We start from the raw sequence: 57,671 nt of genomic DNA, 5'->3' as shown, positions 1-57,671 counted from the left end.
CATGGGCATAGGCGATCGGGATACCGATGTCCCAACCCGCAAAGACATTGCGCCCTTTCGGCAGGATCAGCGTCTGGAAAGCCCAGGCTTCGCGGTCGTAGAACAGCTGGCGGCCGTCGCCGCGCGGCACCTGTCCATTGAAGGCCGGAATCGGATCGACGTCGTCGATGTACACGTACGAGGCCTCGGACACGACGGCGACTTCGTCGAAGAACAACACGCGCGGATTGGTCACGTACAGCGACGAGACATTGGCCTGCCAGGCCTCGGCTCGCGTGAACACCGGACTGAGGACGCCGGAGATCTCGGCGGCGGCGGAGGTGTCGATGCCGTCGCGGTAGCTGATGTCGCCGGCGAAGTTCAGGCCGAACAGCGTCGTCGACCAGCTCGCCGCGATCATCTCGATGTCGTCGAAATACTTGACGTTGTAGCTGACCGGCACTTGCTGATTGATCAGCGCGGTGGTCAGCGTCTGACCGGCCAGTTCGCCGATGTAGGCAAAGCCGAAGTTCAGGTTCACCGTCGGGTTGTGGTTGTGGTAGCGGATGTAATAGCCGCCGACACTGGTGTTGGGCGTGACCTGGGCCTTGAAACCGACGCCCCACTGGCCGTCGTCATCAGGACGGATGTCGGCCTCGCGCGGCACGTTGATCGTGCGCGGCGCGTTGAGCAACGGCCCGCCGATGCCGCCACCGAGCTGGCACAAAAAGCTCAGCGGACCGAGCAAGCCGGGGCAGTTCTCGGCGTATGCCGGGTTTCCGGAGCCGTAGGCCATTTCGGCACCGGGTCCGACGACGTCGGCGACCGAGAAGAAGTCGCCGGCCGGGAACACCTCGGTCGGCGCATAGTCGAGCTGGTAATAGCCCATCAGCGAGAAGTTGTAACCGAAGGCCAGCGTCGCCGAGACCTGATGCACCGGCAGCAAGATCTCCTTGATCTCCGCGCCCGGCACGAAGGCCTTGGTGGCGTCGTTGGGACTCTGCGCACTGGCGATGTTGGGGAAAAACAGACTCTCGCCCCAAGCCACCAGATGCTTGCCGAAACGCACATTCAGCGCGATCGAATCGGTGAGCAGGAAGTCGCCGTACACGTAGGCATCGAGCAAGCGCGAGCGCTCGCCGTTGTAGTACTCGGCGTCTTCGGTGAAACGGTTGAACGCGCAGGTCTGCGCATTTTCGGCGCAGGCCAGCGTATTGGGGCCGTAGTCGTTGACGTCATCGGGATCGACCGGATCGCGGTCGTTCTTCGAATGGAACACCCAGTCGTAGAACGCCGTGCCGCTGACCACCAGACCGAGGTTCTCGCGGCGCAGACCGACCTCGTAGACGGCGCTCAGGCGGTTGTTGATCGGGCTCCAGCGATCGAAGTTGCGGTTGCCGTCGTCGAGGTTGATCGTCGTCGGCAAACCGGTGTGGGTGAAGCCGATGACCTGCTCGCCGTTGGGCAGCACGCCCGGCTGGAACGGATCGACCGGGCCGTCGATCAACGCGGACGACGGATCTTGCGCGCGCACGGCGAGGCTGTAGGTCGTCGTGATCTTGTAGCTCCCGTCGATGTCGAACGGCAGGTCGAACGACCCCGCCAGTGCCGCCGGACTCCACAGCAGCGTACCCGCCGCCACGAACCAAGCCCCGAAAACACCGCGCCCGACCGAGCTTTCGCGCATGTCTCTCCCCCGGACTTCGTTGTCAAGCAAATCGCGGACAACCTAGATGGGGGGCGTCCGATTGGCCTCACCCGAAATGAGTAGGGTTGGCCGTACGCGACCTCAGAAGCTGTACTTGACCGTGACCGCCGCGTAGTCGCGATCGGCGTAGGGGCGCGACTCGAAATGCGGGCTGCCCAGAAAGTAGTTCAGGCTGGCGCCGAGCTGCAGCCTTTGCAGATAGGTGAAATTGACGCCCACGCTCAGGCGCCTGTCACCCTCGCCCATCAGCGAGCCGAGGCCCGACAGCAGCGAGGAGTGGCCGCTGCCGATGCCCGAGTACGCGACCGGGATCAGCATGTCCCAGCCGTTGAGCACGTTTTTGTAGTCGAACAGGAACAGGAAGGAGTAGCCCCAGGCGTCGCGGGTGAAGCTAAGGTCAGTGCTGCAACTGGTCGGGCCGCAGGCCTCGTCGACGTCCTCGACGTGGATGTAGCCGAGCTCGCCGACGACGGTTGCGCTGTCCCAGAACATCGTCGGACCCACGGTGTACAGGCCGGACAGCAGCCCTTGCATCACCTCGGCCCGCGTCGGCGTCGGCACCGGGCCGAGCAGGCCGCCGTCGACATCGACCAGCACGTCGACGCCGTTGCGGTAGATCGCCTCGCCGCCGATGTTGGCGCCGAACAGCGTCGTCGAGAAGCTGATCGCCGACAGGTCGATGCCGTCGAAATAGCGGACGTTGTAGGTCACCGGCACCTGCAGCCCGAGCGCCTCGGTGGTCAGCAGCACCGGCGCGCCGTTGAGGCCGCCGAGCAAGGTGGCGTAGCCGTAGTTCTGCACCGGCGCCGGGGTCGTGTTGTGGTAGCGCAGTTGGTAAAAACCCAGCGTCGTCGACGGCGTCGCCTGCCACTTCACACCCACGCCCCACTGGCCGTGATCCGATGGCGTGATGTCTGCGCCGCGCACGACGTTGATGTACTGCGGCGTGTTCGGCTGCTCGATCTCGTCGAGCGGCAGATTGACATCGGGCAGCACACCGTCGAGCAGGTCGAAGACCGTGCCGAGCAGATGGGTCAGCCCCTGCGCCGGCAGATCCGGCGCGAGCAAGTCGAGCACCAGGGCGAGCGCCTCGGGCACATCGTCGGACAGCACATTGATGTCCGAAAGATTGGCCAGGTACAGCGGGTTCTCGATGCCCCAGATGAACTGCGCGCCGGGCCCGACGACGTCGGAGACCGAGAAGTATTCGCCGACCGGGTTGAGCTCCACCGGTTTGAATTCGAGCTTGTACTGCGCGAGTAGCGTCCACTCGTAGTTGAGCGCGAACTGCATCGACACCTGGTTGACCGGCAGCAGGATGCTCTTGACGTCGGCGCCCGGCACCGTGGCCTTGGTCGCGTCTGCCGGCACCTGCGCCAACGCGACGCCGGAGAAGAACAGGCTCTCGCCCCAGGCGGCGATGTGGCGGCCGACGCGCAGATTCAGCATGCCCTCGTCGCCGATGTACCAGGAGCCGTAGGCATAGGCATCGAGCAGCCGCGCACGGCGCCCGGCGAAGTGTCGGGCACTGTCGGAGAACGCGTTGACGTGACCCTCGAACGGCGCGTTCGGGTCCCCGTTGGTGCGGTTGATCGTCGACGGCGAACGGTTGTCGTTGCTGCGGCGGTAGGCGTCATCGTAGAACGCATCGCCGCTCAGCAACACGCCATAGTCGCCCTTGGAGAATTGCAGCTCGCCGAGCAGAGTCAGGCGATTGTTGACGATCGATCCGCCGTCGAAGTTGCGGTCGCCGTCGTCGTAGTTGTTCGACTCCGGAAACTTGATGTAGTCGGGAATCGGAATCTCGGGACTCGGCGGCGTGTCGATGATGCCGTCGTGCGGGTCCTTGAGTCGCACCGCCAACGAGTACGCGGCCTGCAGCTGATATTGCGTGTCGACGCCGAACAGGCTCGTCGAGCCGGCCTGCGCCGTGCCGCTGGCGCCCACGCTGCCGACGATGCAGATCGCCGCGGACAGTAATGCGTGGACACAGCCGATCCCATCGCGATCCGTGTGGGCCACCGTCGCGTCTCCTCGCTTTTGAACCGGATTGGATGCGTCGAGCTTAGGCAAGCCGGCCGGCGCCGGCGTCATCCGAATCGATGAACGCCTTGCTAAAATCGCCGGCGTTTTTCAGATCGTTGCGGTCGGCGGATTCCTACGCCTCATGGCCTTGCGACTGGTGTGCGCCCGCGGTTTCGGGCACCGTATCACCACCAAGGCCACGCAACTGCCCTGCGGCCTTGCGTGAATAACGAGGGGAGACCATGCATCGCCTGAGCCCGATCGACGCCGCCTTCCTGCGCATGGAGTCCAAGCGCACGCCGATGCACGTCGGCGCGATGATGACCTTCAAGCTGCCGGACGATGCGCCCGCCGACTTCTGTCAACGGCTCGTGCAGCAGATGCGCGAACAGCCGTTCATGCCCTATCCGTTCAGCTGCCGGCTCGCGCGCGGACGCTTCGGGGGCTACCGCCCGATCTGGGAAGACAGCGAGGTGGACATGGAATACCACCTGCGCCACTCGGCCCTACCGTTTCCGGGCGGCGAGAAAGAGCTGGGCGTGCTGGTGGCGCGCATGCACTCGCATCCGCTCGACCTGTCGCGACCGCTGTGGGAATGCCATGTGATCGAAGGCCTGGAAGGACGGCGCTTCGCGCTGTACTTCAAGGCGCACCACTGCGCGATCGACGGCGTCGGCGCGATGCGCATGGTGCACAACTGGCTGTCGAAGGACCCGTCCGATCGCAGGGGCGTCGGCCCGTGGACCGTGCTCGAACGCAAGCACGCGCCGCAGCGCACGCCGTCGCTGCGCGAGCGCGTGGCATCGCCGGCGCGCGCGGCCGCCGCGCAGATCCGCGGCCTCAAGGAGCTGGTCAGCAAGCTCGGCGCGATGGTCCAGGGCGAGGACAGCTCGGTGCGCCTGGCACTGCAGGTGCCGCGCAGTCTGTTCAATCAGCGCATCTCGCAGCAGCGCCGCCTCGGCACGCAGATCCTGAGCCTGGCACGCCTGCGCGGTGTCGCCGAAGCCGAAGGCGTGACCGTCAACGACGTGCTGCTTGCAATCGTCGGCGGCGTGTTCCGGCGCTACCTGCTCGAACAGCGCGCCCTGCCCGAGCGCAGCCTGATCGCCTCGGTGCCGATGGGGCTGGCGCGGCCCGACGGCAATCCCGGAACGGCCGCCGCGGGCTTCATCACACCGCTGGGCACCGATCTGGACGACCCGATCGAACGCCTGCGCTGGATCCATCGCGTCACCGTGCGCGGCAAGCGCGACCTGTCGTCGATGTCATCGGCTGCGCAGAGCCAGTTCGCTCTGCTGGGCATCGCCCCGCTGCTGCTCGGCCAGGTCACCGGCGTGCTGCCGAAGCTGCCGCCGCTGTTCAACTGCGTGGTCTCCAACGTCGTGCTGTCGAAGGAGCCGCTGTATTTGATGGGTGCCGAACTCGAAGCGATGTACCCGGTGTCCTTCCTGTTCGACGGCTACGCGCTCAACGTCACCCTGGTCGGTTACCGCGACGGCGTCGCCGTGGGCTTTCTCGGCTGCCGCGATGCGATTCCGAGCCTGCAGAAGCTCGCGGTGTACAGCAGTGAGGCGCTGGGCGAACTCGAAGCGGCCGCCGGGCTCGCGCCGCCGGCGAAGAAGACTGCGCGCGGCCGCACTCGGAGTCGATCGTCGTCCTGAAAGCCCGTGACTTTTTCAGGCTCTCAGACCGGCCAGCGATGGCCGGACGTGAATCCGTGCATGTGCTGGACTGCGTGGGGAAGATGCACAAGACACGCATGTCTTCACAGACGCTGAGCCCAGGCGCAGTGCGGGTCAGGAATACGGTTGGAGCGGGCGCGCCGCGCGCACCGGGCGGCACGAGCGCGAGATCGCGCCGATGATGCGCACGGTGCGCAGAAAGCCCACCGGTGCGATCGACTTGCCGTTGTTGAGGATGGCCACCGAGATGTCGCGCTCGGGATCGGCCCAGCACAGCACGGTGAGAAAGCCGATGTGGCCGAAAGCCGCGCGGCAATTCGGACCCCACAAGCCAAACGGACGCTCGCCGAGCATGAAGCCGGGCGAGAAGCGGATGGGGATGCCGAGCATGCCGTCGAACTGGATCTTGCCGACCGGTCGGATCGCGGCGCGCACGGTCTCGGGCTTGAGGATGCGCCGGCCCTCGAATTCGCCGTCGTCGAGCAACATCTGGAACACGCGACAGGCATCGTCGGCCGAGGCGTAGATGTTGCCCGCCGGCACGATCGACGACAGGAAGGCCTCGTCGTTCGAGGCCTCGACCGCGCGCTCGAAATCGACGCCGAGCACGCGCTCGGAGATCGCGGTGATCGGCCACATCGGCTTGGGCCCGGTGCGGTAGTGGCGTGGCGCCAGCGCGCGCTGCTCCGGCGGCAGGCCAAAGCTCATGAACTGCAGCTTCAGCGGCTCGGCGATCCACTGGCGCAGCGCGTCGCGCAGGGCGATTCTGCCGACACGGCGCACCAGCTCGCCGATGATGAAGCCGCTGGTCAGCGCGTGGTAGGCCTGCTTCTCGAAACGCGGATCGAACGGCGGCGCCAAGCATAGCAGGTGCACCATCGCGTCCCAGTGCTGCAGCAGGCTCGGGTCCGGATGCTTGACCGGCAAGGTCGGAATGCCGGCGCGGTGCGCGAGCAACTGGCGGATGGTCACGCGATCCTTGCCGTGCGGCGCGAACTCCGGGATGTATTCGACCACGCGCTGGTCGAGCGAGAGCTTGCCGTCCTCGGCGAGCTTGTGGACCAACAGCGCGGTGATCGCCTTGGACGCCGAGAACAGGCACATCGGCGCATCCGGCGTGAGCACGACGCGGTCTTCACGCTCGCCCGGCCCGTTGCCGCGCAGATAGCCGATCGAGCGCTTCATCAGGACGCGGCCGTGGCGGCGGATCACGATGGTGAACGCCGGCTGCAGGCCGGTGCGGTAGAGGTTCTCGACGGCTTCCCAGATGCGCGCCAGACCGCGCGGGCTCACACCCAGCTCGGTCGGCGGCGTCTCGGCCGCGTGATCGATTCGCGTGATCGATGCCAGATCGCGCGGAACGACGACCCGACGATAGCCGAGCATCAAAACTGTGCCGCCGGTACGTGGACGACGATGCCGTCGAGTGCGTCGCTCATTCGCAACTGGCAGGACAGGCGGCTGCGCTCGTTCGGCTCGATGGCGCCCTCCAGCATCGACTGCTCGATGTCATCGGCCGGCTCCAGCTTCGTCACCCACTCGGGATCGACGTAGACGTGGCAGGTCGCGCAGGAACAGCCGCCGCCGCAGTCGGCGACGATACCGGGCACGAGATTGGCGGTGGCCGCCTCCATGATCGACTGGCCGACACGGGCCTCGATCCGTTGGCGGCTACCGTCGGGCTGGACAAAGACGATCGTGGGCATCGCAACGCTCAGGACACCAGCGACTTCATCGGCACCGATTCGTCGGCGAGCTTGTCCGGATCGATGACCGCGCCCTCGGCGACGAGCTTCTTGGCGAACATGAATTCCTGCGGACGGCTGACGGTGTCGGCGGCGATGATCCGGCCGTCCTTGAGGTAGAACACCGCGAAGTTGCGCGAGCTCGCCGGATCGCCGCGCAGCACCATGCGGTCGTGCGTGCCGGAGATGCCGACCATCTGCAGCTTGAGATCGTACTGATCCGACCAGAACCAGGGCACGGTCTGATACGGCTCGTTCTTGCCGAGCAGGTTGCGCGCGACCGCGCGCCCCTGCTCCATTGCGTTCTGCACCGATTCGAGGCGCACCATGCGGCCGAGAAAGCGGCTCGGATGATTGGTGCAGTCGCCGGCGGCGTAGATGTCCGGATCGCTGGTCGCGCCGAACTCGTCGACGACGATGCCGTTGTCGATCGCAAGCCCGGCGGCTTGGGCGAGCTCGGTGTTGGCGATCAGGCCGATGCCGACCACGACCAGATCGGTGTCGATGCGCGTGCCGTCGGCCAGCACCGCCGCCGTCACCGGATTGCCTTCGAATCCGGCGAGCTGCGCGCCGGTGCGCAGGTCGACGCCGGCTTCGCGGTGTACCCGCTCGAAGAACGCCGATACCTCCGGCACGGTGACGCGCGCGAGCACGCGTGGCAGGCCTTCGAGCAGGGTGACCTTGAGCCCCATCTTCACCAGCACCGCCGCGCCTTCCAGACCGATGAAGCCGCCGCCGACGATGGTCACGCGCTTGCCCGGCGCGCACAGCGCCTTGATCTTCTGCACATCCTCGATGGTGCGCAGCAGGAACACGTTGCTGGCATCGGCGCCGGGAATCGGCAAGGGCCGCGCGCGGCCGCCGGTGGCGATCACCAGCTTGTCGTAGGCCTGCGTGCTGCCGTCGGCCAGCTCCAGATGCTTGGCCTTGCGGTCGATACGGATGACCTTGGTGTTGCCGCGAAACTCGATATTGACCTTGGCGAGCTGCGCCGGCTGCATCACGTACAGGCTTTCCTCGTTGACCGCACCCGAGAGATACGCCTTCGACAGCGGCGGCCGCTTGTACGGCGGCTGCGGCTCCTCGCCGAGAATGATCACGCGCCCGGCAAAGCCCTGACGGCGCAGTTCGGCCGCAGCCTCGCCGCCGGCCTGACCGGCACCGACGATGACCACGGTGGAATCCGCGTTGAGTACGCTCATGTCACTTCATTGCTGTGGGGCGGCGGGGGACTGCGGCGGGCACGGCGCCTCGGCGCGGCCCGGAGTGTCACCGGGCCTTCATTCTAGTGGCATCCCCCGTTTGGATGGTGAGCCCCGCACTTGCCTGCTGCTGCAGCGCGCACGGCCGAGTGCTTGCCCCCTGCCGCAGCGCGCAGACCCTACTGCGCGTAAGGCTTGAGCGGCGGTTCCGCGCGCACCAGATGCAGGCCCGGCGCACCGTTTTCGATCTCGATCGGCAACAGCGCCAGCATCTCGAACAGGAAGTTCGGTGGCAGCGCGATCCCGGGCAGCGGCGGCAGCGCATGGCACAGCGCTGCGCCGCCGGCGCGCTCGACGTTGGCGGGGCCGACATGCGTAATCGCATCGAGCGCCAGCTCGAAGGTCGCGCGATCAGTCAGACCGATGGTCAGATGATCGACGATCAGCAGCGGGCATACGTCCTGCAGCAGGATATTAGCGACTTTGGGGTTGTCCTCGCCGAACTCCAGCGCTGCGGTCGGCTCCGGCACCACAGGCTGTACCAGCTCGTCGAACAGGGTATAGATGTTCGTGTAGTCGACGTCGCCCGGTGTCTCGTCGCCTGCATTGAGTGCACCGATGAAGCTGGAGCCACGCGCAAACTGATAGAACGCCGCGGGAAGACCGAGCGTCGACCCAACCATCGCTCCGAGCGGATTGTCGGTGGCTGCCACGAGGGTGCCGTGATTTGGCCCCGCAAGCAGGACAAAGTCCTCGACGGCAGCCCGTGCCGACGGCCACCACTTGAGCGCCCAACGCGGCATCAACGCACCCTGACTGTGCCCGATCATCGCCACCTTGCGCCCGCTTTCAGCATGGATGCGGCGCAAGGCGTGCACGATGTACTCGGCGGAAACCTGCTGATCGCCGAGACCTCGGTCCGGATAGGTGACGGTGCAGACGTCGAAACCGCGCTCGATCAGCAGGGGCTTATAGTTCCAGTTGAACTGCTCCTGGCCGTGCGTGAAGGTGCCATGCACGAGCAGCACTGGCGGCTTGTCGGTATTGGCGAACGGCGTGCATTCGAGCGCCGCATCGAGCAGCGCCGGATCGGTTTCGAGCTTGGGTTCGGACGCGACATCGATCCCAACATCCGAGCCGCAGCCGCCAGCCAGCAGCGCCGCGGCGAGTGCGAACAGCAGCCTTGGTTTCATGTGCCATCTCCGTTCACGCCTGCGTCACGAGCCCCGCGCCGCGCCTACTCACCCCGATAAACCGCCCAGTTCTTCTCGGTCTCGCGCAGGCAGACCTCGTACAGCAGCTCGCCGTAGTGCGCGCGCAGCACCCTGAAGAACAGCACGGTCAGATTCTCCACCGTCGGGTTGATGCCGCGGCAGAGTTTCGAGTCGTGATTCAGATGCCGGTGATCGACGTCGTCGAGAATCAGCCGGCGGATCGTGTCGCGCAGCTCGGTGACGTTGACGAGGATACCGGTCTTGGGATCGACCGGACCGCGCAGCGTCACTTCGAGCACGTAGTTGTGGCCGTGGCCGTAGTCGTGGGCGCACTTGCCGAACAGCGCACGGTTCTCGGCCTCGGACAACTCGTCCGACCACAGCCGGTGCGCGGCGGCGAAGGTCTCGCGCCGCGTGAGATAGACGACCGGCGCCTCAGTCGTCATTGCAGTGGATGTCCACGATGGTGCCGGACAGCGGCGCCGACAGCGCGCGGTCGAGCAGATATTCGACCGTCGGCGCAATCGCCTCGGGCGTGGTCTTCGGTGTGAGTCCGAGCGCGGCGACCATCTCGGTGCGCATCGTCCCCGGCGCGATCGCGTTGACGCGGATGTCGTGCGCTTTGCCTTCGAGTGCGAGCGCCTCGGTCAGGCCGCAAACGGCATGCTTCGAGGTTGCATAGGCGCCGAAGCCGCTGAAGCGCTGCATGCCGCGCAAGCCACCGAGCGAGGAGACGTTGACGATGTCGCCGCCGCGGCCGCGTTCGCGCCACAGGCGCATCGCCGCGCGACAGGCGTGGAAGGTGCCGCCGACGTTGATCGCCATGACCTCGGCGAAGCGCTCGGGTGTCAGCTCGTCCCAGATCGCGCCGCGGCCCATGATCGCCGCACAGCACACCAGCGCATCGGGCGCATGCGCGCGGATCGCGGCCTCGACTGCGGCGGCATCGGTGACATCGAGCGCGCAGGCGGTCACGTTCGACCGCTCGCGCGCCAGCGCATCCAGCCGCTCGGCGCGGCGGCCGGCGACGACGACGCGCCAGTTGCGCGCCGACAGCCGCCGCGCGACCGCAGCGCCCAGACCGCTGCCGCCGCCGGTGATGAAGACCGACCTTCGTTCGCCGCTCATGTGCGGATTGTCGCACGCATGCGGCCGGTCACGACCTCAACACGGCGGCGATCTCGTCGAGGATGCGCGGATCGTCGATCGTCGCCGGCACCGTGTACGGTCGACCGTCGGCGATCGCGCGCATGGTCGCGCGCAGCACCTTGCCGGAGCGGGTCTTGGGCAGGCGCGGCACGATCAGCGCAGTCTTGAACGCGGCGACGGCGCCGATCTGCTCGCGCACGCGCGCGACGAGCTCTTTTTCGATGTCGGCATGCGGCCGCTCGACGCCGGCCTTGAGCACGACCAGCCCCAGCGGCAACTGCCCCTTCATCGCATCGGCGATGCCGATGACCGCGCATTCGGCGACGTCCGGATGACCGGCGAGCACCTCCTCCATCGCGCCAGTGGACAGGCGATGGCCGGCGACGTTGATGATGTCGTCGATGCGCGACATGATCCAGGCGTAGCCGTCCTCGTCGATGTAGCCGGCATCGCCGGTGAGGTAGTAGCCCGGATAACGCGCGAGGTAGTGCTCGCGATAGCCCTGGTCGTTGTTCCACATCGTCAGTAGCGTGCCCGGCGGCAGCGGCAGCTTGAGCGCGAGGTTGCCGATCGCGCCCGGCGCCATCGGCGTGCCATCGGCGTCGAGCGCCTGCAGGTCGAAGCCCGGCACGGGCACCGTGGCCGAGCCGGGTTTGACCGGCATGGGCTCGATGCCCAGGCAGTTGGCGATCGCCGGCCAGCCAAGCTCGGTTTGCCACCAGTGATCGACCACCGGCACCTTAAGCATGTCCTGCGCCCAGCCGATGGTGTCGGGATCGGAGCGCTCGCCGGCGAGGAACAGCGCGCGCAGGCAGGTGATGTCGTAGCGCTTGAGTTGCTCGCCGCGCGGATCCTCCTTCTTGATCGCGCGAAACGCGGTCGGCGCGGTGAAGAAGGTGCGCACGCGATGCTGGCTGATGACGCGCCAGAACGCGCCGGCGTCGGGCGTGCCGACCGGCTTGCCTTCGTACATCACCGTCGTGCAGCCGAGCAAGAGCGGCGCATAGACGATGTATGAATGGCCGACGACCCAGCCGACGTCGGATGCCGCCCAGAACACCTCGCCAGGCCGCGCGTCGTACACCGCGCGCATCGAGTAGTGCAACGCGACCGCATGGCCACCGTGATCGCGCACCACGCCCTTGGGCTTGCCGGTGGTGCCCGAGGTGTAGAGCACGTACAGCGGATCGGTCGCCGCAACCGGCACGCAGTCGGCCGGCTGCGCGCTGGCAACGGCGTCGCTCCAGTCGAGATCGCGGCCGGCTGTCAGTTCAGCCGCGACCTGCGGACGCTGCAGGATGATGCAGCGCGCCGGCTTGTGTGCGGACAGCGCGATCGCCTGGTCGAGCAGCGGCTTGTACGCGATCGTGCGCCCGAGCTCGATGCCGCAGGACGCCGAGACGACGAGCACCGGCTGGGCATCGTCGATGCGCTTGGCCAGCTCCGGCGCGGCGAAGCCACCGAACACCACCGAGTGGATCGCGCCGATGCGCGCGCAGGCGAGCATCGCGATCGCCGCCTCCGGCACCATCGGCATGTAGATGACGACGCGATCCCCTGCGTTGACGCCGTTGGCACGCAGCGCACCGGCGAAGCGCGCGACGGCATCGCGCAGCTCACGATAACTGTAGCTGCGGATCGTGCCCGTCACCGGGCTGTCGTAGATCAGCGCCGCTTGTTCGCCGCGACCGGCTTCGACGTGGCGATCCAGCGCGTTGTAGCAGGTGTTGAACCGGGCGCCGGCGAACCAGCGGTACAACGGCGCGGCCGACTCGTCCAAGACCGCGTCCCATCGCCGATCCCAGTGCAGATGCTGCGCCTGCTCGGCCCAGAACGCGGCCGGGTCGGCCAGCGAACGGCGGTATTCGTCCTGATAGCGGCTCATCGTGGTCTCCTCGCATCGTTCTTGCTCTCGCGCGTCTCGGCAAGCGGCTACACACTCATGCCCGGCCGAGGCGCTCACGCATGAACGCCACCATGTCGGCGCGCGCCAGACGCACCTCGCGGTAGAGCGTGCCGAACAGCGGGAAGGCATGCGGCAGCACCGGCCAGACATCGCAGCGCACGTCGACGCCGTGCGCCTTGGCGCGACGCGCGAAGAACACCGTGTCGTCGAGCAGCACCTCGGCGTCGCTGGCGATCAGATACATCGGCGGAAAGCCGCGGCAGTCGGCGAAGATCGGCGACAGCTCTGGATCGGAGGCGTCCCAGTCGCCGGCGTACATCTCGTCGACCCGCTGCAGCGCGGCGATCGGCAGGATCGGGTCGATTCTCATCTTGCGCGGGCGCGAGGGCGGCGCGTGGATGCGACCCAGCTCGGTCGCCGGCGACACCGGCAACACGCAGGCCGGCATCGGCCAGCCGTTCTTGCGGATGCGCTGCAGCACGCCGAGCGCGAGATTGCCGCCGGCCGAGTCGCCGCCGAGCACGATGCGCTCGGGCGCAAAGCCCAGATCGAGCAGCGCACGATAGGCACGCTCGCAGTCGTCCAGCGCCGCGGGAAAGCGGTTGCGCGGCGCGAGGCGATAGTCCGGCATGAAGCAGTGCGCGTCCAGCTGCGCGCACAGATCGGTCGCCATCTCCAGATGCGCGGTCGGCGCCGCCGGCAAAAAGAACGCACCGCCGTGCAGCCACAGGATCACCGGCTTGCCGGTATCGCGCAGATCGCCGACCACATGACCCGGCAGCGCACCGACCACCGTGTATTCCAGCGACTGTCCGTGTGTGTTCGGACAGCGCATCCGCATCAGCCTGAGCTGGATGCGCGCGATGCTCTCGTCCGAGCCGCGGATCATCCGCGCCAACATTGGCCGCAGAAACAGCTTCAGCAGCCAGGTGATGAAACGGCTGCGTAGGCTGATCGGCATGTCGCGATGGCGCACCAGCCCTTCGGCGGGGGCGAGCAACAGCGGCGCTTGTGTCGGTGCGGGTGTGTCGGCGTTCATGGGTATGCAGCTTACATCCGGAACACGCCGTAGCGCGGATCGCCGATCGGCGTGTTCAACGCGGCCGAGATCGCGACGCCGAGGGCGTTGCGTGTGTCGACCGGATCGAGGATGCCATCGTCCCAGATCTCGCTGGTCGACCAGTACGCCGATTGCTTGCGTTTGAACTCGGCCAGTACCGGCTCGCGGATGGCGTCGATCTCGGCCTGCGAGAGTCGCTGGCCCTGTTTCTGCAACTGGCGGATCTTCACGTCCGCCAGCGTGTTGGCGGCCTGCTCCGCCCCCATGACGCTGATCTGCGAGTGAGGCCAGGAGAACAGCAAGCGCGAATCGAAGGCGCGGCCGCTCATGCCGTAGTTGCCGGCACCGAAGCTGCCGTGGCACATCACGGTGAACTTGGGCACCTCGCAGTTGGACACCGCCATGATCATCTTGGCGCCGTCCTTGGTGATGCCGCGGCGCTCGTATTCACGGCCCACCATGAAGCCGGTGATGTTCTGCAGGAACAGGATCGGCGTGCGGTTCTGGTTGCACAGCTCGATGAAGTGCGCGCCCTTGAGCGCACTGTCGTTGAACAGCACACCGTTGTTGGCGAGGATGCCGACTTGAAAGCCCCACAGATGCGCGTAGCCGCAGATCAGCGTCTTGCCGTAGTTCGGCTGGTACTCGTGGAAGCGCGAGCCATCGACCAAGCGCGCGATCACTTCCTTCATGTCGAACTGTGCCTTGATGTCGCGCGGCAGGATGCCGTACAGCTCGGTGGGGTCGTAATACGGCGCTTCCGGTGCCTGCCACTCGATGGGCGTTTTCTGCGGGCGCTTGAACTGCGCGACGATGTCGCGCGCGATCGCGATCGCTTCTTCCTCGCTGCTCGCGGGATAGTCGGCGGTGCCGGAAACCGAGGTGTGCATGTCGCAGCCACCGAGCTCCTCGACCGAGACGTCCTCGCCGGTCGCGGCCTTCACCAGCGGCGGCCCGGCAAGGAAGATCGCGCCGGTGCCACGCACGATCACGTTGTAGTCCGACAGACCCGGCACGTAGGCGCCGCCGGCGGTGCAGTGGCCCAGCACCACCGCCACCTGCTGCACGCCCATCTTCGACAGCATGCACTGGTTACGGAAAATGCGGCCGGCGTAGTACTTGTCGGCGAAGAGCTCGGCCTGCAGCGGCAAGAAACCGCCGGCGGAATCGCACAGATGCACGACCGGCAGGCGGTTCTCGATGGCGATGTCGAGCGCGCGCACGGTCTTCTTCACCGTCAGCGGATACCAGGCGCCGCCTTTGACGCTCGCATCTCCGGCATTGACGAGCACTTCGCGGCCGGAAACGATGCCGATGCCGGTGACGCAGGCCGCAGCCGGTACCTCACCGCCGTAGGCCTCACAAGCCGCCAGCGACGAAAGTTCCAGAAACGGCGTGCCCGGGTCGAGTAAGAGATCGAGTCGCTCGCGCACCAAGAGCTTGTTCTGCGAGCGCAGACGGTCGATGTCGCGCTGCGGCCGCAGGTGCCGCGCCCGCTCCTGACGCTCGCGGAACTCGGCGGCCAGGCGCCGGTTGTGCGCGGCATTGGCCTGGAACTCGGCAGAGGCGGTGTTGAGCTTGCTTTCGATGCGCTTCACGCGGACTTCTCCATCGGCTCGAGGCTCAGCAACAGGGCGTCGCGATCGAAGGTCTGGCCTTTTTCATAGGCGATCTCGGCGATCACGCCGTCGCGCGGCGCGGTGATGGTCGTCTCCATCTTCATGCTCTCCATGACCAGCAAGACCTGACCCTTGGTCACGGCCTCGCCGGCCTTGACCGCGACGCTGACGACGCTACCCGGCATCGGCGCGAGGATGCGGTCCTCGGCATTGCCGGCCGCCGCCGCGGCGAGCCGGTCGAGCGGGTGTTGATAGCGCAGGGCGTAAGCCTCGCCGTCCAGATGCACGAAGACCTCGTCGCCGCGCGTGGCGATGACGACTTCGACATGGCGGTCACCCACTGTCAGCCAGGCGCGGCCGTCGGCGCCGGTCTTCAGATCGACATCGAGCGTCTGGCCGCCGAGATGCAGGCGATACGCCGTCGCCGAGCGTGAGAGGGCGACGTTGTGCTCGGCGTCGCCGAGTTTGAATGCATGGTGCATGGTGATGTCCTTAATTGCGCCAGCTGCCCATCGCCGCGTGCAGGTCTGGCACCGCATCGGCGACGTCGCGCATCGGCCGCGTGCTCAGGCTTGCCGCGGCGAGCAGGGCCTGCACGGTTTCAGCCGGCAGTTCCGGCTCGGCGGCGATCTGCGGATTGGCATCGAGAAAGCCGGTGTGAACATCGCCGGCGACGAAGGCCGGGTGCGCGATCAGGCGTCGCAGGAAGGCGGTGTTGGTCTTGCAGCCGAGAAGTACGGTCTCCCTCAGCGCCTTGTCGGCTTTCGCGATCGCATCGGCGCGATCCGCACCGCGCACGATGAGCTTGGCGATCATCGGATCGAAGGCCGAGGTCACTTCGCCGCCCCGCAGCACGCCGCAGTCCCAGCGCACGCCCTCACCCCGCGGCGGATGCAGCACGAGGATCGGCCCGGTGGTCGGCGTGTAGCCGCGCGCGGCGTCCTCGGCGTAGATACGAAGTTCGATCGAGTGACCCCGTGCTTTGATGTCGTCCTGCGTGCAGTCGAGCGTCTCGCCGGCGGCGATGCGCAACTGCTGCAGCACGAGGTCGATGCCGGTGATCTCCTCGGTCACCGGGTGCTCCACCTGCAGCCGCGTGTTCATCTCCAGGAAGTAGAACTCGCCCATGGGCCCGAAGATGAACTCCACGGTGCCGGCGTTGCGGTAGCCGATGGAACGCGCGATGCCGGCCGCGGTCTCGCAGATCTCGCGGCGCTTGGCCTCACAAAGCGCCGGCGACGGCGTCTCCTCGACGATCTTCTGGAAGCGGCGCTGCACCGAACACTCGCGCTCGAACACATGCACCACACTCCCCTGCCCGTCGCCCAGCACCTGGACCTCGATGTGGCGCGGGTTTTCGATGTAGCGCTCGCAATAGAGGCGCCCATCGCCGAAGTAGCGCTGGCCTTCCGAGCGCGCGCGCTCGATTTCCGCTTCGAGCAGCGACAGATCGCGCACGATGCGCATGCCCTTGCCGCCGCCGCCGGCGCTGGGCTTGATCAAGAGCGGCGCCCCGACCTTGCGCGAGCGTTCGACGAAGCTCGATGGATCATCGTCCTCGATCGCGCTCGGCGCGACCGGAAAGCCGGCCTTCTCGACGAAATTGCGCGCGCGCACCTTGTCGCCCATCAGCTCGATCTGTTCCGGCGTCGGGCCGACGAAGCGGATGCCCGCGGCCTCCACCGCCTCGCAGAAGCCCCGGTTCTCCGACAAAAAACCATAGCCCGGGTGGATCGCGCCGGCGCCGCAGGCCTTGGCCGCCGCGATGATCTGCGCCCCATCCAGATAGGCGCCGACCGGCGTCGCGCCGCTGATCTCGATCGCCTGGTCGGCCATGCCAACTGCCGCGGTGTTGCGATCGGCCGCGTGATAGACGAGCGCACCGCGCAGGCCCAGCTTCTGCACGGTGCGCAACACGCGCACCGCGATCTCGCCGCGGTTGGCGACGAGCACGGTGGAGAACGGCCAGCGCGCCGCGCGTTCACGCAGCGCCGGCCAGTCGTGATCGGCTGGTGTCAGAAGATTCATGCTCGTTCCCCATGGGATGCCGGTTGCAAGGCTTCGAGGCGCGCGGCGATGCGCCGCAACTGTTCGGCGTCGCGGTATCGCGCTGCACGTCCGGGTGTTTCGATGCCGTCGCAGACGATGGCGGTGAGCTGATCGGCGAGCGTGTCCACGTCGAGCGTGCCGCGCCGCGCGCCGCGACGGGCGCCGGCGGCCGCGGTGTCGGCGGTGTAGCGCCAGGTGCAGTGCTCGATGCCGCCGTAAACCAGATCGCGCAACAGCGCCGGCGGCAGATCGGCACGGAACACCCTTGCGGCTTGGCCGTCGGCGATCACGTCCATCAACACCTGCGTGTAGCGACGATTCAGCGCGTGCAGCGTCGTGCCGCGATAGTCGTCCTCGCTGCGCACTTCGCGGAACATCAGCCGGCACAGCAGCGGCCAGTCGCGCACCGTGCACAGGTGACGCCAGATCAGCAGACGCAGGCGCGCGCGGTGGCCGCGCACGCGGTCCAGATCGCGCCGGTAGTCGCCGAAGAGCTGTTCGTACCAGTATTCGAGCACCTTGAGCAGCAGCTCGCGCTTGGTGGCGAAGTACTTGTAGATCGTGCCCTCGACGACGCCCAGCCTCGCCGCGATCTCGGCGACGGCGGTGGCTTCATAGCCTTTCTCGCAGAACACGTCACGCGCGGCGACGAGGATCTCGTCGACGCGCTGCTCGCGCGCGCGGCGCGGCGCTTGCCCACGGACGACTGGCGATTTGCGTGTCATCGCATCAGCCGAGCAGGTCCGCCGGCACGTGGATCGGAAAGTCCATCAGCACCTGCGCCAGCATCTTGCCCTGCGGGTCGTGGCGCAGCGAGGCGATGCCGCCGCCGCCGAGCGCATCCCACATCAGGAAGTTGAAGCCGTGCAAGCCCGGGATCTCGAAGCGCTGCACCTTTCCTTCGACGAAGTGCGCGAAGTAGCGCTTCACCGCCTCGGCGGTGAGCTGTTCGCGCAGGATCGGTAAGAACTCGGGCTTGCGCGCGAGCACGCCGATGTTCGCGGCATTGCCCTTGTCGCCGGAGCGGCCGTAGGCGATGGTGATGAGGGGCACGGTTCTACTCCCCTCCCCCGCCGGCGGCAGAGGGTCGGACGCATGTGTTCCACGCGAGCGGGCCGCTGCCGCGGGCGGCGGAGCGCCAGCCGTGCCGGTGCCCTCTTTCGCCCCTTCGGGGCACGCTCTGCCGCCGGCGGCGGAGGGGACCCGAAACGGAGAACCGTCCACTTCGATTCTCACCGCGTCCTTCGGCACCAGACAGGAGAACAGCCGCACCAGCGGCGTCGGCGCCGGGCGCCCGCCGGCAAAGCCGGTGATGCCCTGCGCCATCGCGGTCGCCGGCGGAATGCATTCGCGGCCGAAGATCTCCAGTGCGGTCTTGTCGTGGTGGTGGACGTTGAGCTTGAGGATGACCTCGCGGGTGTCGCGGCGGCGCGCATGGGCGCCCCAGTTGGCCTCGCTGCCCAGCACCTCGACGTCGGTGCGCGTGTAGTCGCCCAAGCCGCGCTCGGCGAACATGCGCCGCGTGCGCCTGAGTATCGCCGCGGCGACGGCCTCGGCCTTGGCCACGGCATCGACGCCACCGATCATCATCGTCATGTTGCAGCGAAAGCCGTCCTGATACGTCACCGAGACCTTGTAATGCGACGGCGGTGCCTCGCCGCGCGCGCCGCGCACCTCGACGCGATCGTCGCCGACCTGGCGCAGCCGCACCTCGCGCCAGTCGCAGCTCACGTCCGGCAACAGGTAGGCGGCCGGATCGCCGATTTCGTAGACGATCTGTTCGGCGACGGTCTCGGGCGTCACGCGCCCGCCGGTGTTCGCCGGCTTGGTGACGACGAAGCTGCCGTCGGCGCGACACTCGGCGATCGGAAAGCCCATGCGGTCCCAGTCGTCGGCCACGTCCTTCCAGTCGGTGATGATGCCGCCGGTGGCCTGTACGCCGCATTCGATGATGTGACCGGCCAGGCTGCCGGCGGAGAGCTTGTCGTAATCGTCGGCCTGCCAGCCGAACTCGTGAATCAGCGGACCGAGCGCCAGCGCGCTGTCGACGCAGCGCCCGGTGAGCACGATGTCGGCGCCGCGACCGAGCGCATGGGCGATCGGGAAGGCGCCGAGATAGGCGTTCATGCTCCACGGCTTGGCGGGCATGGGCGCACCGCTGAACATTTCCCTGACGTCGGCGAACTCGGCGGCGCGCGGCAGCAGATCGTCGCCGGTGACGATGGCCACCTTGAGGTCGAGACCCAGCGCCTTGAGCTTGTCGTCGATCGCCGCCTTGCAGGCGAGCGGATTGACGCCGCCAGCATTGGTGACGACCTTGATGCCCCGCGCCTTGAGTTTGGGCGCTAGCGCGGCCAGCACCGCCGGAAAATCCGTCGCGTAGCCGGCAGCCGGGTCTTTGGCGCGCGCACGCGCCAGCAACGACATCGTGATCTCGGCGAGATAGTCGAGCATCAGGTAGTCGATCGCTCCGGAATCGACGAGCTGTTTGGGGCCTTCCGCCGAATCGCCCCAGAAACCGGCACCGCAGCCGATACGAACGATCTCGCGCATGCTCAGTTCCCGGTGAACTTGGGCGCGCGCTTTTCCTGGAACGCGGCCAGGCCTTCCTTGGCATCCTCGGTCGAGGACATCACCGGCACCATCGCCTGCGCGTACTCCAGAGCCTCGCGCAGACTCATGTCACGCATGGCGTGGAAGGCCTGCTTGCCGAGGCGGATCGCCGTGGGGGATTTGTCGGTGATGCGCGACAGCAGCCAGTCGAGCTTGGCATCGAGTTCGGCACGCGGCACCACGTAGTTGAGCACGCCCCACTCCAGCGCCTCGGCGGCGCTGAACTGCTCGCCGGTGATGCACATCTCCTGGAGCTTACGCGGCGGCAATATGCGCATCATGTACGGCAGGATCATCATCGGCGTGAGGCCGATTCTGCTTTCCGTGGTGCCGATGCGGATGTCGTCGGCGGCGATCGCCATGTCGCAGGCGCACAGCAGGCCGAAGCCGCCGGCCATGACGTGGCCGTTGACACGCGCAATCACCGGCAGCGTGCACTCCTCGAGGCGCTTGAACAGATCGACGATGTAGTGCTTGGGCCGCGAAAAGTCGACGGCGAAGGCGAAGCCCTGGGTGCCCTTGGCGAGGTCGGCGCCGGCACAGAAGGCCTTGTCACCCGCACCGGTGATGACGATCGCGCGCACCTCGCCGCCCTCGGTGGCGGCGGCGATGGCCCGCTCGATCGTGCGCACAACCTCCTCGTTGAGCGCATTGCGGCGCTCTTCGCGGTTGATCGTGATCCACTGCACGGCGCCTTTGCGCTCGATCAGAACGGGCTCGGACATGGCAACTCCTGTCTGCAATCCGGAACGAGAGGGAACGCGCCGCGGCGCGCTGGTAAGTCATCCTCACTTATGCGCTCGCCGCCTGTCCAGATGTTGCCGCGCAGCTCCGCGCTCCGTATCGATCAAATGGACGATAGACGCGTGATGAGCGCCGACCTAGACTCGGGTAAGTTTCACTCACCAATGCCCGAGATCGCGCATGTCCCGCACCGACCGACCGAGCGTCATGCAGGCCTTCACCGGCCTGTCCGCCGACGAGATGGAAATCCTCACGCAGGCCGACCGCTTCGCCCAGGCCGAGGCCTATCCGTTGGCGCAACGCATGGACGACGAGGAATGGTGGCCCGAGGACATCTTCCCGAAGATCGGCGCCATGGGTTACTTCGGCATCACCGCCCCGCCGGAACTGGGCGGCGCAGGGCTCGACGTCTTCACCAGCGGGCTCATCCTGCAAGCCTTGGCGCGCTGGAATCATGCGCTCGCGCTTGCCTGGGTCGCGCATGAGAACCTGTGCCTGCACAACATCCTGCGCAACGCCAACGAGGCGCAGAAGAAGAAATACGTGCCCGGCCTGGTGAAGGGCACGGCGATCGGCGCCCTCGGCCTGACCGAGCCCGGCGCCGGCTCGGATGCGCTCGGCTCGATGCGCACCACCGCGCGCCGCGAAGGCGATCACTACATTCTCAACGGGCGCAAGATCTACATCACCAACGGTCCGGTCGCCGACGTGCTGCTGGTCTACGCCAAGACCGACAAAGACAAGGGCGCACAGGGCATCAGCGCCTTCATCGTCGAAAAGGACTTCCCCGGCTTCAAGGTCGCGCAGAAGCTGATCAAGATGGGCTTTCGCGGCTCGCAGACCGCCGAACTGGTGTTCGACGAATGCCGCGTACCGGCGGAGAACCTCGTCGGCGAGGAGAATCGCGGCGTCAAGGTGGTGATGTCCGGCCTCGATCTGGAACGCGCGATGATCTCGCCGATCTGCCTGGGCATCGCCGAGCGCGCGCTATCCCTGGCGCTGGACTATGCGCGCCAGCGCAAGCAGTTCGGGCGGCCGATTGCGGACTTCCAGATGATCCAGGCCAAGCTCGCGGAGATGTACACGCGCGTCGAAGCCATGCGCCTGTACACCTACCAAGTGCTGCGGGCGGCCAACGTGATCGGCGAGGACGAAGGCGGCCGCGGCGAGATCCACAAGCTCACCGCCGCCGGCGTGCTGTTCGTCGCCGAAACGCTGAACCAGGTGCTCAACGACGCAGTGCAGGTGCACGGCGGCTCAGGCTACATCTGGGAGAGCGAGATCAACCGTCTTTACCGCAGCATCAAGCTGCTGGAGATCGGCGCCGGCACCTCCGAGGTGCGCAAGATGATCATCAGCAAGGAGATGCTGAGCGCGTAGTCATATCCCCTCTCGCGCTTGCGGGAGAGGGGCTCCGGATCACCGCATGAACCTCGACATCGACGCCCTCAACGATCCCGCAGCCCTGTGGGCGGCGGACACCGTCTACCGCGCCGACCTGTTCGCCGGCAAGGTCGCGCTGGTTTCCGGCGCCGGCAGCGGTATCGGCCGCGCGGTGGCGCTGCTGTTCGCACGCCTTGGCGCACGGCTCGTGATCTGCGGGCGCACGCCCGAGAAGCTCGAAGCCGTCGCCGACTTCGTGCGTGCGCGAGGCGGCGAGGTCCTCGTCGTGCCGACGAACGTGCGCGAACCGGAGCAGGTGGATGCGCTGTTCGCGCAGGCACATGCGCACTATGGGCGCATCGACTGCGCGGTCAACAACGCCGGCGGCCAGTTTCCGCAGGCGGCGATCGATTTTTCACCCAAGGGCTGGAGCGCGGTCATCAACAACAACCTCAACGGCACCTGGCTGATGATGCAGCGCGCCGCGCGCTACTGGCGCGATCAGGGCGATGCCGCGGCGAGGATGCTGCGCTCGATCTGCAACATCGTCGTCGTCGTCGAGCGCGGCATGCCGGGCGTGGCCCACACCGTGGCCGCGCGTGCCGGCATTATCGGCGCGACGCGCACGGTCGCGGTCGAATGGGCGCCGCTGGGCATCCGAGTCAACTGCGTCGCCCCGGGCCTGACCGCCACCGAAGGTCTGCGCGTCTATCCAGGCGAGGCGCAGCGCGAGTTCCCGCTCGCCAACCCGCTCAAGCGCCCCGGCACGCCGATGGAGATCGCCCAGGCCTGCATCTACCTGTCGGCGTCGAGCGGCAGCTTCATCACCGGCGAAGTGCTGACCGTCGACGGCGGCGGCAAGCTCTGGGGCGAGCTGTGGACCGCCGGTCGCCCGGACTACTATCGCCTGCCCTGAACGCTGCGTCTGAACCGCCGAGAACCGCGACTCGGTCACACCGGACGAGCCGCCGTGTGCGGTCCTCGTGCGCGGCGTGTCGTGGCGCCGCTTTGACTTGGACGGTCTTTGCTCAGGTCCGCGCCAACACCCAACGCGCGATCGCAGGGCCCAGCAGGACCGCGCCGAGCATGTTGGCGAGAAACATCACCACCAGCAGCAGGCCCATGTCGCGCTGGAACTGAAGGCCAGAGAACAGCCACGCGAAGACGCCGCCGGCAAGGCAAAGGCCGGTGAAGATCACTGCCTTGCCGGTCTGGCGCAGCGTCGCGATGTAGGCCTCGCGCAGGTTCTGGCGCGCATCGTCGAGCTGGTGACGCAGCACGTCGTAGACGTAGATGCCGTAGTCGACGCCGATGCCGACGGCGAGCGTCACCACCGGCAGCGTCGCCACCTTGAGCCCGATGCCGGCGACCGCCATCAGCGCGTTGGCGAAGATCGTGACCAGGAACAAGGGCAGGCCGATGATGACGACGCCGGCGAGCGAGCGGTACGACAGCATCAGCAGCACGCCGATCACCGCGTAGACACACAGCACCGTGCGCAGCTCGTTGGCTTCGATGACCTCGTTGGTCGCCGCCATCACGCCGACGTTGCCCGAAGCGAGCGCGAAGTGCACCGGGCAGGCCAGCGGCTGCTGCGCGACTTCGCCGCTGCGGCGCAGCGCCAGACGCTGCGCGCAGGCGGAAGCGTCGGCTTCGGGGTGCGCGGCGTAGAACTCATCGGCGTTGGCCTGGTTGAAGCGGTGCACGGCGGCGGTGATGCGCCGTATCGTCTCGGCACGGTGGTCGGCGGTGTATAGATAGACCGGCATCGCGCTGCAATCGACGTTGATGAGGCCGCTGCGCGTCTCGACCGGCTTGGTCGCGAGCACCAGCGAATCGCGATTGCGCGGCAGCACCTGCTGCTTGATGTGGCCTTCCCAGAAGCCGGCATAGACGCGGCGCGCGACGTCCGGCAGTGCACGCGACGAGCGCACGCCCTCGACATTGCGCAGATGCCAGGCGAAGCGGTCGATCTGTTCGAGCGCGTCGTATTCGATGCACGACCATGGATCGGCTTCGGCGATGACGGTCAATACGTCGGTGGCGATGTCGAAGTGCGCGGCGATCGCGCGCGAGTCGCGGTTGTAGACCGAGTCCGGCCGCAACTCGGGCACGCCGGTCTGCGCATCGCCGGTGATGCGCCCGGACTGCAGATGCCAGCTCAAGGCGAGCACTGCGGCCGCGAACGACAGCAGGCCCGCGGCGACCGGGCGCGTGGTCACCACCGCCATGCGCTGCCACAGGGCTTCGCCGGCCTTGGCGAGTCGCGCACGACGCGCGCGCAAGGCGTCGAGGTCACGCACGCGCAGCCGCGACAGCCAGATCGGCATCATCAGCTTGTTGGTGACGATCACCGCGAGCATGCCCAGGCAGGCATGGATCGACATCTCGCGGATCACGCCGATCGGCACCAGCGCGATCGTGAGAAATCCGGCGACGTTGGTGATCAGCGCGATGCTGCCGGGGATGAACAGGCGCCGGAAGGTTTGGCGCGAGGCTTCGAAGGGCGCGCGGCCGCGCGCGATCTCGTCGGTCCAGACGTTCACGTATTGCACGCCGTGCGAGGTCGAGATCGCCAGCACCAGAAACGGCACCATGATCGCAAAGGGATCGAGACCGAAGCCCAAGCTGCGCAACAGGCCCAGCTCCCAGACCACGGCGACGATGGCGCACAGCATCGGTAGCCAGGCCAGGCGCAGGTCGCGCAGATAGACCCACAGCGCGACGAAGGTGCCGAGCAGGGTCAGCACGAAGAACAGCGCAACCTGCGCACTGGCGGCGAAGACGTCGCCGACGACCTTGGCGAAGCCGATGATGTGCACTGACAAACCCGGGTGATACGCAGGGTTGTCGACGCGCTCGACCGTCAGCAGCCGCCCCGGCACCTCGACCACGCGCTTGCCGCCGACCTCGTCGCGGTCGTGCACCGCATAGTCGCGCCACCAGCGGCGCCAGCCCGGATCGCTGTAGCGCTCGGCGACGATGCTGCCGGCCGGCAGGTGCGCATAGTCGCGGCCGAGCCGCAGCACGTACTTGTCCGGGCTGGTGAGCTGGCCGCGCACCTGGTCTTCGAGATGCTCGGCGACGTGGACGAGGTCGGTGCCGGCATCGGTTTCCGGGTCGCGTTCGAGCACCTCGGCATGGACCAATGCCCCGCGCTGGTCGTTGGCGACCAGCCGGCCGATGACGCCGGCTTTGCCGACATGCTCGCGGATCAGCGCGAACATCTGCGGCGAGGGGGCGTAATCCGCAGGAATCACGTCCTCGGCGCGAAAGCCGCCGTTCTCGACCACTTCGAGAAAGCGCACGTTGCGGGTGAAGATCGACGACAGCGTGGTACGGTCGATGCCGCGCGTGAACTCGACTTCGGCAGTCGCGAGCTTGAGGCTGGCGAGAAAGCGCTCGTTGTAGATTTCGCCGTCGGCCGGGTCGTCCTGCAGCAGCGCGACCAGCACCGCGTTGGCGCCGCCGACGTCGCCGCGGTATTGCTCGAACACCTTCATGTAGGGATGATCGGACGGCACCGTCTTGGCGAAGCTCGCGTCCGGCTCAAGGCGCAGTGCCTGCGCCGCCATCAGCATCGTCATCAGCACCAGCAGCACGACGCTGATACGCCGCCCGCGCGGTGCAAACAGCGCCGGCTCGACGACGCGCACGAGGGTATCGGCGTTCAGGCGCATAAGAGGCTCCCGGAGTCGCTCACCCAGTGTCCCAAAACGCGGGGTCGTGCGGACTCGTCTGAGCGGAGCAAGTCGCACAAACGAGAACGGGCCCGCGAACGGGCCCGTCTCGGAACGTGCGGACGATTCCGGATCAATGCGCCGTGGCCGTGGCGGTCGCGTGCGCCCCGGCCGCCGGCCTCGCCGCCACCGCCGCGTAGTCGCGGCCGATGTACAGATACATCGCCGGCACCACGTACAGCGTGAACAGCGTGCCGATGGTCATGCCGGCGGCGATCACCAGGCCGATCGAGAAGCGTGCGCCCGCGCCGGGGCCTTCGGCCAGCAGCAGCGGGACCATCGCGATCACCAGCGCCGCCGTGGTCATCAGCACCGGGCGCAGGCGGATCGACGCCGCCTCCTCGATCGCTTCGCGCTTGCCCATGCCCCGTTCCTGCAGCTTGTTCGCGAACTCCACGATCAGAATGCCGTGCTTGGAGATCACGCCGATCAAGGTGACCAGGCCCACCTGCGTGTAGATGTTCAGCGTCATGCCGGGGAAATCGGTGAGCTGCATGCCGTTGGTGATGGCGAAGATGTTGAGCAGCAAGAGCGCGCCGCAAATCGACATCGGCACCGTCACCAGCATGATCAGCGGATCGCGGAACGATTCGAACTGCGCCGCCAGCACCAGATAGATCAGCACCAGCGCGAACACGAAGGTCGTCGCCAGCGCCGTACCCTCCTGCTTGAACTGGCGCGAGGCGCCGGCGTAGTCGGTCTGGAAGTTGGCCGGCGCCAGCTCCGCGAACAGATCCTCGAACACCTTGAGCGCCTCGCCCTGCGGGATGTCCGGGCGCGGTACGGCGATCAGGGTGTTGGAGTTGAGCTGCTGGAAATGCTCGATCGTGCGCGGCATCACCCGATCTTCCAGCGTGACCAGCGTCGACAGCGGAATCAGCTCGCCGTTTCGCGCCCGCGTATAGTAACCCTCGAGCTGCTGCGGATTGATGCGCTCGCCGCGCGTGACTTGCTGGATCACCTTGTACGAGCGGCTGTCGTAGGCGAAGCGGTTGACCTCGCCGCCGGCGAGCAGCGCCGCCAGATCCGCCGAGAGGCGCGCCATGTCCACACCGAGCATCGCCGCCTTGTCGCGATCGATGACGATGCGCGTCTCCGGACGGTCGATCAGCAGGCGCTGGCCGATGAAGAAGAACTTCTTGGTCGCCTCGGCGCGCTCGACGATCTGATCGCCGATGCGCGCGACCACCTCCGGCGAGGCCGTGGACTTGATCACGAACTCCACCGGATAGCCCTGGCCCGGCGTCGGCAGCGCCGGCGGCTGGATGCCGGTCCAGCGCATGCCGGGAAGCTGGTTCAGCTTCTGCTGCAGCTCGGCGAGGATCGTCGGCGTCGAGCGCTCGCGCTCGGTCCAGTTGCGCATCACCATGCCCATGAACGCGGTGTTGGTGGCGTTGCCGTTGGAGATGCTGAACGTGAAGATGTTGTCGACGTCGGGGTCGTCGAGCGTGATTTTCTGCGCCGCCTGGAACTGCTCTTCGAGGTACTCCGGCGAGGCGTAGCCGTCGACCTCGTTGATCGAGAACGCAAAACCGAAGTCTTCCCGCGGCGCCAGCTCGGCCGGGGTCGACACGTAGAGAAATCCACACGACAGGAGCACGATCAAGCCGAACACGCCGATGACGTGGCGCGTGTCGAGCGCGCCGTGCAGACGCCGCTTGTAGCCCTGGCGCCACAGCTCGAACTTGGCGTCGAGCCAGTCGGCGAGCTTGTTCGGCTCCGCGCCCTCGCCGTGCGTCGGCTTGAGCAGGCGCGCACACATCATCGGCGTCAGCGTTAGCGCAATCACGCCGGAGATCAGCACCGCGCCGGCGAGCGTGAACGCGAACTCGCTGAACAGCTTGCCGGTGATGCCGGACAGAAAGCCGATCGGCGCATAGACCGCGACCAGCGTGATGGTCATCGCGATCACCGGACCGACCAGCTCGCGCGCGCCCTTGATCGCCGCATCGAAGGGGCTCATGCCCTCCTCGATGTGACGGTGCACGTTTTCGAGCACGATGATCGCGTCGTCGACGACCATGCCGATCGCCAGCACCATCGCCAGCAGCGTCAACAGGTTGATCGAAAAATCCATCAGGTACATCAGGAACAGCGCGCCGATCAGCGACAGCGGCACCGTGACGGCGGGAATCAGCGCGCTGCGCACCGAGCCGAGGAACAGGAAGATCACGACGAGCACGATCAGCACCGCCTCGATCAGCGTCGTGCGCACCTCGGCGATCGCTTCGCGGATGTACTCGGTCGAGTCATAGCCGATCACGGCGTCGAGTCCCTCGGGCAGCGCCTGCTGGATGGCCGGGAAGACCTCGTGCACGCGCTCGATCACCTCCAGCACATTGGCCTCGGGACGCACGTAGATGGCGATGAACAGCGCCGGGTCGCCGTTCCAACCGGCGCCGCCGTCGTAGTTCTCGGCACCGAGCACGACGTCGGCGACATCGCCCAGGCGCACGATGTCGTCACCGTCGCTACGCAACACGAGTCGGCGAAACTCCTCGGGCGTACGCAGATCGGTCTGCGCCGACAGGCCGATGCGCACGTAGTTGCCCTTGGCCTCGCCCACCGCCGAGAGCACGTTCTGCTCGCGGATGCGCGCGTAGACCTCGCTCGCGGTGAGGTTGTGCGCGGCGAGCCGGTCGGGCTTGAGCCAGACGCGCATCGCATAGGTGCGTGCGCCCTGGATGTCGGCGCGCTCGACGCCGGGAATCGTCGACAGCTGCGGCTCCACCACGCGGATCAAATAGTCGGTCATCTGGCTCTTGTCGAGCACCTTGGAGTACACCGAGATGTACATCGCCGCGGTGCCGCCGCTTTCGCCGATCTCGACGACGGGATCCTCGGAGCCTTCCGGCAACTGCCGACGCAGCTTGTTGACCTTGGCCGAGATCTCGGTCAAGGCCTCGTTGGGGTCCTTGTCCAGCCGAAGATTCGCGGTGATCGTGGTGATGCCCTGGGCGGTGCTCGAGGTCATGAAGTCGATGCCGTCGGCGGTCGCGATCTCGCGCTCCAGCGGCGTCGTGATGAAACCCTCCATCAGCTCGGCCTCCGCGCCCGGATAGGCGACGCTGATGTTGATCTGCGCGTTCTGCAGCTCTGGATATTCGCGGATCGTCAGGTCGAAGCCGGCGCGCAGCCCGAGCAGCAGGATGACCAGGCTGACCACCGTGGCCAGCACCGGACGCTTGATGAAGATGTCGGTGAATTGCATGGCGGCGCCTTTTTACGTCTGCGGCGGTTGTGGCTCGAGCTGGGCCGCCGGTTCGAGATCGTTGTTGACGATCACCGGCGTGTGGTTGCGCAGCTTCATCAGGCCCGAGGTGGCGACGCGATCGCCCGGCTGCAGGCCTTGCAGCACCTCGACGAAGTCGCCACGGCTGTCGCCGATGCGCACGAAGCGCTGGATCACGCGGTCCTTCGGCGCCGAAGGATCCGCACCCGCCTGCGCCGGCTCGATCGGCTGCAACACGAACACCGAGGTGCCGTAGGAGCTGTACTCGATGGCGGTGCGCGGAACCGCCAGCAGCTCGCGCTCGCCGGGCAGTTGCAGCTCGACGCGGCCGAACCCGCCGGCGCGCAAAAGGCCATCGGCATTGGGCAGGCGCGCGCGCAGACCGAAATTGCGCGTCGCCGGATCGACGCGCGGCTCGACCGCCAGCACCTCGCCCTCGAAACGCCGGTCGGGATGCGCATCGACCCGCACGTCGACCTTGAAGCCGGCCTGCACGCGACTGATGTACTGCTCCGGCAGGCTGAAGTCGATGTCGATCGGATTGAGCGACTGCAGGGTGACGATCGGCGTGCCCGGCGCGACGTACTGACCGACGTTGACGCGGCGGATGCCGAGCATGCCGGCGAACGGCGCATGAATCTTTTTCTGGGCGACGCGACCGGCCTGCGCCTCGGCCGCGGCGCGCGCGGCGTTGGCCTCGGCGACGGCGGCGTCGTAGTCCGCCTTGGAGATCACCTCGAGTTCGTAGAGCCGCTCGCGGCGCTTGCGGTTGAGCTCGGCGAGCTCGGCCTGTGCGCGCAGGCGTTCGAGCTCGCCGCGCTGCTCGTCGCTGTCCAGCGACACCAAAAGCGCGCCCTTCTCGACCCGATCGCCGGACTCGAAGTGGATCGCCTCGACGATGCCGCCGACCTCGGTGGTGAGGTCGGCGCCGTTGACGGCGACCAGCGTGCCGATCGCGTCGAGCCGGTTGTCCCAGCGCATCCGCTTGACTTCGCTGGCGCTGATGGTGGCCGGCGGTATCGGCATGTTCTCCAGGTACTGCACCATCATCCGGTTGCCGAACCACTTCATGCCGAACACGGCACCGAAGACGACGCCGGCCAGGACGAGCATGATCAACATGCGCTTGGTGGTCATGGAATTTCTCGAATCGAAGAAGTGAACGAGTGGAGAATCAGGAGCGCGGCACTTCCAGCAGTGCATCGAGGGCGACGAGGTCTTCGGCGTCGAGCGTGCCCGCGCTCGCCTGCAGCAGCACGATGGTGGTCAGCAGGTCGTAGCGCGCCTGGTTGAGGTTGCGCTCGGCCTCGGCGACGCGACGGCGCGCGTCGAGCACATCGGCGATGGTGCGTGTGCCGGCGTCGTAGCCGGCCATCACGGCCTGCTCGGCGCTGCGCGCGGATTCCAGCCCCGCGGTCAAGGCATCGACGCTGATGCGCGCGACTTCGAAGTTGCGGAACTGCGTACGCACCTCGCGTCGGGCCTCAGCTAGTAGCCGTTCATGGATGAGTCGCGTCGCCTCCAAACGCGCCTCGGCCTCGCGCACGCGGCTGTGGTTGATCCCCCCGGCATAGATCGGGATCACGAGCTCGACGCCGACGCGCGCCTCGTCCTGCAACGAACCCAGCTCCGAGGCCGAGGCGTCAGCGCGCCCGGCGCTGGCCACCAGATCGGCCTGCGGCTGCGCCTCGGCCTTGCGGCTGCGGTGATCGGCTTTTGCGATCTCGACATCGAGTGCGGCGATCCGCAAGGTGGCGTTGTTGTCCTCGAGCAGCGCGAGCCAGTCGTCGATGCTCGTCGCCGGCAGCGGCGGCGGTGCGAGCGCCGGCGCAAGGCGCGGCAGCGGTGCATCGAACGGGCCGGTGAGCTCGGCGAGCGCATCGAGACGCCACTCCAGCTCGGCCTCGGCGCGGATCAGCTCGGCGCGCGCGAGGTCGTAGCGCGCCTGCGCCTCCTTCAGATCGGTACCCGGCACCAGCTCGACCTCGTAACGCTTGCGTACGTCATCGAGCGACCGGCGCACCGCCTCGACCTCGGCCTGCATCAGTCGCAACTGGTCCTGGGCGCGCATCGCCTCGAGGTAGCGCTGTGCCACACGCACGACGAAGTCGGTCTGCGCCTGCTGGAATCGCGCGTCGGCGAGCGCGTCGCGGGCATCCGCGCGTTGACGCCGCGCACTCCAGTCCAGGCGCAGCACCGGCTGGCGCGCTTCGAGCCGCGCCGACCACACCGGGTACTCGTCCCGCTCGGCGCCGAAGGCGAAGCGCGAATCGGAAGCGACGAAGCTGCCGCTGCCGCTGAGCGACAGCGACGGGCGCAGCCGGGCGCGCTCCTGCTCGCCAGCCTCGCGATCGGCACGCTGGGCGGCGAACGCGGCGGCATAGGCCGGGTCGCGCTCGGCCGCACGTTGCAGTGCATCGGAGAAAAGCAGCTCGGCCTGAACCGCCGGGCTCAGCGCGAGCAGCAGGCCGAGCGCGGCGAGCTGCCACCGGCCGCTCGCGGCGCGCTCAGTTCGCAGAACACAGGTCATGGAAAACCTCTTTGGAAATACGTTCGATCAGGCGTTCGGTCGCGCGCACATCGGCCGGATCGGCGAGCGGCTGCCAGCCCAGGCCATTGAGCAGCGTCTGCACGTGCCGGCACATCAGCGCGTAGGAATTGCAGACGGCGAAGTCCTCGAGCACGCCTTCGGCATGCACCAGGTTGTGGATGCCGTTGCACAGCGCCCACAGGCCGGTACACAGCTCCTCGGGCGCCATGCCGTTGAGCGCCAGATCGCCCGCGGCCACCGCGTCACGGACGATGCCGGTGACGATCTCGCCGATCGGCCGGCCGGCGTCCAGAAACGCCCTGCGGCGATCGGCCGAGGCGGCGCGCCAGACCACCTCGCACAGCGCGTACTGCGCGATGCGGAAATGCTCGGGGTACTTGCGCACGAAGATCATGTCGGCGACCGCGATCGCGAACATGCGATCGCGCGGCCGCGCATCCCACTGCGCGACGCGGCGGAACATGTCGGTGTGCGCCTGCGATTGCTGCGTGGTCAGCGCCAACAGCAGGTCTTCCTTGCTGGCGAAGTGCTGGTAGAGCGTACCGACGGCGTACTCGCACTTCTCGGCGAGCTTGCCGACCTGCAGGTTCAGCAGGCCATTGGCACTGATGAGTTCATAGGCGGCGTCCAGAAACTGGCGCTCGCGCTCGGCGAACTCCCGCTGCTTGCGCTCCTTGGTCCCCACGATCCGGCCCGAAATGCTGCTTTGCAACGAACAAGGCGCGGATTTTGAATCCGGTTCATGACTAGAGTCAAGCTCTTATTTATGAGCATGTTTGCGCCGACTTCAGCTCTATCTGATTGATTTTTATGAAGTGCTAGCGAACACGGGCGGCGCATGCCCCGCGCGCCGTGCGCGAGGGCGTGTCAGCCGATGCCGCTCGCGTCAGTCGGCCGGTGCCGGCCGCGATTCGACGACGCGGCGCTGGTCCGGCGACAGCAGGCCGGCGGCACCGAACAAGTCGTGCAGCGCGGCCGGGACCTGCGACTTGCTCAGGCCATCGAGCAGGCCGCCGCTGCCGCTACAGACTTCTTCGTTGTCGATCTCGTCGGAGAGCTCGGGCAGGGCCTCGTCGATCCACCGCGCGATCAGATTCGCCGCCTCGCCGTGGACCACCGAGCGCGCCAGCGGCGGCATGCGCACGCCGGGCCGATCGCTGGCCAGGCGAAAATAGAGGATGGACGCCGCGGCATCGCCGGGCACGATGTCGTATTGCAGCCCGCCCGAGCCGCGCCCGGCGGCCACCGGCTTCTTACAGATGCCGTAACGCTGGTCGACCCTGCGGTAGGCGTCGAGGAACAGCCCCGAGTTCGAGCCGCCACCGGCCGGGTGGTGGCAGTGCGCGCAGTTCACTTCGAGATAGGCGCGCACACGCGCGTGCACGTCGGCCGGCGAATCCGGCAGCGCGCCGCTGCTGCCGGGCACGTTCCACTTGGCCGCGCGCTCGATGCCGGTGTCCGGCAGTCCGACCAGCAGCCCTTTGCGCTTCATGTAGTCGAGCTGGTTCATCTCGCCGACGTCGGCGAAGACGTTCGTGCGGTTGAGGAAGCGCGGCTTGGGCCCGATCGGCGCCGCACCCGCCTCGCGGGTCTCGTCGGCATGGCAGGTCAGGCAGTTGAGCGCCGCCGGAATGCCATAGTTGGCGACGCGGCCGCGGTAGCGCACACGCGAGCCGTCGGCGTTCCTCACCTCGGTGTCGGCATCGACGTAGTCGTACTCCACCGCCTTATTGCCGCCGGCGACGGCCAGTTCGGCGTAGCGGCTGCCGTCATCCGCGGTCTTCCAGATATAGGGCAGGCCGACCCAGTTCACGCCGTCCTCGGTCTGACGCTTGATCAGCAGGCGCGTTTCGACCACATCCTCGCGGATCGGCGCGCCGGCTTGGTCCTGCACCGGGAACGAGAAGGTCTTGGCGATCACGGTACCGACCGGAAAATCCAGCGTCGCGGTCACGCCGTCGTGGTGATCCCGGTACACCGCCTGCTGGCCCTCGGGGATGAACAGGAAGCGGTACTTCTTCGCGTAGTCCGAGAACAGCGCACTGTTGAGTTCGAACGGCATGCCCTGGCCGCTCGGGCCGCTGCGCGGATCGGCCGGATCGGTGAACAGGCCGTAGTCGGCAAGGCGCGGGCAGTTGTAATGCAGCACCGCGTCCATGTTGACCGTGCCGGCGCGGCCCTTGGCGCAGGCCGCGGCCACGGCGGCCGGGTCGGGCCGCGCACCGGCGCTGTCCGGGTCCGGCTCGTAGGGCAGGTGCAGCACCGGCTCGGGATGCGTGGGCAGCGTGCAGCGGTGCGGGGCGAGATCGGTCGAGGCCGGGCGCAGCAGATCGACGATCAAGGTCGCCGGATCGCTGGAGGTGACGTTCGCGCGCAGAAACGGCGTGGTCAGCGCGCCGAGCAGCGAGCCGCCGCTGACGAAGCTGTTGTTCTCGGCGATGCAGATCCAGTTCTCCGGCTTTTTCAGGGCGCCGTCGTCGTCGAACTTCCACGCGTTCCACTTGCACTCGGGGTCCTGATCCTCGCGCGTGACGTTGGGCCGGCCGCGCTCGTCGGTGCGGCCGCCCTGCTCCTCGTGCGGATGATTCGGGTTGGGCTCGGTCAGCGGCACGCCGTCGGCGTCCTTGGGCACCGAAGTGCAGTCGTTCGGTTCATCCTCGGCGCCGTCCCAGACGATGTGCGCCGAACGGCCGAGATTCTTGATGCGCAGCAGCAGCGGCAGCAGGCTGGCCTCGCCGCGCTCGGCGTTGGGCTCCTGCGGATTGCCGCCGTTGTTGCGGAACACGTTGTCGTGGATGTAGAGACCTTCCGGGAAGAAGTCGTAGCGCAGATCCGGGTAGCTCGGCGAGGCGAGGCCGAAATTGACGATGGCGATGCCAGTGGTGTCGTTGTCGTAGATCTCGTTGTCGTGGATTTCGAGCTGATCGGTGGCGAGCACCAGCATGCCGGTGCCGCGCGGCACCAGGCCGACGATGTTGCCGACCGGGGCGAAGTTGTCGGTGTTGTTGTCGTACGACTTGTTGCGGCGCACGATGTTCTTGGCGCCGTACTGGCGCAGGTCCGGCAGATCGAACACGAGGAAACCGCCGGTGTTCTTGGTCGCGACGTTGTCCTCGAACACCGCGCGGAAGGTGTTCTCGAACTCGAAGCCGGCGACGTTGTAGGTCGCGTAACAGTTGCGCACCAGAACATCGCTGCTCTGGCCGACATAGATGCCGGCGTCGGAGGCGCCGTGCGCTTCGCAGTTCTCCATCAGCACGTGGCGGGTCTCCACCGGGTACAGGCCGTAGGCACCGTTCTCGGGACTGACCTCGTAGCCCTCGTCGGTTTCGTCGCGGCCTTCGCCGTCGCGCCAGCGCGCGCGCACGTCGCGCAGGGTGATGTACTCGGAGCGGAACACGCGGATGCCGTTGCCCGGCGTGTCCTCGACAGTGAAGCCTTCGAGCACCAGGCCATCGGCGTGCACCGCGTTGATGCCCTCGGCACTGTCGCTGTTCTTGAAGTTGAGGATGGTTTCGTTCATGCCTGCACCACGCACCGTGATGCCACGCTTGCCGTTGATGATCAGCCCGGTGGTCATCTCGAAGGTGCCGGCGCAGAATTCGATGGTGTCGCCTTCGCGCGCATCGAAGAACGCGGTGAGGATCTCCTCGCGCGCGTTCGCGCCCGGACAGATGCGGAAGGTCTTGGGCCCGCCACCGCCGCCGGGGGCGGTCACGTCCACCCCCGAACCGCCGCCGCAGGCGGCGAGCACACCCGCCGCCAGCAGCAGCGCGAGCGCCTTCGAAACCCGGTATGCCTTCATGCGCGTGCCCTCTTGCTGGGTGCCGGCACCGCGCCGGCCCTGAGCGTCCACGAAGGGCAAGCTAACAGCCGGCGCGACGCCGACCAATAGTAAAAATCACCGTCGCGCGACCCCGGCGCAGCCGCGCGCTATGATCCGCCCAGCCTCGTTCACACCTCGCGGGGAACCCATGCGCCAGCTGCGATTGATCGTGCTCCTCACCCCCCTGATCCTCGGTGCCTGCGGCGACTCAGCGGCGCCCGGCGGCAACGGCGGCGGAGGTGGCCCCGGTGGTTCGGGCAAGTACGACGTAACCATCACGCGCACCTCGCTGGGCATCCCGCACATCCGCGCCGGGGACTACGCGAGCCTGGGCTATGGCTACGGCTATGCCTTTGCCGAGGACAACCTGTGCGTGCTGCAGGAGGACCTGGTCACGATCCGCGGCGAGCGCGCACGCTACTTCGGCCGTGACGGCAGCTACACCATCATTCCCAATGGCGTGACCGCGAACAACGTCGACAGCGACTTCTTCTGGCGCTTCGCCGCGGACGAGACCCGCCTTGCACCGACGCGCGACAACACCCTGCCGGAGTTCAAGCAGGTCACTGCTGGCTTCGTCGACGGCTACAACCGCTACATCCGCGAGCTCAAGGCGGGGGCGCATCCGGGCCGCCATGCCGCCTGCGCCGACGCCGACTGGCTATTCGAGATCAGCGAGGACGACATGTACCGTCGCTATCTGCGTCTTGCGCTGATCGCCAGCTCGTCGGTGTTCATCAACGAGATCGCCAACGCGCGGCCGCTGCTGGCGCTGAGCAAGTCCGGCGAGCCGACGGCCGAGCAAAAGCGCGCCGCGCTCGAGGCCGATCCGGGCCCGCTGCGCTACTTTACCGAGCTGCGCGGCCGGCGCTTCGGCAGCAACATGTATGCCCTCGGCCCGGAGGCCACGCAGGACGGTAGCCGCATGCTGTTCGGCAACCCGCACTTCCCCTGGACCGGGCCGGAGCGCCTGTACGTCGCGCACGCGACGATTCCCGGCGAGCTCGACATCATGGGCAGCTCGCTCTACGGCGTGCCGGCCATCTTGATCGGTTTCAACGATCACTTCGCGTGGAGCCACACGGTCTCCACCGCCTACCGCTTCACCTTCTATGAGCTGACGCTCAACCCCCTCAATCCGCTGCAGTACATCTACGACGGCGAGATCCGCGACATCGAGCAGGTTCCGATCACCATCGAGGTGCTCGAAGCCGACGGCACGATCAGCCAGGAAAGCCGCACGCTGTACCGCTCGCATTTCGGGCCGATGCTGGTGCTCGAAGCCAGCGGTATCCCGGTGCTCGGCTGGACCCCGCTCAAGGCCTACACGCTGCGCGACGCCAACGCCGAGAACGACCGGCTGATCAACCAGTTCGCGCGCTGGAACCAGGCGCAGTCGCTCGACGAGTTCATCCGCCTGCACGGCGAGATCCTCGGCATCCCATGGGTCAACACCGTCGCCACCGGCCCCGGCGGCCAGGCCTATTACGGCGACGTCAGCGTCGTGCCCAACGTGCCGGACGGCAAGGTGACGCTGTGCCAGGCGGTTCCGCTGCATGCGGTGGTGCAGCAGCTGGTCCCCGGCCTGCCGGTGCTCGACGGCTCGCGCGCGGATTGCGAATGGGATACCGATCCGGACGCGCCGGCACCCGGCATCTTCGGCCCCGGCAATCTGCCCAAGCTCTTGCGCGCCGACTGGGTCGGCAACTTCAACGACTCGTATTGGCTGACCAATCCGGCCGAGCCGATCACCGGTTTCGCCCGCATCATCGGCGACGAGGAGACCGAGCGCACGCTGCGCACGCGCCTGGGCATCCGTCAGATCCAGCAGCGGCTCGACGGCAGTGACGGCCTGCCCGGGACTGGCTTCACCCTGCCGCTGCTACAGCAAGTCGTGCTGTCGTCGCGCATCTACTCCGCCGAGCTGGCGCAACAGACCGTGCTCGACGAGATCTGTCCGGATGCCAGCGGCGATGCCGTGAGCGCCTGCGCCGCGCTCGCCCGCTGGGACGCACGCGCCAACCTCGATTCCACCGGCGCGCACGTCTGGCGCGAATTCTGGTTCGTCCTCTCGGGCAATCGCGGCGGGACCGGCGGCAGCTACTGGGCAACGCCGTTTTCGGCGGACGATCCCGTCAACACGCCGCGCGATCTCGACGCCGATCAGGCCGCCGTACGCGACGCCTTCGAGGCCGGCGTCGCCGCGGTCGCCGCTTCGGGCTTTGCCTTCGATGCGCCGCTGCGCGAGATCCAGCATCCGCTGGCGATCGAGGACGACATCCCCATCTTCGGCGGTCAGTTCTTCGAGGGGGCGTTCACGATCGCCGACTCCGACCCGCTGGACGCGAATGGTTACGAGGTCGAATACGGCAACAGCTACATCCACACCGTGACCTGGGACGAGGATGGCGTGCACGCCGAGGGCTTCGTCACCTACTCGCAGTCCACCGATCCGGCCAGTCCACACTTCGCCGACTTCACCCGCGAGTACTCGGCCAAGCGCTGGCACAAGTTCCCGTTCACGCCGGAGGAGATCGCGGCCGACCGCATCCGCGAGTACCGCCTGAGCGAATAGGCCGGCCCGATTGAACACCGGACTCGGGTCAAGGCTTATGATCGCGCCATGCCGCACCGCCTCGCCGTCATCGTCCTGATGCTGAGCCTGCTGACGCAGGCGCTCGCAGCGGCGTGGGCGCTGGCGCCTGCGGCGACCGATGCAGCGGCGACGGCCACCGAGACCGTCATGCCCTGTCACGGCGCGACGGCCGACGCCGCAGCGCAGCCGTCCGCGGCGGCGTCCGTACCCGCGTCGATGGCGTGCTGTGACGACGGCGATTGCGGCCATTGCAGCGCCGGCTGCCTGTCGACGCCGGGGCTTTGGGCCAGCCTGCCCACGAACGCCGCGCCCGTGGCCGAAACGCTGCGCGCGCGGCGCGGCACCGCACCGCGACCGCACGCCGCGCCTCACGAATTGTTGCGCCCGCCGATCGACCTGACCTGCTGAAGCCCGCGCCCCGCCGGAATGCGCCGGTGCGGCCGTCGTTCCCTTCATCGGAGTCAGGCCCATGCCTGTGTCTTCCCCCCTGCCCGGCCTCGTTGCCGGCATCGCCCTGCTGATCGCCGCACCGGCAAGGGCGTCGATCGATCTTCAAACCGCCGTGCGCCTCGCGCTGGCACAACAGCCGCGGCTCGAGGCGCAGGCCGCCCGCGCACGGGCCGCCGACGCGCGCGGCATTGCGGCCGGCGCGTTGCCGGACCCGGAGTTCATCGCCGGGCTTGAGAACCTGTCGGTGGAACGACCCGACCCCTACGCCGCCGATGCCGAAGGCATGACGATGACGCAAATCGGCATCATGCAGGCATTCCCGAATGCCGCGAAGCGACGCCAGCTCGAGCGCAGCACGCGCCTCGATGCGGCGCGCATCGAGGCCGAGCAGGCCTTGCTGCAGCGTGCCGTCGTGCGCGACGTGTCCCTGGCCTGGATCGAGGTCTGGCGGGCACAGCAGGCGCTGACGATCGTCGAGCACCTGGCCCGCGAAACCGCGCGTGCCCTCGATGCCCGCCGCATCGCCCAGCGCAGCGGCCGCGACGACCAGGACGCGACGCTCGCCGCCGAGCTGGCGAACGGGCTGGTCGACGACCGTCGCCGCGCCCTCGCGCAGGCGCTGGCGACGGCGCGCGCAGGCCTTGCGCGCTGGACCGGCCGCACGGTCGATGCCGTCACCGGCGAGCTGCCGACGGCGATGCCGGCATCGCTGGAGGCGGCACTGGCGCGCGTGGGCGAACACCCGGAACTGCAGGCGCTCGAACGAGCCGCCGAGCGCAGCGGCGCCGACGTCGAGCTGGCGCGCGCCGCCTATCGCCCGGACTGGCGCCTGCAGGCCATGTACGGTTACCGCCGACCCTACGACGACATGTTCAGCGTGCAGGTCGGCATCGACCTGCCGCTGTTCACGGCGCGCCGGCAGGACCCGGCGCTGGCCGCGGCGCGTGCGGAGTACGACGCCGCAAAGGCCGATGCCGAAGACGCCCGGCGTGCCCTGCTCGCCGAGCTGCAGGCCGCCTGGGGCGAGCAGGCGCTGGTCGACCAGCGACTTTCGCACTTCGAGACACGACTGCTGCCGGTCGCGCGCCTGCGCGTGGACTCGGCGCTGGCGGCCTACGGCGGCGGTCGCGGCACGCTGGCCGCCGTCTTCGACGCCCGCGTGCAGGCGCTCGACATCGAGCTCAAAACCCTCGATCTCGCCGCCGAGCGCGCTCGTCTGCGCACGCAACTGCGCTACCTGACCGGAGACGACGCATGAAAACCTTTCCGATCCTCGCGGTGAGCCTGGTCGTCGTCTGCGCCGCCGGCGGCGCGTGGTGGGCGGCGCAGCGGCACGTGCACGAGCCGGTCGCAGAGATCGGCGACGACGGCGCGGTCTACTGGACCTGCGCGATGCACCCCGAGGTGCGCATGGACGCGCCCGGCAACTGCCCGATCTGCGGCATGCGGCTGGTGCAAAAGCGCGCGGCCGCGCGGGCCGCGGCAGCCCACGACACCCTGCCCACGGTCGAGGTCGCGGCGCAGATGGTGCAAAGACTCGGCATCCGCACCGCTCTCGTCGAACGCGGTCGCTTCTGGCAGCGCGTCGACACCGTCGGCCGCGTCGAGGTCGACGCCCGCCGCATCCGCACGCTGGAGAGCCGCGCCGTCGGCTGGATCGAGCAGCAGCGCGTGCACGCCGTCGGCGAGCGCGTGCGTGCCGGTGAGACGCTGGCCGGCGTCTTCGCGCCGGAGCTCTACGCCGCGCAACAGGAGCTGTTGCTGGCGCACCGCAGCGGCGACGAGGCCCTGCAGTCGGCCGCGCGCACGCGCCTGCAACTGCTGGGTGCCGATACCGCCCAGATCGACGCGATCCTGCGTCGCGGCGAGGCGCAGCGTGCGCTACCGCTGCTCGCGCCGGCCGACGGCATCGTGCTCGATCTCGACGTGCACGAAGGGCGCCAGATCGCACCGGGCATGCCGCTGGCGCGCATCGCCGACCTGTCGCAGGTGTGGATCATCGCCGAGATCCCGGAGGCGCAGCTCGGCCGCATCACCGAGGGGCGGCCGGCCGAGGTGCGCTTCGCGGCGCTGCCCGGCCAGGTCTTCCAAGGCCGCATCGATTACCTCTACCCCGGCGTGGACGCGGTCACGCGCACGGCGCGGGTGCGGATCGTGCTCGACAATCCGCAATGGCGACTGACGCCGGGAATGTATGCCGAAGTCACGCTGTTCGGCGGCGCGCGAGACGACGTCTTGATGGTTCCGAGCGAGGCCTTGATCCGCACCGGCACGCGCAGCGTGGTGATCCTTGCGCTCGACGACCGGCACTTTCGTCCGGTCGAGGTCGTCGCCGGCGACGAGCGCGACGGCCGCACCGTGATTCTCGACGGCCTCAAGGCGGGCCAGCGCATCGTCGTCTCCGGACAGTTTCTGATCGACGCCGAGGCGAGCCTGCGCGGCGCCTTCGGCCGCATGGCCCCCGCGCACGCGCAGGCGACTGGAGACGGTCCATGATCGCGCGGCTGATTCACTGGTCGATCGGCAACCGGCCGCTGGTGCTGCTGGTCACGCTGCTGGTCGCCGGCTGGGGCGTCTGGGCGGTGAAGACCACGCCGCTCGACGCGCTGCCGGATCTGTCGGACGTGCAGGTGATCGTGCGCACGACCTTTCCCGGCCAGGCGCCGCAGGTAGTCGAGGACCAGGTCACCTACCCGCTGACGACGCGCCTGCTCGCGGTGCCGCACGCGAAAACCGTGCGCGGCTACTCGATGTTCGGCGAATCGCTGGTCTATGTGTTGTTCGAGGATGGCACCGACCTGTACTGGGCACGCTCGCGCGTGCTCGAAGCGCTGTCGCAGGCGCAGGGCGATCTGCCCGCGGCGGCGAAAACCGCGCTCGGACCGGATGCGACCGGCGTCGGCTGGGTCTACGAGTACGCGCTGCTCGACCGCAGCGGCCAGCACGACCTGGGCGAGCTGCGCGCGATCCAGGACTGGTTCCTGCGCTACGAACTGCAGAGCCTCGCCGATGTCGCCGAGGTCGCCACCGTCGGCGGCTTTACCGCGCAGTTCCAGATCGTCGTCGACCCCGACCGCCTGCGTGCGTTCGGTATTGCGCTGGACCGCATCATCGCCGCCGTTGAGGCGGCGAATGGCGAGCGCGGCGGTTCGGTGATCGAGATGGCCGAAGCCGAGTACATGGTGCGCGCGCGCGGCTATCTGCGCACGCTCGACGACTTTCGCCTGATCCCGCTGGCGACCAGCGCCGATGGCACGCCGGTGCTGCTCGGCGAGGTCGCGACCATCCAGCGCGGGCCCGAGCTGCGCCGCGGCATCGCCGAGCTCGACGGCGAGGGCGAGGTCGTCGGCGGCATCGTCGTGATGCGCTACGGCGCCAACGCCGCGACGACGATCGAGGCGGTCAAGCGCAAGCTCGATGCGCTGCGCGCCGGACTGCCCGCGGGCGTGGAGATCGTCGAAACCTACGACCGCTCGGCGCTGATCGAACGCGCGGTCGACAACCTGCGCCACAAGCTGATCGAGGAGTTCATCGTCGTCGGCCTGGTCTGCGTCGCCTTCCTGCTGCACCTGCGCTCGGCGCTGGTGGCCATCGTCACCCTGCCGCTGGGCGTGCTCGTGGCCTTCATCGTCATGCGCCACCAGGGCATCAATGCCAACATCATGTCGCTGGGCGGCATCGCCATCGCGATCGGCGCGATGGTCGACGCCGCCGTGGTGATGGTCGAGAACGCGCACAAGAGGATCGAGCAGGCACCGCCCGACGCGCGGCGGCCGGCGCTGATCGCCGAGGCCGCCGCCGAGGTCGGGCCGGCGCTGTTCTTCTCGCTGCTGATCATCACCGTCTCGTTCCTGCCGGTGTTCACGCTGCAGGCGCAGGAAGGCCGCCTGTTCGCGCCGCTGGCGTACACCAAGACCTACGCGATGGCCGCCGCCGCCGGCCTGTCGGTGACCCTGGTGCCGGTGCTGATGACGCTGTTCATCCGCGGCCGCATCCGCTCCGAACGGGACAACCCGATCAACCGCATCCTGATCGCCGCCTACCGTCCGCTGGTGGACCGCGTGCTGCATCACCCCGGCGCGACGCTGCTGGTCGCCGCACTGCTGCTGGTCGCCAGTGCCTGGCCGCTGACGCGGCTCGGCACCGAGTTCATGCCGGCGCTCGACGAGGGCGATCTGCTGTACATGCCCACCGCACTGCCGGGACTGTCGGCGGGCAAGGCCGCCGAACTGCTACAGCAGACCGACCGCATCATCGCCGCCTTTCCCGAAGTCGATCGCGTGTTCGGCAAGATCGGTCGCGCCGAGACCGCCACCGACCCGGCGCCGCTGGAGATGATCGAGACCACGATCCGGCTCAAGCCGCGCACGCAGTGGCGCGCCGGCATGACCACCGAGAAGCTGATTGCCGAACTCGATGCCGCCTTGCAGATTCCCGGCATGGGCAATGTCTGGGTGCAGCCGATCCGCAACCGCATCGACATGCTCGCGACCGGGGTCAAATCGCCGCTCGGCATCAAAGTGTCCGGCCCCGATCTCGGCGAAATCGCGCGCATCAGCGCCCAGATCGAAGCCTTGTTGCGCGACCAGCCGGGCACCGCCTCGGTGTTCGCCGAGCGCGTCGACGGCGGCCGCTATGTCGAGATCGTGCCGGACCGGATCGCCGCCGCCCGCTACGGCCTGTCGATCGCCGAGATCCAGCGCATCGTCGCGTTCGGCATCGGCGGCGCCAACATCGGTGAGGTGGTCGACGGACTCGCGCGCTTTCCGATCAACCTGCGCTATCCGCGCGAGCTGCGCGATTCGATCACCGAGCTGCGCGAGCTACCGGTGTTCACCGCCGGCGGCGCCACGGTCACGCTCGGCAGCATCGCTGACATCGACATCGCCGATGGCCCGCCGATGATCAAGACCGAGAACACGCGCCCCAGCGGCACCGTCTACGTCGACATCCGCGGCCGCGACCTCGGCGCCTACGTCGCCGAGGCACGCGCGCTGGTGAACCGCCACATTGACCTACCGCCCGGCTACTCGATCACTTGGTCCGGCCAGTTCGAGTACCTCGAACGCGCGGCGCAGCGGCTGCAGCTCGTCGTGCCGCTGACGCTGGCGCTGATCTTCCTGCTGCTGTTTCTGAGCTTCGGCCGCGCGCGCGAGGCGCTGCTGATCATGGCCAGCCTGCCGCTGGCGCTGATCGGCGGGTTGTGGCTGGTCTACCTCCTCGGGCACTCGCTGTCGGTGGCCTCGGCAGTGGGTTTCATCGCGCTGGCCGGGGTCGCCGCCGAGTTCGGCGTGATCATGCTGCTCTACCTGCGCCAGGCCATCGAGCGGCACGCCCCGCGCGACGAGGCGCAGCTTTGCGCGGCGATCATCGACGGCGCGGTGCTGCGCGTGCGGCCCAAGGCGATGACCGTGGCGACCATCCTCGTCGGCCTGCTGCCGCTGTTCTGGGGCGCCGGCAGCGGATCGGAAGTCATGCAGCGCATCGCCGCGCCGATGCTCGGCGGCATGATCAGCGCGCCGCTGCTGTCGATGCTGGTGCTGCCGGCGGCGTATCTGCTGCTCGGCCGCCGGCAGCTCCGCGACGCCAAGTCCGGGCAATAATGGCGCGGTGAGCGCCATCGCAGTCCCGTCGCCGGCTTTGCGCATCCTGACCCTCAACATCCAGGTCGGGATGCCGACCCGCAACTACGGGCACTACGTGACCGGCGCCTGGCGCCACGTGCTGCCGTCGCGCAGCGCACGCCGGAACCTCGACCGCATCGCCGAGCTGATCGCCGACTTCGACGTCGTCGCGTTGCAGGAGGCCGATGCCGGGAGCCTGCGCACCGCGCAAATCAACCAGATCGAGTATCTCGCGCGGCGCGCCGGGTTCACGCATTGGCACGCCGCGATCAACCGCAACCTCGGCCCGTTTGCGCAGCACGCACTGGGCTTCCTGTCGCGCCGCGCGTTGCAGGACCTGCGCCATCACGCGCTGCCCGGGCGCATTCCCGGCCGCGGCGTGCTCGAAGCGCACCTGCACGAGCCCGGCCACGCGCCGCTGCATCTTCTGGTCGCGCACCTGGCGTTGGGCCGCGCGACACGCGAACGTCAGCTCGACTTCGTCGCCAGCCTGGTCGACCCCAAGGCCGACACCTTGCTGATGGGCGACTTCAACTGCGAGCCGGGCGAGCTCGACGCCCACCCGCATCTGCAGCGCATCGGCTTGCGCACGATCAACCAGGCGCCGACCTACCCGAGCTGGCGGCCGGTGCGCAGCATCGACCACGTGCTGGCGACCGCGAGCGCGAAGGTGGCACCCGGCCAGGTACTCGACCTGCAAGTCTCCGACCACCTGCCGGTGGCGACGGAGATCCGCCTGCGCCCGGCATGAGCATCGACACCGGCATCGTCGCAGCGCTGCTGCAAGCACATGGGCAGCGCATCGTGTTGGGGCTGTGGCTGCTCGTCGCGATCGGCGCCGCCGGACACGCGCTGCTGAACCGCCGCGATCCGCGCGCCGCCTGGGGCTGGATCGCGGTGTGCTGGCTGTTTCCGTTCGCCGGCCCGGCGCTGTACTTCCTGTTCGGCATCGACCGCATCCGCACGCGGGCGCGCCGCATGGGCATCGAATCGCGCGTCGGGGAACGCGTCGGCGCCGATCCGGATGCGCCCATGCGCCGGCGCGACGACGACGGCCGCCATGCGATCCCGAGGTGGCTCGAAGAGGTCGCACGCACCGCCGATCGCCTCACCGGCCTGCCGCTGCTGGACGGCAACCGCCTGCGCCTGCTGCACAACGGCGACGAGGCCTATCCGCGCATGCTCGAGGCGATCGCACGCGCGCGGCACTCGATCGCGCTGGCCACCTACATCTTCGACAACGACGCGCTCGGCCGGCGCTTCGTCGACGCGCTGGCCGCCGCGCAGGCGCGCGGCGTCGACGTGCGCGTGCTGATCGACGGTTTCGGCCAGCACTATTCGCTGGTGCCGATCACGCGCCGGCTGCGCCGCGCCGGCATCCGCACCGCCGTGTTCAACCGCTTGCGCCTGCTGCCGCCGTCGCTGCACCTGAACCTGCGCAACCACCGCAAGCTGCTGCTGATCGACGGCGAGACCGGCTTCACCGGCGGCATGAACATCGGCCGCCGCCATCTGCTGCGCGAACCCGGCGTGCGCCGCCCGGCCGCCGACCTGCACTTCGAACTGCAGGGACCAGTGCTCGGCCAGCTCGCCGAGGTCTTTGCCGAAGACTGGCGCCTGTCGGCGAACGAGGCCTGGCCGGCACCGATGCTGCGCGCGAGGCCGGTCGAGGGCGGCGCCGCCTGCCGCGTCATCACCGACGGCCCCAACGAGGACTACGACCATTTGGCGATGGTGCTGCAGGCAGCGATCTCCGCCGCGCATCACGAGGTCATGGTGATGACGCCGTACTTCCTGCCGCCGACGGCGATGGTCGCCGAGCTGCAAGCGGCGGCGCTGCGCGGCGTGCGCGTCGACGTGATCCTGCCGGCGCAGAACAACCTGCCGTTCGTGCAATGGGCCTCGCGGCACATGCTCGAAGACCTGTTGAACTACGGCGTGCACGTGTTCGAACAGCCCCCGCCGTTCAACCACAGCAAGCTGTTCGCCGTCGACGGCGTCTACGCGCAGATCGGCAGCGCCAATCTCGACCCGCGCAGCCTCAAGCTCAACTTCGAACTCGCCGTCGAGGTCTACGACCGCGCCTTCGCCCAATCCCTGGCCGCGCACTTCACCGCGGTGCGCGCACGCTCGCGCGAAATCACGCTCGACGAGATCCAGAACCGCCCGCTGCCGGTGCGCCTGCGCGATGCGCTGTGCTGGCTGTTCTCGCCGTATCTGTGACGGCGCTCAAGCGCCGGCGATGCGCACGAGCGTGCGGCCCTGCACGACGCCCTTGATCAGGTCCTCGCACGCCGCCGGCAGTTCATCGAGCGTGACTTCGCGCGTGATGAGCCGATCGAGGATGCGCGGCTTCCACTCGCCGGCGAGCTTGCGCCAGAGGTCTTCGCGCCAGGCGCGCGGCACCTCGACCGAGTGGATGCCGAGCAGCGAGACGCCGCGCAGGATGAAGGGCATCACCGTGGTGTGCAGCTCATGCGACTGCGCAAGGCCAATGCTGCCGATGTTGCCCCAGGGCCGAACGGTGCGCGTGAGCCAGGCGAGGGTCTCGCCGCCGAGATTGTCCACCGCCCCGCCCCATAAGCCGTTCTCCAGCGGCTTGGTCCCCAGCGCCAACGACTGGCGCGAGACGATCTCGTCGGCGCCGAGCGCCTCGAGGTAGTCGTCGGCGACGCCGGCCTTGCCGGTGATCGCGTGCACGGTGAAGCCGGCGCGCTTGAACAGATCGATCGCGATCGAGCCGACGCCGCCGGTGGGTCCGGTGACGGCGATCGGCCCCATCTCGGGCGTCTGATGATTCTCCAGCATGCGCTTGAGTGCCATCGCCGCGGTAAAGCCGGCGGTGCCGATCGCCATCGCCTCACGCAGCGACAAGCCCTGCGGCAGCGGCACCAGGATCTCGGCCGGCAGGCGTGCGAACTCGGCGTAGCCACCATCGCGCACCTCGCCGATGTTGCAGCCGGTGACCAGCACTTGGTCGCCGGGCTTGAACTGCGCGTGCTCGCTGTGCTCGACGACGCCGGCGAGATCGATGCCCGGCACCTTGGGATAGGTCTTGAGGATTCGCCCCTTGCCGGTGACCGCGAGCGCGTCCTTGTAGTTGATACCGCTGAAGGCGACGCGGATCACCACCTCGCCGGCGCCGAGGTCGTCCAGAGCGATGGTTTCGATGCGCGCGGCGGTGGTCTTGTCGTGTTGATACACGCGCAGGGCCTTGAAGCGGGACATGGGCTCTCCTGTTCGGGTGGGTTTCGCTTTCGCACGCGGCGGCGCCACAATGCGGATCCGCAGTTTCGCGCATTCGTTTCGGTCCGTCATGGCGCAATACACCAAGAACCCGCCGCTGCTGGAAGCGGCGCTGGCCGCCGATCCCTTGATCCAGCTCGACCGCTGGCTCGGCGATGCCCAGGCCGCCGGCATGATCGAGCCGACGGCGATGACCCTGGCGACGGTCGACGCGCAGGGCCGGCCTTCGGCGCGCATGGTGCTGTTCAAGGGCGTGCACAACGGCGCGCTGACCTTCTACACCAACCACGAAAGCCGCAAGGGCCGTGAGCTGGCAGCCAATCCCAGGGTTGCGTTGGTGTTCTGGTGGGACAGGCTCGAACGCCAGGTGCGCGTCGAGGGCATGGCGCAGCGGCTGCCGGTCGAGGTCGCGCGGCGCTACTTCTACACACGGCCGCGCGAGTCGCAGATCGGCGCGCTGATCTCGCGACAGAGCGCGATCGTCGCCGACCGCGCAACGCTCGATCGGCGTTACGACGAGACCGTCGCACGCCTTGCCGGCGCCGATGTGCCCTATCCGGAGCACTGGGGCGGTTACGGCGTGACGCCGCAGTGCGTCGAGTTCTGGCAGGGCCGCAGCGGCCGTCTGCACGACCGTTTGTGCTACCAAAGAGCCGGCGACGGCTGGCGCATCGACCGCCTGGAGCCGTGATGCACACTGCGAGCGCCGCGCTGCTGCTGATCGCCGCGTCTGCGGCGCAGGCGCACGACGCGACGCCTGCCGAGATCGACACTGCGATGCGCGCGGCCGCCGTCGAGGCCAAGGCCTACGCCGACGAGCTTTCGATCGTCGCTGGCCTACAGCGCGCGCAGGCGGCGAGCGCGCGCGATGCACTCGCCGCCGAGGCGCGGATGCTGCAACTGCTGATCCGGCTGCGCGAGGTGCGCACACCGCATCCGCAGACGCGCGCGGCCGTGACCGGCTTGCGTGACTACGTGTCACGCACGCTCACCGATCCGGTCGACCCCGAACAGCGCGGCATGAGGCGCCCCGCATACCCGATCGCCGGCGCCGCGCGCGCGCTGCTGCGCCGCTGGGATCGGCCGGCGCATAAGAGCGCGCCGGCGCCCAGCCCCGCGCCGGGCGTCCTCGTCCTCACCGAGGATGAGTTCGGTGAGAACCGCGTGCCGCTCGGTTATCCGGTGCCGACCGTGCGCGACGACCCGCAGCCGGGCGACGGCTTTCGCAGCTATGCTGCGCTGCAGACGCGGCTGGCGATGCTGGCCGCAGGCAATCCCGACCTGCGCTCGAACCTCGTCGGCCGCAGCCGCGAGCAGCGCGACATCGTCGCGTGGACGCTTGGCGATGCCGACGACACGACGCCGACCGGCACGCCGGAGTCGGCGGCGCTGATCAACGGCACCATCCACGCGCGCGAATGGGCCAGCCCCGAGGTCGTCGTCGGCCTGATCGAACGCTTCGCCGAACGTGCCGACGACGGCGGCTTGTATCGCTACCTGCTCGACCACGTGAATCTGGTCGTCGTGCCGGTGCTCAACGTCGATGGCTTCGTGCACACGCAGCGCACGCCGTCCGTGACCCTCGAAAGCGAAGCCGGCGATCCGATCCCTGCCGGCCAGCCACCGGAGTACGCGCACTACCCGCGCGACGGTCGCCTGCGGCGCAAGAATCTGCGCGATGTGGACGCCGATGCCTGCCCGATGCCGGCATCCGGCTGCATGAACGGCGTCGACCTGAACCGCAACGCGGACTCGCCGTTCTTCGCCTCCGGCATCAACAACAGCGGCGACCCGCTGTCGATCGTCTATCACGGCCCTGCACCGGCATCCGAGCCGGAGACGCTGGCCTTGTACGCGGCCGCCGATCTCGCGCCGCGCGAGCGGCTGCGCTTGTACGTCGACGTGCACTCCTTCGGCCGCGTGTTCTTCGGCGTCAACACCGGTGCCGCACGTCGCGACGCGATCACTGCGGCGCTGGTGCCGCGCATGAGCGGTGCGACCGGCCGCGGCAGCAACCGCTATCCCTACGACGCCACGCCGCCCGGTGTCGGCATCGGCAGTACCGACGAGGTCTTCGGCTATGGCCTTCAGATTCCGGCGTATACGCTCGAGATCGAACCGACGACACGCGAGGGCGGCACCACTTATGGCGGCTTCGGCTATCACCACGACGGCTTCATCCTGCCGCAAAGCGAGATCGCGCGCGTGCGCCGCGAGCTCGCCGATGCATTGACGCTGGGCCTGTATCGCATGGCCGGACCGCCGACGCTGATCGAAGCCGAGATCCGCGAACTCGACGGCGCTCGCCTCGTCTACTCGGCACGCTGGCAGGTGCAAAGCCATGGCCGTGTGCTGCAAACCGAGGTCGCCGAAGCGCTGGTCGCCGACACGGCCTATCGGCTTCGGCTGGTCTTCGACAAGCCGATGCGCGTGCGCGATGCGCAGAACCGGGTCGTTGCCTATGCCGGTCAGACCGCGCCGCTGGCGCCTTCGGTCGCGATCGAGGGCTTGTCTGCCGACGGCGCGAGCTTTCGCGAAGACCTGGGCACCGACGCACAGAACTGGCTCACGACACGCTATGCCGACGACGCCTACGCGCTCGACTTCACGCTGCCGGCGAGCCTGCCGCTGCGCGGCGCGCGGCGTCTGAACCTGCGCGTCGACGCGCAGGACTTGTCGGGTCAGGCGCTCGATGCGAATCCGGCGACGCTCGTCGACTGGGACGCCGGCTGGTCCGGCTACGAAGACGACGAGGGCCGCGACGACACCGACCGCGGCGGTGCCGACCGCAGCCAGCGCATCATCGACGATGGCTCACCGACGCCCGGCGACGGTGGTGGTAGTGGCGGCGGCGCTTTCGGTGCGCTGGGCCTGCTCGCCGCACTGATCGCGCTGCGTCGCCGCGGCACATCCACCGTTTGACCCATCCGGAGACTTCCCATGTTCGATTTCAGTGGCCAGCACGTCTTCGTCGCCGGCGGCACCAGCGGCATCAATCTGGGCATCGCCCATGCGTTCGCGAAAGCCGGTGCCCGCGTCGGTGTGCTGTCGCGCAAAAAGGACAAGGTCGACAACGCCGTTCGGGAACTCAAAGGTCACGGCGGCGAGGTCGCCGGTTTTGCCGCCGACGTGCGCGACTACGCCGCCGTCGAAGCCGCGCTCAAGGCGGCACACGACCAGTTCGGCGCCATCGACGTGCTGATCTCCGGTGCCGCGGGCAACTTCCCGGCGCCGGCCTTGGGCATTTCCTCGAACGGATTCCGCTCGGTTGTCGAGATCGACCTCGTCGGCAGCTTCCACGTACTGCGCGCGGCGTTCGCGCTGCTCAAAAAGCCGGGCGCGAGCATCATCAACATCTCCGCACCGCAGGCCTACAACGCGATGGCATTCCAGATGCACGTCTGCGCCGCCAAAGCCGGTGTCGACATGCTCACGCGCGTCGGTGCGATCGAATGGGGTCCGGCCGGCGTGCGCGTGAACTCGGTCGTGCCAGGCCCGATCGCCGACACCGAGGGCATGAAGCGGCTGGCGCCGACGCCGGAGGCGGTCCAGCTCGTCACCGAGTCGGTCCCGCTCCGGCGCTTCGGCACCAAGGACGACATCGCGAACTGCTGCCTGTGGCTCGCCAGTCCGTATGCGTCGTACGTGAACGGCGCAGTGATTCCGGTGGACGGCGGCTGGTCGCTGGGCGGCACCAGCGTGTCCAGCGCCGGCATGGCGAAGCTCATGGGCGGATGAGGCGGCGCACATGCAATCCGTCGTTCTCGTGGTGCTCGGCATCGCCGGCATGGCCTTCGGCTGGTTCGTCTACTCGCGCTTCATCGCCGAGCGCATCTACCGGCTCGACCCGAACTTCGTCACGCCCGCACACGCGTTCAACGACGGCAAGGATTACGTGCCGACGCATCGCGTCGTGCTCTGGGGTCATCACTTCACCTCGGTGGCCGGCGCCGCGCCCATCGTCGGCCCGGCGATCGCGGTCTACTGGGGCTGGGCGCCGGCGCTGGCCTGGGTCGTGCTCGGCACGATCTTCTTCGCCGGCGTGCACGACTTCGGCGCACTGTGGGCGAGCAACCGCCACCAGGGCAAGTCGATCGGCGCCTTGTCCGAAAGCGTGATCGGCAAGCGCAGCCGCGCGCTGTACATGATCGTCGTATTCCTCTTGCTGCTGATGGTCAACGCCGTGTTCGGCGTGGTCATCGCCAATGCTTTCGTCAATACGCCGGGCGCGGTGTTCCCGGCGTGGGCGGCGATCGCGGTGGCGCTGGTCGTCGGCCAGCTCGTGCACCGGCGCATGAATCTCGTCGTGCTCGGCGTCGTCGGCGTCGCCGTGCTGTACTGGACGATGTGGGCCGGCAGCGCGATGCCGCTGGCGCTGCCCACGGAGATGTTCGGCCTCACCCCACAGGCGAACTGGATTCTGATCCTGTTCGTCTATGCGGCGATTGCGTCGATGCTGCCGGTGTGGATGCTGTTGCAGCCGCGCGACTTCATCAACGGCATGCAGCTCGTCGTCGGCCTGGCGCTGCTCTACGGCGCGGTGATTCTGGTGATGCCGGACCTCTCGGCACCGGCGTTCAACAACCGCGTCGGCGAATCGGCGCCGTCGATCATCCCGCTGCTGTTCGTCACCATCGCCTGCGGCGCGATTTCGGGCTTTCACGGCATCGTCGCCTCCGGCACCAGCGCCAAGCAGCTCGACAAGGAGACCGACGCACGCTTCGTCGGCTATCTCGGCGCGATCGGCGAGGGTTCGCTCGCGCTGATCACCATCGTCGCCGTCTCCGGCGTCGCGCTCGCGCCGACGCCCGAAGCCTGGCACGCGATCTACGACGAGTTCGGCAGCGCCGGCGCCGGCGCGTTCATTTCCGGCGGCGCCCGCCTGATCGAACAGGGCTGGGGCATTCCGGGGCTCGTGGCGCAGACGATCCTGGCGACGATGGTGGTGCTGTTCGCCGGCACGACGATGGACTCCGGCGTGCGCCTGCAGCGCTACATCATCCAAGAGTGGGGCGAGATCTATCGGCTGCCGTGGCTGAGGAACGGCGTCGCCGCTACGCTGATCGCGGTCGCCTCTTGCCTGCTGCTCGCCTTTGGCGCCGGCGGTGCGAGCGGCAGCGGCGGCATGATGCTCTGGCCGCTGTTCGGTTCCACCAACCAGATCCTCGCCGGCATGACGCTGCTGGTGATCACGGTGATGCTGCTCAAGCTCGGCCGGGCGGTGCGCTACACGCTGCTGCCGATGATCTTCGTCATCGCGATGTCGTTCGCCGCCGCCTGCGTCACGCTCGTGCAGTTCTGGCGCGAGGGCAACTGGTTGCTGGTCACGCTCGATTTCGTCGTGCTCGCAACCAGCGTGCTGGTGATGCTGGAGGCGGCGTCGGCGGTGCAGCGGTTCCGGCGTCAGGAGTCGAATCTCGCCGTTCGCATCGAGTAGCCCCGCGCGGCGGCACTCGGGGCGAACGGACTAAGCGCCGCCCTTGACCGTCGCGACGATCTGCTCGCGCAGCCAGCGGTTCGCCGGGTCGTTGTCGACGCTGGCGTGCCAGTACAGATAGGCGTCCATCGACGGCATGTCCATCGGGAACGGCAGGATCTGGTTGCCGAACTGGCGGTTGGCGAGCTGCGCGTAGCGCTCCGGCATGGTCAGCAACAGATCGCTGCTGGCGACCACGCCGCAGGCGGCGAAGTAGTGCTGGCAGCGCAATCGGATGCGGCGCTTGAGGCCCTGGCGGCTGAGTTCGACGTCTTCGAGTCCCGGGCCGCTGCGGCGTGAACTGACCAGCACGTGCTGCGCACGCAGGTAGGCGGCGAGATCGAGCGTCTTCTTCCGTATCGCCGGATGATGCTTGCGCGCGACGACGACGAGGCGGTCCACCGACACGCGCTGGTGGCGGATCTCGGCCGACATCGGCAGCAGCACGTCGAGCACCGCATCGAGGCTGCCGGCGGCGAGTTCGGACTCGAAGCCGCGACGGTCGGCGCGGATCGCGCTGATGTCGACCGACGGCGCCTCGTGCTCGACGCGCGCGAGCAGCCTCGGCAACACCAGCGCTTCGAGCACGTCGCGCACGGCGACGTTGAAGTGGCGCTGCGTCGTCGCCGGGTCGAAGCGCTGCGCTTCGTTGAGCGTGACTTCGAGGCTGTGCAGGGCGCGGCGCACCGGCTGCATCAGGCTGCGCGCCAGCGGCGTCGGCACCATGCGCCGACCTTCGCGCACGAACAGCGGATCGCCGAACAGTTCGCGCAATCGCCCGAGCGCGTGGCTGATCGCCGGCTGGGTCAGGTGCAGCTTCTCACCGGCCTTGGTGATGCCGCCCTCCGAGAAGATGGCGTCGAGCACGACGAGCAGATTCAGGTCGATCCGATGCAGATGCACAGTCTTGATCCTGCGGAATTCACAATATTCATTGGAATGATTGCACGGGCGCGCCTAGTCTGCGGGTTCGACTGCCGGAGGAAGCCATGAACGCGCTGCATGACAAGGTCGCCGTGATCACCGGCGCCGCCAGCGGCTTCGGCCGCGAACTGGCACTGCTGTGCGCAGGTGAAGGCATGCGCCTGGTGCTCGCCGACATCGACATGGCCGGTCTCGAAGCGACGCAGGCGCGGCTTCCGGCCGGCATCGAGGTATTGCGCCAACGCGTCGACGTGGCCAGCGCCGAGACGGTTGCCGCGCTCGCCGACGCGACTTACGCGCGCTTCGGCGCCGCGCATCTGCTGTTCAACAACGCCGGCGTCGCCGTCGCCGGGCCGACGTGGACCACCACGCGCGCCGACTGGCAGTGGGTGCTCGGCGTCAACCTGATGGGCGTGGTCCACGGCATCCAGAGTTTCGTGCCGCGCATGCTCGCACAGGGTGACGAGTGCCACGTGGTCAACACCGCCTCCGTCGCCGGCCTGCTGTCGGTGCCAGGGTCCAGTGTCTACTGCGTGTCCAAGCACGGGGTGGTCACGCTCAGCGAATGCCTGCATCACGAGCTGCGCGTGGCCAACGCGAAGATCGGCGTCTCCGTGCTGTGCCCCGCCTTCGTGCCGACCGGCATCGCCGATGCGGCGCGCCATCGCCCGGCACACCTCGCCGATACCAATCCGCTGGCCGCGCCGTTCGAGGCGCGCGTGCGCAAGGCGGTGCAGTCCGGAAAACTCTCGGCCGCCGACATCGCGCGCGCGACGATACAGGCGGTCAAGGCCGACCGCTTCTACATCCTGACCCATCCGAACATCAAGCCTTCGATCGAGGCGCGCATGCGCGACATCCTCGACGAGCGTGCGCCCACCAATCCGATGCCCTGAACGAGCCCGACATGAAAGCCCTGCTGTGCAAATCCTTCGGCCCGCCGGAGAACCTCGTCGTCGAGGAGACGCCGGATCTGACGCCCGGCGACGACGACGCGATCGTGCGCGTGCACGCCGCCGGCGTGAATTTTCCGGACGTGCTGATCATCCAGAACAAGTACCAGTTCAAGCCGGAGCTGCCGTTCTCGCCCGGCGGCGAATGTGCGGGCGTGGTCGAGTCGGTGGGTGCCAGGGTCCGGAACGTCAAGCCGGGCGACAAGGTCATCGCCTTCACCGGCTGGGGCGCGTTCGCACAGCAGGTGCGCGCCGATTCGCGCGCGCTGATCCCGATGCCGCCAGAGATGGACTTCGTCACCGGCGCATCCTTCGTGATGACCTACGCCACCTCGTATCACGCGCTCAAGGACCGCGCCGCGCTCAAGAGTGGCGAGACCCTGCTGGTGCTCGGCGCGTCCGGCGGCGTTGGCCTTGCGGCGATCCAGATCGGCAAGGCGCTCGGCGCCAGGGTCATCGCCGCGGCGTCGACCGCCGAGAAGCTCGCCGTCTGCAAGGACCACGGCGCCGACGAGCTGATCAACTACAACAGCGAAGACCTCAAGGCGCGCCTCAAAGAACTGACCGGCGGCAAGGGCGTGGACGTGGTCTACGACCCGGTCGGCGGCGACTACAGCGAGCCGGCGCTGCGCAGCATGGCCTGGCGCGGGCGCTTGCTCGTCATCGGCTTCGCCAACGGCGAGATTCCGAAGATTCCGCTGAACCTGCCGCTGCTCAAGGGTTGCAGCATCGTCGGCGTGTTCTGGGGCGACTACGCCAAGCGCGAACCGATGAACAACCTGATGGATCTGCGCACGCTGCTCGGCTGGCTCAAGGACGGCAAGCTCAAACCGCACATCGCCGGCACTTATCCGCTCGCGCGCGGCGCCGAGGCCATCCGCCAGCTCATGGACCGCAAGGTCTCCGGCAAGCTGGTCATCACGCCGCAGGAGTGAGCGTATGTCGACGATTCCGGTCCAGGCGCGCCACCGCTTCGAAGAGGCTGCGCTCGCGCGCTATCTGCGCGAACACGTCGAGGGATTCTCCGGCGAACTCGTCGTCGAGCAGTTCAAGGGCGGCCAGTCCAACCCGACCTACAAGCTCACGGCCGGCGGCAAAAGCTACGTGTTGCGGCGCAAGCCGCCCGGCAAGCTGCTGGCGTCGGCGCATGCGGTCGATCGGGAGTATCGCGTGATCCGCGCACTCGCGAACACCGAAGTGCCGGTGGCGAGGACCTACTGCCTGTGCGAGGACGAGTCGGTGATCGGCACCGCGTTTTACGTGATGGAGCACGTCGAGGGCCGCATCCTCTGGGACCCGGCCCTGCCGGGCGATGCGTACACGCCGGCCGTGCGGCGCGCGATGTTCGAGGAGATGAACCGCGTGATCGCCGCGCTGCATCGGGTCGACTACGCCGCCATCGGCCTTGCCGACTACGGCAAGCCCGGCAACTACTTCGCGCGCCAGATCGGCCGCTGGACCAAGCAGTACCGCGCCTCGGAAACCGAGCGCATCGACGCGATGGACCGGCTGATCGCCTGGCTGCCGGAGCACATCCCACCCGGCGACGAAACCACCATCGTCCACGGCGACTACCGCCTCGACAACGTGATCTTCCACCCGAGCGAGCCGCGCATCCTCGCAGTGCTGGACTGGGAGCTGTCGACGCTGGGCCATCCGCTCGCCGACTTCGCCTATCACTGCATGACCTGGCACATCCCGGCCGGCGTGTTCCGCGGCCTGGGCGGCGTCGAGCTCGCCGAGCTGGGCATCCCGGCGGAGTCCGAGTACGTGCGGATGTACTGCCAGCGCACCGGCCGCGACGGCATAGACCCGAACCACTGGGACTTCTACATGGCCTACAACCTGTTCCGCCTCGCCGCGATCCTGCAAGGCATCGCCGGCCGCGTGAAAGACGGCACCGCCGCGAGCGCACAGGCCGCGCAGATGGGCGCGGCGGCACGCCCGCTGGCCGAGCTGGCCTGGGCGCAGGTCGAGAAGATTCTCGGGCGCCGGTAGTCAACACCCTGTCCCGTGCGCCGGAGTGGGCGACCAAACGGAGAGTTCAAATGAGCTTCGAATACTCGGCCAAAACCCTCGATCTGATGGAGCGCCTGAATGCCTTCATGGACGAGCACATCTATCCCAACGAGCAGCGCTTCTTCGCCGAGGTGGCCGAGGGTGACCGCTGGCAGCCGACGCGGCTCATCGAGGCGCTCAAGGTCAAGGCCAAGGCCGCCGGGCTGTGGAATCTGTTCCTACCCGAATCCGAGTACGGCGCCGGCCTGAGCAACCTCGAGTACGCGCCGCTGTGCGAGATCATGGGGCGCGTGATCTGGGCACCGGAGGTGTTCAACTGCTCGGCGCCGGACACCGGCAACATGGAAGTGCTGGTGCGTTACGGCACGCCCGAGCAGCAGGAGCGCTGGCTCAAGCCGCTGCTCGCGGGCGAGATCCGCTCGGCTTTCGCGATGACCGAGCCCGAGGTGGCCTCGTCCGATGCCACCAACATCGCCTGCCGCATCGAGCGCGACGGCGACGAGTACGTGATCAACGGCCGCAAGTGGTGGACCTCCGGCGCCAACGATCCGCGCTGCAAGATCTTCATCGTCATGGGCAAGACCGACCCGGACAATCCGAACCGGCACCGCCAGCAGTCGATGATTCTGGTGCCGCGCGACACCCAGGGCGTGAAGATCGTCCGCCATCTGCCGGTGTTCGGCTACGACGACGCGCCGCACGGCCACGCCGAGATCGTCTTCGACAACGTGCGTGTGCCGGCGTCGAACATCCTGCTCGGCGAAGGGCGCGGCTTCGAGATCGCGCAGGGCCGCCTCGGCCCCGGCCGCATCCATCACTGCATGCGGCTGATTGGTCTGGCCGAACGCGCGCTCGAAAAGATGTGCAAGCGCTCGCTGCAGCGTGTGGCCTTCGGCAAGCCGGTCGCGGCGCAGACGGTGACGCTGGAGCGCATCGCCGAGTCGCGCATCCTGATC

The 57,671-nt window shown here is 67.9% G+C and carries 43 protein-coding genes (2 of these 43 running past the window's edge); 19 read left to right on the top strand and 24 right to left on the bottom strand.

Translation table 11 applies throughout. The features are described 5' to 3' along the window. Together ABSH63_RS08290 and ABSH63_RS08285 are read right to left on the bottom strand one after the other, a co-directional pair. A protein-coding gene (locus tag ABSH63_RS08290) for a DUF1302 domain-containing protein (protein ID WP_352888923.1) crosses the window boundary here: on the bottom strand, positions 1-1,666 show its 5' portion. The gene continues 230 nt to the left of window position 1, outside the view; the window shows 1,666 of its 1,896 coding nt (coding positions 1-1,666); the start codon lies at positions 1,664-1,666; the stop codon falls past the left edge of the window. Positions 1,667-1,768: 102 nt separating this feature from the next. Next, positions 1,769-3,709: a DUF1302 domain-containing protein gene (locus ABSH63_RS08285; RefSeq protein WP_352888922.1), complete on the bottom strand. Its 1,941-nt coding sequence runs from the start codon at positions 3,707-3,709 to the stop codon at positions 1,769-1,771. Between the two features lie 28 nt (positions 3,710-3,737). Here ABSH63_RS08285 and ABSH63_RS08280 point away from each other — a divergent pair, with 28 nt between their 5' ends. Continuing rightward, the gene (locus ABSH63_RS08280) at positions 3,738-3,938 is read left to right on the top strand and encodes a hypothetical protein (protein WP_352888920.1); all 201 of its coding nucleotides are present in this window, start codon (positions 3,738-3,740) and stop codon (positions 3,936-3,938) included. Between the two features lie 16 nt (positions 3,939-3,954). Beyond that, positions 3,955-5,373 carry a WS/DGAT/MGAT family O-acyltransferase gene (locus ABSH63_RS08275; RefSeq protein ID WP_352888919.1) on the top strand — a complete coding sequence of 473 codons (1,419 nt, stop codon included), beginning with the start codon at positions 3,955-3,957 and terminating at the stop codon, positions 5,371-5,373. A gap of 135 nt (positions 5,374-5,508) precedes the next feature. Here the strand turns inward: ABSH63_RS08275 and ABSH63_RS08270 are convergent, their stop codons facing one another. The 14 genes from ABSH63_RS08270 to ABSH63_RS08205 all read right to left on the bottom strand — a co-directional run bounded on the left by ABSH63_RS08270 (position 5,509) and on the right by ABSH63_RS08205 (position 20,676). Further along, positions 5,509-6,780, bottom strand: a complete 1,272-nt coding sequence (locus tag ABSH63_RS08270; RefSeq protein ID WP_352888918.1) for a serine hydrolase domain-containing protein — start codon at positions 6,778-6,780, stop codon at positions 5,509-5,511. Further along, positions 6,780-7,100, bottom strand: a complete 321-nt coding sequence (locus ABSH63_RS08265; protein WP_352888916.1) for a 2Fe-2S iron-sulfur cluster-binding protein — start codon at positions 7,098-7,100, stop codon at positions 6,780-6,782. The genes ABSH63_RS08270 and ABSH63_RS08265 overlap by 1 nt, the downstream gene beginning before the upstream one ends. Before the next feature lie 8 nt (positions 7,101-7,108). Then, positions 7,109-8,341 (bottom strand): NAD(P)/FAD-dependent oxidoreductase, encoded by a 1,233-nt coding sequence (locus ABSH63_RS08260; protein WP_352888915.1) that lies wholly within the window; start codon positions 8,339-8,341, stop codon positions 7,109-7,111. Between the two features lie 179 nt (positions 8,342-8,520). Beyond that, positions 8,521-9,534, bottom strand: coding sequence for an esterase/lipase family protein (locus ABSH63_RS08255; RefSeq protein ID WP_352888914.1), 1,014 nt, complete (start codon positions 9,532-9,534; stop codon positions 8,521-8,523). Positions 9,535-9,578: 44 nt separating this feature from the next. Further along, positions 9,579-10,001, bottom strand: coding sequence for a 6-carboxytetrahydropterin synthase (locus ABSH63_RS08250; RefSeq protein WP_352888912.1), 423 nt, complete (start codon positions 9,999-10,001; stop codon positions 9,579-9,581). Continuing rightward, on the bottom strand, positions 9,991-10,683 hold the full coding sequence (locus ABSH63_RS08245) for an SDR family oxidoreductase (RefSeq protein ID WP_352888911.1): 693 nt from the start codon (positions 10,681-10,683) through the stop codon (positions 9,991-9,993). Before ABSH63_RS08245 ends, ABSH63_RS08250 begins: the two co-directional genes overlap by 11 nt. A 28-nt stretch (positions 10,684-10,711) precedes the next feature. After that, entirely contained in the window at positions 10,712-12,589 is a 1,878-nt protein-coding gene (locus tag ABSH63_RS08240; RefSeq protein WP_352888910.1) for a propionyl-CoA synthetase, read from the bottom strand. 55 nt (positions 12,590-12,644) lie between these two features. Next, positions 12,645-13,649 carry an alpha/beta hydrolase gene (locus ABSH63_RS08235; RefSeq protein ID WP_352888909.1) on the bottom strand — a complete coding sequence of 335 codons (1,005 nt, stop codon included), beginning with the start codon at positions 13,647-13,649 and terminating at the stop codon, positions 12,645-12,647. A gap of 11 nt (positions 13,650-13,660) precedes the next feature. After that, positions 13,661-15,268: an acyl-CoA carboxylase subunit beta gene (locus ABSH63_RS08230; RefSeq protein WP_352888908.1), complete on the bottom strand. Its 1,608-nt coding sequence runs from the start codon at positions 15,266-15,268 to the stop codon at positions 13,661-13,663. After that, a complete protein-coding gene (locus tag ABSH63_RS08225; protein ID WP_352888907.1) occupies positions 15,265-15,771 on the bottom strand; it encodes an acyl-CoA carboxylase biotin carboxyl carrier protein subunit in 507 nt (168 codons plus the stop codon). The genes ABSH63_RS08230 and ABSH63_RS08225 overlap by 4 nt, the downstream gene beginning before the upstream one ends. A gap of 10 nt (positions 15,772-15,781) precedes the next feature. Next, positions 15,782-17,317, bottom strand: coding sequence for an acetyl-CoA carboxylase biotin carboxylase subunit (locus tag ABSH63_RS08220; protein ID WP_352888906.1), 1,536 nt, complete (start codon positions 17,315-17,317; stop codon positions 15,782-15,784). Further along, complete coding sequence (locus ABSH63_RS08215) at positions 17,314-18,063, bottom strand: TetR/AcrR family transcriptional regulator (RefSeq protein WP_352888905.1); 750 nt, start codon at positions 18,061-18,063, stop codon at positions 17,314-17,316. Before ABSH63_RS08215 ends, ABSH63_RS08220 begins: the two co-directional genes overlap by 4 nt. 4 nt (positions 18,064-18,067) lie before the next feature. Then, positions 18,068-19,891, bottom strand: a complete 1,824-nt coding sequence (locus ABSH63_RS08210) for an acyclic terpene utilization AtuA family protein (RefSeq protein ID WP_352888904.1) — start codon at positions 19,889-19,891, stop codon at positions 18,068-18,070. A gap of 2 nt (positions 19,892-19,893) precedes the next feature. After that, positions 19,894-20,676 (bottom strand): enoyl-CoA hydratase-related protein, encoded by a 783-nt coding sequence (locus ABSH63_RS08205; protein WP_352888903.1) that lies wholly within the window; start codon positions 20,674-20,676, stop codon positions 19,894-19,896. 199 nt (positions 20,677-20,875) lie between these two features. Between ABSH63_RS08205 and ABSH63_RS08200 the strand changes: the two genes are divergently transcribed. Then, on the top strand, positions 20,876-22,075 hold the full coding sequence (locus ABSH63_RS08200; protein WP_352888901.1) for an acyl-CoA dehydrogenase family protein: 1,200 nt from the start codon (positions 20,876-20,878) through the stop codon (positions 22,073-22,075). 46 nt (positions 22,076-22,121) lie between these two features. Then, positions 22,122-22,994, top strand: coding sequence for an SDR family NAD(P)-dependent oxidoreductase (locus ABSH63_RS08195; RefSeq protein ID WP_352888900.1), 873 nt, complete (start codon positions 22,122-22,124; stop codon positions 22,992-22,994). 112 nt (positions 22,995-23,106) lie between these two features. On the opposite strand, the gene ABSH63_RS08190 is transcribed toward ABSH63_RS08195, so the two are convergent. The 6 genes from ABSH63_RS08190 to ABSH63_RS08165 all read right to left on the bottom strand — a co-directional run bounded on the left by ABSH63_RS08190 (position 23,107) and on the right by ABSH63_RS08165 (position 35,406). Then, positions 23,107-25,758, bottom strand: coding sequence for an efflux RND transporter permease subunit (locus tag ABSH63_RS08190; RefSeq protein WP_352888898.1), 2,652 nt, complete (start codon positions 25,756-25,758; stop codon positions 23,107-23,109). Positions 25,759-25,891: 133 nt separating this feature from the next. Further along, a complete protein-coding gene (locus tag ABSH63_RS08185) occupies positions 25,892-29,029 on the bottom strand; it encodes an efflux RND transporter permease subunit (protein ID WP_352888896.1) in 3,138 nt (1,045 codons plus the stop codon). A 12-nt stretch (positions 29,030-29,041) separates the two neighbouring features. Then, on the bottom strand, positions 29,042-30,187 hold the full coding sequence (locus ABSH63_RS08180) for an efflux RND transporter periplasmic adaptor subunit (protein ID WP_352888895.1): 1,146 nt from the start codon (positions 30,185-30,187) through the stop codon (positions 29,042-29,044). A 37-nt stretch (positions 30,188-30,224) separates the two neighbouring features. Next, entirely contained in the window at positions 30,225-31,580 is a 1,356-nt protein-coding gene (locus ABSH63_RS08175) for a TolC family outer membrane protein (protein ID WP_352888894.1), read from the bottom strand. Beyond that, positions 31,558-32,286, bottom strand: a complete 729-nt coding sequence (locus ABSH63_RS08170) for a TetR/AcrR family transcriptional regulator (RefSeq protein WP_352888893.1) — start codon at positions 32,284-32,286, stop codon at positions 31,558-31,560. Before ABSH63_RS08170 ends, ABSH63_RS08175 begins: the two co-directional genes overlap by 23 nt. Before the next feature lie 201 nt (positions 32,287-32,487). Next, entirely contained in the window at positions 32,488-35,406 is a 2,919-nt protein-coding gene (locus ABSH63_RS08165) for a parallel beta-helix domain-containing protein (protein WP_352888892.1), read from the bottom strand. A gap of 169 nt (positions 35,407-35,575) precedes the next feature. On the opposite strand from ABSH63_RS08165, the gene ABSH63_RS08160 reads away from it, so the two are divergent. The 7 genes from ABSH63_RS08160 (at position 35,576) to cls (ending at position 46,320) form a co-directional block, all read left to right on the top strand. Further along, positions 35,576-38,002: a penicillin acylase family protein gene (locus ABSH63_RS08160; protein WP_352888891.1), complete on the top strand. Its 2,427-nt coding sequence runs from the start codon at positions 35,576-35,578 to the stop codon at positions 38,000-38,002. Between the two features lie 78 nt (positions 38,003-38,080). After that, a complete protein-coding gene (locus ABSH63_RS08155) occupies positions 38,081-38,431 on the top strand; it encodes a hypothetical protein (RefSeq protein ID WP_352888890.1) in 351 nt (116 codons plus the stop codon). Positions 38,432-38,492: 61 nt separating this feature from the next. Further along, positions 38,493-39,731, top strand: a complete 1,239-nt coding sequence (locus ABSH63_RS08150) for a TolC family protein (protein WP_352888889.1) — start codon at positions 38,493-38,495, stop codon at positions 39,729-39,731. Continuing rightward, entirely contained in the window at positions 39,728-40,969 is a 1,242-nt protein-coding gene (locus ABSH63_RS08145; protein ID WP_352888888.1) for an efflux RND transporter periplasmic adaptor subunit, read from the top strand. Before ABSH63_RS08150 ends, ABSH63_RS08145 begins: the two co-directional genes overlap by 4 nt. Next, positions 40,966-44,076, top strand: coding sequence for an efflux RND transporter permease subunit (locus ABSH63_RS08140; RefSeq protein WP_352888887.1), 3,111 nt, complete (start codon positions 40,966-40,968; stop codon positions 44,074-44,076). Before ABSH63_RS08145 ends, ABSH63_RS08140 begins: the two co-directional genes overlap by 4 nt. A gap of 7 nt (positions 44,077-44,083) precedes the next feature. After that, the gene (locus ABSH63_RS08135) at positions 44,084-44,848 is read left to right on the top strand and encodes an endonuclease/exonuclease/phosphatase family protein (protein ID WP_352888885.1); all 765 of its coding nucleotides are present in this window, start codon (positions 44,084-44,086) and stop codon (positions 44,846-44,848) included. Beyond that, entirely contained in the window at positions 44,845-46,320 is a 1,476-nt protein-coding gene (cls, locus tag ABSH63_RS08130) for a cardiolipin synthase (RefSeq protein WP_352888884.1), read from the top strand. The genes ABSH63_RS08135 and cls overlap by 4 nt, the downstream gene beginning before the upstream one ends. Positions 46,321-46,326: 6 nt before the next feature. Here cls and ABSH63_RS08125 read toward each other — a convergent pair whose 3' ends face one another. Continuing rightward, positions 46,327-47,325, bottom strand: coding sequence for an acrylyl-CoA reductase family protein (locus ABSH63_RS08125; RefSeq protein WP_352888883.1), 999 nt, complete (start codon positions 47,323-47,325; stop codon positions 46,327-46,329). Positions 47,326-47,413: 88 nt separating this feature from the next. Between ABSH63_RS08125 and pdxH the strand changes: the two genes are divergently transcribed. Genes pdxH through ABSH63_RS08105 form a run of 4 tightly spaced genes read left to right on the top strand, consistent with a single transcriptional unit; the run spans position 47,414 to position 52,780 of the window. Beyond that, on the top strand, positions 47,414-48,034 hold the full coding sequence (gene pdxH, locus ABSH63_RS08120; RefSeq protein WP_352888882.1) for a pyridoxamine 5'-phosphate oxidase: 621 nt from the start codon (positions 47,414-47,416) through the stop codon (positions 48,032-48,034). Next, entirely contained in the window at positions 48,034-50,265 is a 2,232-nt protein-coding gene (locus ABSH63_RS08115; protein WP_352888881.1) for a M14 family zinc carboxypeptidase, read from the top strand. The genes pdxH and ABSH63_RS08115 overlap by 1 nt, the downstream gene beginning before the upstream one ends. Before the next feature lie 18 nt (positions 50,266-50,283). Further along, positions 50,284-51,081, top strand: a complete 798-nt coding sequence (locus tag ABSH63_RS08110; protein ID WP_352888880.1) for an SDR family oxidoreductase — start codon at positions 50,284-50,286, stop codon at positions 51,079-51,081. Between the two features lie 10 nt (positions 51,082-51,091). Next, entirely contained in the window at positions 51,092-52,780 is a 1,689-nt protein-coding gene (locus tag ABSH63_RS08105) for a carbon starvation CstA family protein (protein ID WP_352888879.1), read from the top strand. 30 nt (positions 52,781-52,810) lie between these two features. Here ABSH63_RS08105 and ABSH63_RS08100 read toward each other — a convergent pair whose 3' ends face one another. Beyond that, positions 52,811-53,722, bottom strand: coding sequence for a LysR family transcriptional regulator (locus ABSH63_RS08100; protein WP_352888878.1), 912 nt, complete (start codon positions 53,720-53,722; stop codon positions 52,811-52,813). An 86-nt stretch (positions 53,723-53,808) separates the two neighbouring features. Here ABSH63_RS08100 and ABSH63_RS08095 point away from each other — a divergent pair, with 86 nt between their 5' ends. The 4 genes in view from ABSH63_RS08095 to ABSH63_RS08080 are tightly spaced (at most 50 nt apart) and all read left to right on the top strand, a layout consistent with a single transcriptional unit that may run on beyond the window. Continuing rightward, positions 53,809-54,639 (top strand): SDR family NAD(P)-dependent oxidoreductase, encoded by an 831-nt coding sequence (locus ABSH63_RS08095; RefSeq protein WP_352888877.1) that lies wholly within the window; start codon positions 53,809-53,811, stop codon positions 54,637-54,639. Between the two features lie 11 nt (positions 54,640-54,650). After that, positions 54,651-55,631 carry an NADPH:quinone oxidoreductase family protein gene (locus tag ABSH63_RS08090; RefSeq protein ID WP_352888876.1) on the top strand — a complete coding sequence of 327 codons (981 nt, stop codon included), beginning with the start codon at positions 54,651-54,653 and terminating at the stop codon, positions 55,629-55,631. A 4-nt stretch (positions 55,632-55,635) separates the two neighbouring features. Continuing rightward, positions 55,636-56,694: a phosphotransferase gene (locus ABSH63_RS08085; protein ID WP_352888875.1), complete on the top strand. Its 1,059-nt coding sequence runs from the start codon at positions 55,636-55,638 to the stop codon at positions 56,692-56,694. 50 nt (positions 56,695-56,744) lie between these two features. Then, positions 56,745-57,671: the 5' portion of an acyl-CoA dehydrogenase gene (locus tag ABSH63_RS08080; protein ID WP_352888874.1), read on the top strand. Its footprint extends 330 nt past the window's final position; only the first 927 of its 1,257 coding nucleotides appear in the window; it begins with the start codon at positions 56,745-56,747; the stop codon falls past the right edge of the window.

It is taken from the genome of Sinimarinibacterium thermocellulolyticum (assembly GCF_040327995.1).
Lineage (GTDB): Bacteria > Pseudomonadota > Gammaproteobacteria > Nevskiales > Nevskiaceae > Solimonas > Solimonas thermocellulolyticum.
This window is presented reverse-complemented; position numbering and strand designations above follow the sequence as displayed.

Bases quoted from the DNA above. Each gene is read 5' to 3' on its own strand.
- ABSH63_RS08275 (WP_352888919.1), top strand. From the start codon at position 3,955: ATGCATCGCCTGAGCCCGATCGACGCCGCCTTCCTGCGCATGGAGTCC.
- ABSH63_RS08270 (WP_352888918.1), bottom strand. From the start codon at position 6,780: ATGCTCGGCTATCGTCGGGTCGTCGTTCCGCGCGATCTGGCATCGATC.
- ABSH63_RS08265 (WP_352888916.1), bottom strand. From the start codon at position 7,100: ATGCCCACGATCGTCTTTGTCCAGCCCGACGGTAGCCGCCAACGGATC.
- ABSH63_RS08260 (WP_352888915.1), bottom strand. From the start codon at position 8,341: ATGAGCGTACTCAACGCGGATTCCACCGTGGTCATCGTCGGTGCCGGT.
- ABSH63_RS08255 (WP_352888914.1), bottom strand. From the start codon at position 9,534: ATGAAACCAAGGCTGCTGTTCGCACTCGCCGCGGCGCTGCTGGCTGGC.
- ABSH63_RS08250 (WP_352888912.1), bottom strand. From the start codon at position 10,001: ATGACGACTGAGGCGCCGGTCGTCTATCTCACGCGGCGCGAGACCTTC.
- ABSH63_RS08245 (WP_352888911.1), bottom strand. From the start codon at position 10,683: ATGAGCGGCGAACGAAGGTCGGTCTTCATCACCGGCGGCGGCAGCGGT.
- ABSH63_RS08240 (WP_352888910.1), bottom strand. From the start codon at position 12,589: ATGAGCCGCTATCAGGACGAATACCGCCGTTCGCTGGCCGACCCGGCC.
- ABSH63_RS08235 (WP_352888909.1), bottom strand. From the start codon at position 13,649: ATGAACGCCGACACACCCGCACCGACACAAGCGCCGCTGTTGCTCGCC.
- ABSH63_RS08225 (WP_352888907.1), bottom strand. From the start codon at position 15,771: ATGCACCATGCATTCAAACTCGGCGACGCCGAGCACAACGTCGCCCTC.
- ABSH63_RS08220 (WP_352888906.1), bottom strand. From the start codon at position 17,317: ATGAATCTTCTGACACCAGCCGATCACGACTGGCCGGCGCTGCGTGAA.
- ABSH63_RS08215 (WP_352888905.1), bottom strand. From the start codon at position 18,063: ATGACACGCAAATCGCCAGTCGTCCGTGGGCAAGCGCCGCGCCGCGCG.
- ABSH63_RS08210 (WP_352888904.1), bottom strand. From the start codon at position 19,891: ATGCGCGAGATCGTTCGTATCGGCTGCGGTGCCGGTTTCTGGGGCGAT.
- ABSH63_RS08205 (WP_352888903.1), bottom strand. From the start codon at position 20,676: ATGTCCGAGCCCGTTCTGATCGAGCGCAAAGGCGCCGTGCAGTGGATC.
- ABSH63_RS08200 (WP_352888901.1), top strand. From the start codon at position 20,876: ATGTCCCGCACCGACCGACCGAGCGTCATGCAGGCCTTCACCGGCCTG.
- ABSH63_RS08195 (WP_352888900.1), top strand. From the start codon at position 22,122: ATGAACCTCGACATCGACGCCCTCAACGATCCCGCAGCCCTGTGGGCG.
- ABSH63_RS08190 (WP_352888898.1), bottom strand. From the start codon at position 25,758: ATGCGCCTGAACGCCGATACCCTCGTGCGCGTCGTCGAGCCGGCGCTG.
- ABSH63_RS08185 (WP_352888896.1), bottom strand. From the start codon at position 29,029: ATGCAATTCACCGACATCTTCATCAAGCGTCCGGTGCTGGCCACGGTG.
- ABSH63_RS08180 (WP_352888895.1), bottom strand. From the start codon at position 30,187: ATGACCACCAAGCGCATGTTGATCATGCTCGTCCTGGCCGGCGTCGTC.
- ABSH63_RS08175 (WP_352888894.1), bottom strand. From the start codon at position 31,580: ATGACCTGTGTTCTGCGAACTGAGCGCGCCGCGAGCGGCCGGTGGCAG.
- ABSH63_RS08165 (WP_352888892.1), bottom strand. From the start codon at position 35,406: ATGAAGGCATACCGGGTTTCGAAGGCGCTCGCGCTGCTGCTGGCGGCG.
- ABSH63_RS08160 (WP_352888891.1), top strand. From the start codon at position 35,576: ATGCGCCAGCTGCGATTGATCGTGCTCCTCACCCCCCTGATCCTCGGT.
- ABSH63_RS08155 (WP_352888890.1), top strand. From the start codon at position 38,081: ATGCTGAGCCTGCTGACGCAGGCGCTCGCAGCGGCGTGGGCGCTGGCG.
- ABSH63_RS08150 (WP_352888889.1), top strand. From the start codon at position 38,493: ATGCCTGTGTCTTCCCCCCTGCCCGGCCTCGTTGCCGGCATCGCCCTG.
- ABSH63_RS08145 (WP_352888888.1), top strand. From the start codon at position 39,728: ATGAAAACCTTTCCGATCCTCGCGGTGAGCCTGGTCGTCGTCTGCGCC.
- ABSH63_RS08140 (WP_352888887.1), top strand. From the start codon at position 40,966: ATGATCGCGCGGCTGATTCACTGGTCGATCGGCAACCGGCCGCTGGTG.
- cls (WP_352888884.1), top strand. From the start codon at position 44,845: ATGAGCATCGACACCGGCATCGTCGCAGCGCTGCTGCAAGCACATGGG.
- ABSH63_RS08125 (WP_352888883.1), bottom strand. From the start codon at position 47,325: ATGTCCCGCTTCAAGGCCCTGCGCGTGTATCAACACGACAAGACCACC.
- pdxH (WP_352888882.1), top strand. From the start codon at position 47,414: ATGGCGCAATACACCAAGAACCCGCCGCTGCTGGAAGCGGCGCTGGCC.
- ABSH63_RS08115 (WP_352888881.1), top strand. From the start codon at position 48,034: ATGCACACTGCGAGCGCCGCGCTGCTGCTGATCGCCGCGTCTGCGGCG.
- ABSH63_RS08110 (WP_352888880.1), top strand. From the start codon at position 50,284: ATGTTCGATTTCAGTGGCCAGCACGTCTTCGTCGCCGGCGGCACCAGC.
- ABSH63_RS08105 (WP_352888879.1), top strand. From the start codon at position 51,092: ATGCAATCCGTCGTTCTCGTGGTGCTCGGCATCGCCGGCATGGCCTTC.
- ABSH63_RS08095 (WP_352888877.1), top strand. From the start codon at position 53,809: ATGAACGCGCTGCATGACAAGGTCGCCGTGATCACCGGCGCCGCCAGC.
- ABSH63_RS08090 (WP_352888876.1), top strand. From the start codon at position 54,651: ATGAAAGCCCTGCTGTGCAAATCCTTCGGCCCGCCGGAGAACCTCGTC.
- ABSH63_RS08085 (WP_352888875.1), top strand. From the start codon at position 55,636: ATGTCGACGATTCCGGTCCAGGCGCGCCACCGCTTCGAAGAGGCTGCG.